Source organism: Sphingomonas sp. DMC8 (assembly GCF_056314185.1).
Map to the genome: position 1 here is coordinate 283873 of NZ_JBQUYV010000005.1, position 57671 is coordinate 341543.

The 57671-nt window shown below is 66.0% G+C and carries 37 protein-coding genes and 1 tRNA gene (2 of these 38 only partly in view); 10 read left to right on the forward strand and 28 right to left on the reverse strand.

Annotated elements, in window-relative coordinates:
* The 3 genes from ACT53K_RS12495 to ACT53K_RS12505 form a co-directional block, all read left to right on the forward strand.
* Nucleotides 1-637, forward strand: the 3' end of a protein-coding gene (locus ACT53K_RS12495) for an MFS transporter (RefSeq protein ID WP_476228984.1). It extends 653 nt beyond the left edge of the window; 637 of the gene's 1290 nt are visible here — the last part of the coding sequence; its start codon lies beyond the left edge, outside the window; it ends in the stop codon at nucleotides 635-637.
* A gap of 28 nt (nucleotides 638-665) precedes the next feature.
* Complete coding sequence (gene uxaC / locus ACT53K_RS12500; RefSeq protein WP_476228985.1) at nucleotides 666-2078, forward strand: glucuronate isomerase; 1413 nt, start codon at nucleotides 666-668, stop codon at nucleotides 2076-2078.
* Between the two features lie 100 nt (nucleotides 2079-2178).
* On the forward strand, nucleotides 2179-3183 hold the full coding sequence (locus tag ACT53K_RS12505) for a PfkB family carbohydrate kinase (protein ID WP_476228986.1): 1005 nt from the start codon (nucleotides 2179-2181) through the stop codon (nucleotides 3181-3183).
* A gap of 14 nt (nucleotides 3184-3197) precedes the next feature.
* On the opposite strand, the gene ACT53K_RS12510 is transcribed toward ACT53K_RS12505, so the two are convergent.
* The 5 genes from ACT53K_RS12510 to ACT53K_RS12530 all read right to left on the reverse strand — a co-directional run bounded on the left by ACT53K_RS12510 (nucleotide 3198) and on the right by ACT53K_RS12530 (nucleotide 7071).
* Nucleotides 3198-3353, reverse strand: coding sequence for a hypothetical protein (locus ACT53K_RS12510; RefSeq protein ID WP_476228988.1), 156 nt, complete (start codon nucleotides 3351-3353; stop codon nucleotides 3198-3200).
* 107 nt (nucleotides 3354-3460) lie between these two features.
* The gene (locus ACT53K_RS12515) at nucleotides 3461-4531 is read right to left on the reverse strand and encodes a response regulator (protein ID WP_476228989.1); all 1071 of its coding nucleotides are present in this window, start codon (nucleotides 4529-4531) and stop codon (nucleotides 3461-3463) included.
* Between the two features lie 5 nt (nucleotides 4532-4536).
* Entirely contained in the window at nucleotides 4537-4983 is a 447-nt protein-coding gene (locus ACT53K_RS12520; protein WP_476228990.1) for a response regulator, read from the reverse strand.
* The gene (locus tag ACT53K_RS12525) at nucleotides 4976-6478 is read right to left on the reverse strand and encodes a sensor histidine kinase (RefSeq protein ID WP_476228991.1); all 1503 of its coding nucleotides are present in this window, start codon (nucleotides 6476-6478) and stop codon (nucleotides 4976-4978) included. Before ACT53K_RS12525 ends, ACT53K_RS12520 begins: the two co-directional genes overlap by 8 nt.
* A 92-nt stretch (nucleotides 6479-6570) precedes the next feature.
* On the reverse strand, nucleotides 6571-7071 hold the full coding sequence (locus tag ACT53K_RS12530; RefSeq protein WP_476228992.1) for a hemerythrin domain-containing protein: 501 nt from the start codon (nucleotides 7069-7071) through the stop codon (nucleotides 6571-6573).
* Between the two features lie 205 nt (nucleotides 7072-7276).
* Between ACT53K_RS12530 and ACT53K_RS12535 the strand changes: the two genes are divergently transcribed.
* Together ACT53K_RS12535 and ACT53K_RS12540 are read left to right on the forward strand one after the other, a co-directional pair.
* Nucleotides 7277-9484, forward strand: coding sequence for a TonB-dependent receptor (locus ACT53K_RS12535; RefSeq protein WP_476228993.1), 2208 nt, complete (start codon nucleotides 7277-7279; stop codon nucleotides 9482-9484).
* Nucleotides 9485-9505: 21 nt separating this feature from the next.
* Nucleotides 9506-11269 (forward strand): tannase/feruloyl esterase family alpha/beta hydrolase, encoded by a 1764-nt coding sequence (locus ACT53K_RS12540; protein ID WP_476228994.1) that lies wholly within the window; start codon nucleotides 9506-9508, stop codon nucleotides 11267-11269.
* On the opposite strand, the gene ACT53K_RS12545 is transcribed toward ACT53K_RS12540, so the two are convergent.
* The 3 genes from ACT53K_RS12545 to ACT53K_RS12555 form a co-directional block, all read right to left on the reverse strand.
* Nucleotides 11266-12435, reverse strand: a complete 1170-nt coding sequence (locus ACT53K_RS12545) for a hypothetical protein (RefSeq protein ID WP_476228995.1) — start codon at nucleotides 12433-12435, stop codon at nucleotides 11266-11268. The two genes, ACT53K_RS12540 and ACT53K_RS12545, sit on opposite strands and share 4 nt — an antisense overlap.
* A gap of 118 nt (nucleotides 12436-12553) precedes the next feature.
* Complete coding sequence (locus tag ACT53K_RS12550) at nucleotides 12554-12823, reverse strand: response regulator transcription factor (protein ID WP_476228996.1); 270 nt, start codon at nucleotides 12821-12823, stop codon at nucleotides 12554-12556.
* Between the two features lie 191 nt (nucleotides 12824-13014).
* On the reverse strand, nucleotides 13015-13560 hold the full coding sequence (locus tag ACT53K_RS12555; protein ID WP_476228998.1) for a gluconokinase: 546 nt from the start codon (nucleotides 13558-13560) through the stop codon (nucleotides 13015-13017).
* Nucleotides 13561-13676: 116 nt separating this feature from the next.
* On the opposite strand from ACT53K_RS12555, the gene ACT53K_RS12560 reads away from it, so the two are divergent.
* The gene (locus tag ACT53K_RS12560; protein WP_476228999.1) at nucleotides 13677-16703 is read left to right on the forward strand and encodes a glycosyl hydrolase family 28-related protein; all 3027 of its coding nucleotides are present in this window, start codon (nucleotides 13677-13679) and stop codon (nucleotides 16701-16703) included.
* A 69-nt stretch (nucleotides 16704-16772) separates the two neighbouring features.
* Here ACT53K_RS12560 and ACT53K_RS12565 read toward each other — a convergent pair whose 3' ends face one another.
* The 3 genes from ACT53K_RS12565 to ACT53K_RS12575 form a co-directional block, all read right to left on the reverse strand.
* Nucleotides 16773-18083: a family 1 glycosylhydrolase gene (locus ACT53K_RS12565; RefSeq protein WP_476229000.1), complete on the reverse strand. Its 1311-nt coding sequence runs from the start codon at nucleotides 18081-18083 to the stop codon at nucleotides 16773-16775.
* A gap of 295 nt (nucleotides 18084-18378) precedes the next feature.
* Complete coding sequence (locus ACT53K_RS12570; RefSeq protein ID WP_476229001.1) at nucleotides 18379-18675, reverse strand: HigA family addiction module antitoxin; 297 nt, start codon at nucleotides 18673-18675, stop codon at nucleotides 18379-18381.
* Nucleotides 18675-18962: a type II toxin-antitoxin system RelE/ParE family toxin gene (locus ACT53K_RS12575; RefSeq protein WP_476229003.1), complete on the reverse strand. Its 288-nt coding sequence runs from the start codon at nucleotides 18960-18962 to the stop codon at nucleotides 18675-18677. Before ACT53K_RS12575 ends, ACT53K_RS12570 begins: the two co-directional genes overlap by 1 nt.
* Nucleotides 18963-19085: 123 nt before the next feature.
* Here ACT53K_RS12575 and ACT53K_RS12580 point away from each other — a divergent pair, with 123 nt between their 5' ends.
* Both ACT53K_RS12580 and ACT53K_RS12585 read left to right on the forward strand, forming a co-directional pair.
* Nucleotides 19086-19457 carry a hypothetical protein gene (locus ACT53K_RS12580; protein ID WP_476229004.1) on the forward strand — a complete coding sequence of 124 codons (372 nt, stop codon included), beginning with the start codon at nucleotides 19086-19088 and terminating at the stop codon, nucleotides 19455-19457.
* A gap of 357 nt (nucleotides 19458-19814) precedes the next feature.
* Complete coding sequence (locus ACT53K_RS12585; protein ID WP_476229005.1) at nucleotides 19815-22805, forward strand: TonB-dependent receptor plug domain-containing protein; 2991 nt, start codon at nucleotides 19815-19817, stop codon at nucleotides 22803-22805.
* A gap of 76 nt (nucleotides 22806-22881) precedes the next feature.
* Here ACT53K_RS12585 and ACT53K_RS12590 read toward each other — a convergent pair.
* From ACT53K_RS12590 to ACT53K_RS12640, 11 genes are all read right to left on the reverse strand, one after another.
* Nucleotides 22882-22957: transfer RNA gene (locus tag ACT53K_RS12590), tRNA-Thr, on the reverse strand.
* A gap of 155 nt (nucleotides 22958-23112) precedes the next feature.
* Nucleotides 23113-26121, reverse strand: coding sequence for a TonB-dependent receptor domain-containing protein (locus ACT53K_RS12595; protein ID WP_476229006.1), 3009 nt, complete (start codon nucleotides 26119-26121; stop codon nucleotides 23113-23115).
* A 102-nt stretch (nucleotides 26122-26223) separates the two neighbouring features.
* On the reverse strand, nucleotides 26224-28962 hold the full coding sequence (locus ACT53K_RS12600; protein WP_476229007.1) for a TonB-dependent receptor: 2739 nt from the start codon (nucleotides 28960-28962) through the stop codon (nucleotides 26224-26226).
* 48 nt (nucleotides 28963-29010) lie between these two features.
* A complete protein-coding gene (locus tag ACT53K_RS12605; RefSeq protein ID WP_476229008.1) occupies nucleotides 29011-30003 on the reverse strand; it encodes a glycosylasparaginase in 993 nt (330 codons plus the stop codon).
* A gap of 241 nt (nucleotides 30004-30244) precedes the next feature.
* Nucleotides 30245-32164: an alpha-L-fucosidase gene (locus tag ACT53K_RS12610; RefSeq protein ID WP_476229009.1), complete on the reverse strand. Its 1920-nt coding sequence runs from the start codon at nucleotides 32162-32164 to the stop codon at nucleotides 30245-30247.
* Nucleotides 32161-34368, reverse strand: a complete 2208-nt coding sequence (locus ACT53K_RS12615; RefSeq protein ID WP_476229010.1) for a hypothetical protein — start codon at nucleotides 34366-34368, stop codon at nucleotides 32161-32163. The genes ACT53K_RS12610 and ACT53K_RS12615 overlap by 4 nt, the downstream gene beginning before the upstream one ends.
* On the reverse strand, nucleotides 34368-36692 hold the full coding sequence (locus tag ACT53K_RS12620; RefSeq protein ID WP_476229011.1) for a GH92 family glycosyl hydrolase: 2325 nt from the start codon (nucleotides 36690-36692) through the stop codon (nucleotides 34368-34370). Before ACT53K_RS12620 ends, ACT53K_RS12615 begins: the two co-directional genes overlap by 1 nt.
* On the reverse strand, nucleotides 36689-38116 hold the full coding sequence (locus tag ACT53K_RS12625; protein ID WP_476229012.1) for a glycoside hydrolase family 125 protein: 1428 nt from the start codon (nucleotides 38114-38116) through the stop codon (nucleotides 36689-36691). Before ACT53K_RS12625 ends, ACT53K_RS12620 begins: the two co-directional genes overlap by 4 nt.
* Nucleotides 38113-40674: a glycoside hydrolase family 3 C-terminal domain-containing protein gene (locus tag ACT53K_RS12630; protein ID WP_476229013.1), complete on the reverse strand. Its 2562-nt coding sequence runs from the start codon at nucleotides 40672-40674 to the stop codon at nucleotides 38113-38115. The genes ACT53K_RS12625 and ACT53K_RS12630 overlap by 4 nt, the downstream gene beginning before the upstream one ends.
* Nucleotides 40674-43253: a beta-mannosidase gene (locus ACT53K_RS12635; RefSeq protein WP_476229014.1), complete on the reverse strand. Its 2580-nt coding sequence runs from the start codon at nucleotides 43251-43253 to the stop codon at nucleotides 40674-40676. Before ACT53K_RS12635 ends, ACT53K_RS12630 begins: the two co-directional genes overlap by 1 nt.
* Before the next feature lie 131 nt (nucleotides 43254-43384).
* The gene (locus tag ACT53K_RS12640; protein WP_476229016.1) at nucleotides 43385-45694 is read right to left on the reverse strand and encodes a beta-N-acetylhexosaminidase; all 2310 of its coding nucleotides are present in this window, start codon (nucleotides 45692-45694) and stop codon (nucleotides 43385-43387) included.
* Nucleotides 45695-45916: 222 nt separating this feature from the next.
* On the opposite strand from ACT53K_RS12640, the gene ACT53K_RS12645 reads away from it, so the two are divergent.
* Together ACT53K_RS12645 and galA are read left to right on the forward strand one after the other, a co-directional pair.
* Nucleotides 45917-46654, forward strand: a complete 738-nt coding sequence (locus tag ACT53K_RS12645; RefSeq protein WP_476229017.1) for a GntR family transcriptional regulator — start codon at nucleotides 45917-45919, stop codon at nucleotides 46652-46654.
* A gap of 58 nt (nucleotides 46655-46712) precedes the next feature.
* Nucleotides 46713-49607, forward strand: a complete 2895-nt coding sequence (gene galA, locus ACT53K_RS12650) for a beta-galactosidase GalA (RefSeq protein ID WP_476229018.1) — start codon at nucleotides 46713-46715, stop codon at nucleotides 49605-49607.
* Between the two features lie 63 nt (nucleotides 49608-49670).
* Here the strand turns inward: galA and nagE are convergent, their stop codons facing one another.
* The 6 genes from nagE to ACT53K_RS12680 all read right to left on the reverse strand — a co-directional run.
* The gene (gene nagE, locus ACT53K_RS12655) at nucleotides 49671-51383 is read right to left on the reverse strand and encodes an N-acetylglucosamine-specific PTS transporter subunit IIBC (protein WP_476229020.1); all 1713 of its coding nucleotides are present in this window, start codon (nucleotides 51381-51383) and stop codon (nucleotides 49671-49673) included.
* On the reverse strand, nucleotides 51380-53818 hold the full coding sequence (gene ptsP / locus ACT53K_RS12660) for a phosphoenolpyruvate--protein phosphotransferase (protein ID WP_476229021.1): 2439 nt from the start codon (nucleotides 53816-53818) through the stop codon (nucleotides 51380-51382). Before ptsP ends, nagE begins: the two co-directional genes overlap by 4 nt.
* 129 nt (nucleotides 53819-53947) lie before the next feature.
* Nucleotides 53948-55081, reverse strand: a complete 1134-nt coding sequence (nagA, locus tag ACT53K_RS12665; RefSeq protein ID WP_476229022.1) for an N-acetylglucosamine-6-phosphate deacetylase — start codon at nucleotides 55079-55081, stop codon at nucleotides 53948-53950.
* Nucleotides 55078-56130 carry an SIS domain-containing protein gene (locus tag ACT53K_RS12670; RefSeq protein WP_476229023.1) on the reverse strand — a complete coding sequence of 351 codons (1053 nt, stop codon included), beginning with the start codon at nucleotides 56128-56130 and terminating at the stop codon, nucleotides 55078-55080. The genes nagA and ACT53K_RS12670 overlap by 4 nt, the downstream gene beginning before the upstream one ends.
* A gap of 76 nt (nucleotides 56131-56206) precedes the next feature.
* Nucleotides 56207-56947: a copper homeostasis protein CutC gene (locus tag ACT53K_RS12675; RefSeq protein ID WP_476229024.1), complete on the reverse strand. Its 741-nt coding sequence runs from the start codon at nucleotides 56945-56947 to the stop codon at nucleotides 56207-56209.
* A gap of 68 nt (nucleotides 56948-57015) precedes the next feature.
* On the reverse strand, nucleotides 57016-57671 hold the 3' portion of the coding sequence (locus tag ACT53K_RS12680; protein ID WP_476229056.1) for a hypothetical protein. It continues 142 nt past the right edge of the window; the window shows 656 of its 798 coding nt (coding positions 143-798); its start codon lies off the right edge, out of view — the gene reads right to left on this strand; its stop codon occupies nucleotides 57016-57018.

Sequence of the window (57671 nt, forward strand, 5' to 3'; positions counted from 1 at the left end):
GGCCGATCAGGTGCAGAAGCTCGGCTATGGCGCGGTGCTGCTGCGCCGGGAGACCTGGGCCTATGCGCTCGGCAAGTTCTTCATCGATCCCGTGTGGTGGTTCTTCCTGTTCTGGCTGCCGGGCTATCTGTTCGAGCGCTACCATCTCGATCTCAAGTCGTTCGGCCTGCCGCTTGCTGCCATCTACCTCGTGTCGGACATGGGCAGCGTCGCCGGCGGCTGGCTTTCCTCGCGACTGATGCGCGCGGGTTACACCGCCAATGTCGCGCGCAAGCTCACGATGCTGGTCTGCGCCTGTGCGGTGCTGCCGGTACTCTTCGCCGAATCGCTCACCAGCGTTTGGATGGCGGTGGCGGTGATCGGTATCGCGACTGCGGCCCATCAGGCCTTCTCCGCCAATCTTTATGCGTTGCCGGCAGACATGTTCCCGCGCGGTGCGGTCGGCTCGGTGATCGGCATCGGCGGTACCGCCGGCGCGGTCGGTGGCATTCTGATGTCCTTCTATGCCGGCGAAGTGCTGGCACGGATCGGCAGCTACTGGCCGCTCTTCGCCGTGGCGGGCAGCGCCTATTTCGTTGCGCTGGCCTGTGTTCATTTCCTGTCGCCGCGGCTCGCCCGCGTCGACATGAGCGCCTGATTTTCCCCTTACGGTACCGGAGTATCCGATGGCCAAGCCGCTGAAGCTCGATCCCGACCGGCTGTTGCCGGCCGAGGACCGCACCCGCGCAATCGCGCGCGAATTGTACGGGGCGGTGGCAGGCCTGCCGATCATCAGCCCGCACGGCCACACCGACCCGACCTGGTTCTCGACCAACGCCAACTGGTCGAACGCGACCGAGCTGCTGCTCTCGCCCGATCACTATATCTACCGCATGCTATATTCGCAGGGCGTGTCGCTCGATGCGCTGTGCGTGCCGAGCAAGGCGGGGATGCCCGCCACCGATCCGCGCGCGGCGTGGCGCACCTTTGCCGAGCATCTCTATCTGTTCCGCGGCACGCCCTCGGCCATGTGGCTGGGCCATGTGTTCGGGCAGGTGTTCGGCTTCGACGTGGCGCTCGATGGCGAGACGGCCGATTTCTATTACGACACGATCAACGAGAAGCTGGCGAGCGACGATTTCCGTCCGCGCGCGCTGTTCGATCGCTTCAACATCGAATTTCTCGCCACTACCGAGGGGCCGCAGGACGACTTGTCGCCGCACCATGCGATCCGGGAATCCGGCTGGGGCGGCCGTGTCGTCACCACCTATCGCCCCGATGCGGTGATCGACGTCGAGCATGAGCAGTTTCACGGCGCGCTCAAGGTCTTCGCCGAGAAGACTGGCGAGGACGTGCATGACTGGGAAGGGTATCTCGCCGCGCATCGCAAGCGTCGCGCTGATTTCCGCGCCGCCGGCGCTACCGCGACCGACCATGGCCACCCGACCGCGCGCACCGCGAACCTGAGCAAGGCGGAGGCGGCGGCGCTGTTCGCGAAGATCCTCGGCAGCGACTGGACTCCCGCCGACGCCGAGCTGTTCCGCGCCCAGATGCTCACCGAAATGGCGGCGATGAGCGTCGAGGACGGGATGGTGATGCAGATCCATCCGGGCAGCTTCCGCAACCATAATGGCGGGCTGTTCGCCAGCCATGGCCGCGACAAGGGCGCCGACATTCCGACGGCGACCGACTATGTCCACGGCCTCAAGCCGCTGCTCGACCGGTTCGGCACCTCGCGTGACCTGTCGATCATCCTCTTCACGCTCGACGAAACCGTCTACGCCCGCGAGCTGGCGCCGCTGGCCGGCCATTATCCGTGCCTGAAGCTCGGCCCTGCCTGGTGGTTCCACGACAGCCCGGAAGGAATGCGCCGCTTCCGCGAGCAGGTGACCGAGACGGCGGGTTTCTACAACACCGTCGGCTTCAACGACGACACCCGCGCCTTCCTGTCGATTCCCTCGCGCCACGATGTCGCACGGCGGATCGATTGCGGCTTCCTCGCCCGGCTGGTTGCCGAAGGGCGGTTGCTCGATTGGGAGGCTGCGGAGCTGGCGTTCGAGCTGACCAACGGGCTGGTGCGCCGCGCCTATAAGCTATAGCCAGCGCTGGCGGGCCTGTGGAAAAGGCTGTGGATAAGTTTGGGGACAGGCTGGGGATGCCCTTGTGCATGTCACAGCCACGAGAGGATCGGGCAGGGCAATGACGATAGCGTTTTTCGGCGAAGTGATGCTGCGGCTCTCGCCGCCGGGGCGCGAATTGTTGCTGCAGACGCCGCGGCTCGAAGTGAATGTCGGCGGGGCGGAGGCAAATGTCGCCACCGGGCTCGCCTGCCTGGGTCATGCGGTGCGGATGGTCAGCGCCGTTGCCGACAATCCGCTGGGTGGCGCTGCGATCGGCGAATTGCGGCGGCGGGGCGTCGATGCCCGCCATGTCGCCGTAGAGCCGGGCAGGATGGGCCTGTATTTCCTGACGCCTGGCGCAGGCCTGCGTGCATCCGAAGTCGTTTATGACCGCGCTAATTCGGTGTTCGCCACCCGCGATGCGGCAAGCTGGGACTGGGATGCTGCTCTCGCCGACGCGACGCGGCTCCATCTGTCGGGCATCACGCCCGCGCTGGGGCCGAACACTGCCGCTGCCGCCATCGCTGCTGCCGAGGCGGCGCACGCGCGCGGTATTCCGGTCTCCTTCGACGGCAATTACCGCGCCAAGCTGTGGGAGGCGTGGGACAGCGATCCGCGTGCGGTGCTCACCCGGCTGATCGGCCATGCCGACATCCTGTTCGGCAACCATCGCGACATATCGCTGTTGCTGGGCGAAACCTTCTCCGGCGACGGGCCGGATCGCCGCCGGCATGCCGCCGAGGCTGCCTTTGCGGCTTTTCCCAGCCTAAAGCTGATCGCGTCCACCGCGCGCCATGTCGACGACGCCGACAGCAACCGTATCGCAGCCCGCGTGGACACGCGCGAAGCGGGGTACCAGACCGCCGAACTGCGCGTCAGCGGCATCGTCGATCGCATCGGCGCGGGCGATGCGTTCGCGGCAGGCGTATTGCACGGATTGCTGGAAGGGGGCGATGCGCGCGCGGCGGCCGAGGCGGGACTGGCGCTGACCGCGCTCAAACATTCGCTGCCGGGGGACGCCAGCCTGTTCACCCGCGCCGATCTGGCGGCCTTTGCCGAAGGCGGGCTTGACGTTCGGCGATAGGGGACGCGGCGCTGTTACTGTTCGGGCTTGATCATCACGCCCTGGCCCATCGGCTGGACTTCGATCCGGTCCAGCTTTGCCAGAATGTCCGCGAATATATCGTCTTCGGGTATGGCGAAATGCCGGCTGAAGGCTTCGCCCAGCCGGTCGAGGTCACGCTGTGTCAGCAAACCGACCGCTATGATCCGATCCTCCGACAATCCGCGCCTCCTATGGTTCGGAGGTAAAAACGGCGATCGCGCCCGGATGTGCCATTGCGGTTACATAAAACCGCGATTCAGGTCTCTGCCGTCGCCTCGGCCATGCTGGCCTGCCGTTCGCCGGCATCGAGCGGTATGCGCAGGATCGTCCGTGCGCCGCGTGGCGGGTGGTCATATGCCACCGACGCGCCATGGCTGCGCGCCAGCACTTCTATCAGGCGGGTGCCCAGGCCCGTGCCCTTTGCCTCGCCGCCGGGCAAAAAGCCGATCCCGTCATCTTCCACCACCAGCTCGGCGTGCTCGCCTTGTTGCCGCAGCAGAATCCGCACTTCGCCGCTGCCCTGCGGATAGGCATATTTGCACGCATTGCTGACCAGCTCATTGGCGATCATGCCCAGCGAGACAGCCTTGTCGGTGCGTAGCGTCACCGGTTCGGTAAGGGCGCGGAGGGTGCGCGGTGCTTCGGGGTTGGACCAGCTTGCGGCCAGATCGTCTGCCAGCCCGGTAAGATATTCGTCCATCCGCACGAATTCGACATCGCCGCCGCCATAGAGGCGCCGGTTGACATGGGCGATGGCGGCAATGCGCTGCTGGGCGCTGCGCAGCGCCTCCTGCGCACCCGGGTCGGACACGCTACGGGCCTGCATGCCGACAAACGCCATCACCATTTGCAGGTTGTTGGCGACGCGGTGGTTCACTTCCTTCAGCAGCGCCTCGAGCCGGGCATTGCTGATCCGCAATTCCTCCTCGACCCGGGCCTTGGCGCGCACCAGCCCGGCATGTTCGAGCACCTGTGCGAAGGTGCTGGCGAGCAGATCGAAAAAGTCTTCGCCGACCGATTTGACCACATAATCGTCAGCGCCCGATTTCAGTGCCGCCACGGCGATGCGGCTTTCCTCGGACCCGGTGACATAGACGATCGGCGGGCAGTCGGGCAGCGCCCGCAGCTGGGCAAGCGTCGTCAGCCCGTCCTGGCCGGGCATATAATGGTCGACCGCGATCAGATCAAAATGGTGGGTGCGAGCCAGATCGGTTCCTTCCTGGCCGCTGGCTGCCGTGGTGATGTCGAACCCCTTGCGCCCCAGAACGCGGGTGGCAAGGCGGCGAATACCTTCGTCATCGTCGATATAGAGAATGCGTGCGCTCACCCCGATCAGCCTGCGTCGGGGTCCGGAACCTGGATTACGGACAGGAACAGGCCCAGCTGGCGGATAGCGTCGGCGAAGCTTTCGTAATTAACCGGTTTGGTGATATAGACATTGCAGCCCATATCGTAGCAGCGCTGGATCTCGATCTTGTCGTCGGTGGTGGTGAGCACCACCACCGGCGTGCGGCGCAAGGGGCTGCTCTCGCTCTTGATCCGCGCGAGAATGTCGATGCCGCTCATGTCCGGCAGGTTCAGGTCGAGCAGGATGAGCGCCGGGCCGTTGCGCACCGGTCCGTCCTCGCCATTGTACAGAAATTCCAATGCGGCGGTGCCATCGGCGAAATGATGGATGGTATTGGAAATGCCGGCGCGGCGGATATTCTTCTCGATCAGGCGCGCATGGCCCTGATCGTCCTCGATCATCACGATGTTGACGGGACGATGATCAACCATTGCCTACTCCCTCTGCCCAGCGCAGGGGCAGGTTCACGCGAAAAGTGGAACCGCTATCCAGTTCGGATTCCACTTCAATAAATCCCCCAAGGCGATAAGCGAGCGCCCGCACATGGGCAAGCCCGATCCCTTCGCCCGGCTGGTCCTGCATGCCCGATCGGCGGAACAGGTCGAAAATCCGTTCATGGTCCCGCGGATCGATGCCACGGCCATTGTCCTTAACCTCGATCAGCACCCGGTCGCGCTGGGTCCGCCCGGACACCTCGATCCGTCCCGGCCGGCCGGGCTTCAGATATTTCGCCGCATTCTCGATCAGGTTCGACAGGATCTGCTCCACCGCAACCCGGTCGCTCGTCAGCGAGGGGAGCGCGCCGATCACCAGTTCGGTGCCCTCGTCCTGCAACCGGTGCTGGATGCTGGCGCCGATGCCCCGCACCAGCGCATCAAGGTCGAGCGGCTCGGGCGTCAGGGTGCGGCGGCCCTCGCGCGACAGGCGCAGGATGGCGTTGATCAGCCGGTCCATCTTCTGCGTCGAGCTGCGGATGAAGCCGATCGCTTCGGGCAAATCCTCTTCGACTGCGGCGCGAACGGCGGGCGTGGGTAGTTGCGGGCCCTCGGCATCGCAGCGGGCGATATGCTCGGCAACTGCCTGGCGGGCGGCATCCAGCTCGGCAGTGAAGCCCATCACATTCACCAGCGGCGAGCGCAGATCGTGCGAAACGATATAGGCGAAGCGCTGGATTTCGGCATTGGCGCGCTGCAATTCGGCGGTGCGGGCGTCGACCAGATCCTCCAGATCGGCGTTGAGCACGCGGAGCGCTTCGCCCGATGCGTGCAGCTTGGCCATGTTCGAGCGGACCAGCAGCAACGTGGTGACTGCGACAAGCAGGATCAGGACGCCCGATGCCACCAGCAGCGCATAGAACCAGCGCAGCGTGCGGTTCTGTTGTTCCTCGCGTTTGTGCAGCAACGCGCGCTCGCTGTAGAGCATCGCCTCGCCGACCCGCCGGATCTGGCGGATCCGGAGCACCGCTTCGTCATCGCTGAAATGGGCGTGCATCCGCGCACGCTCCGCCCCTGTCAGCGTGGCGGTTGCGCGGTGATAGGCGAGATATTCGGCCAGCAGCCGGCGCAGCGCGGTGATGCGCGCTTGCTGTTCGGGATTATCGCGCGTGAGTTCGTCGATCCGGTTCAGCAGTCCGTTCGCGCGGCCCTGCGCTTCGACCAGTCGCGTGCTGAAGCGAGTATCGTCGCTGAGCAACAGCCCGCGTCGCGCGGTTTCCATCTGCTCGGCGGCACTCGAAAAGCCGCTGAGCCGCGCCTCCACTTCCAGCGTGTGCGCAACCCAATAGCTGTTGGTCTGGTTGAGCCCCTGAATCCAGATGGCCATGCCGGCCGCTGCGATCAGCGCCAGAAAGCCGAGGGTCAGCAATGCGGCAATCAGCCGATTGGCGTGGGCGCTTCCGCCCAGCGCAGTCTGCTTTGCTGTGTTCATCCGGCCCCGACCATTGGTGCGAAGCTGCACAGATAAACCAGGACTTAACAATCACAATGGGCTGATGCGACGAACCGAAGTTGCGTGGGTCTTTACCCGGCCCGCGGCGTCGCGGCGCCATAGATGCGTTCGCGCATGTCCCACGCCATGCGTACAAAGTCACTGCCCGGTGCACCGTCGCGTAGCTGCGGCGCAGCCGGCACCGCATGCGCCGCGATGAAATGCGCTTCGGCGACGATCCGTTCGCGGACGCGGCCCGCGAGTTCGCGCAGCGCAAGGCGATGTTCGCTATGCCGCTCGTCGGGAAATGTCCCATACCAGCGCGTGACATGGGCATTGAAATGCTCGACCAGGGCGCGCGTCTCGCTGATTTCGCGCTCGGCGATTGCGGCGCGATCCGGGTCCCGCCTCAGCGGCGCATATACGGCCGCTTCCATCTGCGAGAGGTGCAGCAGCAGGTCTCGAGCCAGCGCCCAGCGGGCGGCGCGCATGGCATCGGCCTCTGCCGGCGGGACGCCGCAGGCTGCCTCTTCGAGCATGTCCAGCGCCCGGGCGATATGTCCATGCTGCCGCAACAGCCGGTCGATCAACACAAATACCTCCCAATGGAGTGCCGATTTTAGGCCGGGGCGGTGGCAGCCGGCGTTAAGACAATGCTCCGTATCGCCGCGCTCAGTGTCCTTCCGGAGCGTTTTGCAAATGGGGCCCTTTTTTCCGTCGAATCGCAATGTAACATAGCAGTCCAGGCCGTGGACAAGGGGCAAACCCCCGGCGCGGTCGCGATAAAAGGGAGAGGCTATGAAGATGCATTGGAGCGCGTCGGCAGCTTGGCTGGCGCTGATGGCGGCGCCGATCACGGCGCATGCACAGCAGGCTGACGCCGGGGCACCGCAGGACCATCCGCAGTCGGAATCGACGCTGCAGGAAGTCGTGGTGACGGCGCAGCGCCGTAGCGAAAACCTGCAGGACGTGCCGATCGCCGCGACCGCCATTTCCGGGGATGCGCTGGCGGACAAGGGCGTGCAGCGGCTGGCTGACTTGCAATATGCCGCGCCCTCGCTGTCGATCACCGATCAGGGACTGACCCAGTCGGTCAACATCCGCGGCATCGGCATTGCCAGCGGTTCGCCGGCTGTGGCGAACGGCGTTGCGACCTATATCGACGGGGTGTTCCAGCCGCCGATCCTGACCGCCGGCAGCATGTACGACATCCAGAATGTCGAAGTGCTGCGCGGGCCGCAGGGAACGCTGGTCGGCTCCAATTCGACGGGCGGTGCTGTCTTCATCAACACGAAGAGCCCGACGCTCGAACGCATCGGCGGTACTGCACAGGCGAGCTATGGCAATTACAATGCCTTCGGCGCCCAGGCGGCGCTGAACGTGCCGCTCACTTCGACGCTGGCGGTGCGGGTGGCCGGCAATTTCCGCAGCCATGACAGCTACTATACCGACATCGGGCCCTATCATAACCAGCCCGACCGGCTGAACGAGCAGGCCGGGCGCATCAGCCTGTTGTGGCAGACCGGCAGTTTCCGCGCGATCACCAAGCTGGAGCTGATCGACAAGCAGACCGGCGGCTATGCCTATCGCCCGATCGCCGGCACGGCCTTCGCAGCCGGGCGCACCAACGACATCCGCACGCTCAACTATAATGCGCCGACCCTGAACCACGAGCGCGGCGTGCTGTCGACCACCGAGTTGCGCTACGAATTCGGCGGGGGCACGGTGCTGCGCTCGGTCACTGGCTATCTCAACAAGCGAATCAACAACCTTTACGACAGCGATGGCTCGGCGCTCGCGGCGCAGACTGAAAATCAATATGTCCGCGAGCGCGAATGGACCGAGGAACTCAACCTGATTTCCCCGACCGGCGGCGCGTTCGACTGGATTGTCGGCGGCTATTTCCAGCGTAACAAGATCGACGTTGTCATTCAGAACGCCAATGGCGGCGGCGATCCGACCGATCCGACCAACATCAACCAATATGTCAGCAAGCTGACCCTGGGCGCCTTTGCGCAGGGCAATTATCACTTCACCTCGAAGCTCGAGCTGCAGCTCGGGCTACGCTATTCCCACTTCCAGGCGGACCAGTCGGGCATCGTCACCATCGGCCGGGGATCGCCGATTTTCGGGCCGAACGGGCTGGCGGTCGCCAATCTCAACGGCAGCCATGGCGATGGCCGGATGACCGGCAAGCTGGGGCTCAACTGGAAGATCGACGACCAGACCTTCGCCTATGCCTTTGTCGCGCGCGGCTACAAGCCCGGCGGCATCAATTCCGCCACGTCCGGCTTCGGCCCGGAAACGGTGTGGGATTACGAAGCCGGCGTGAAGACGACCCTGTTCGACGGACATGTCCGCACCCAGCTAGGCGGTTTCTACATGAACTATAACGACTTCCAGTTCGACGGCCGCGATCCGTCGACCGGCCAGTCGGGCGTGTTCAATGTCTCCAATGCCAGCATCAAGGGGCTGGAGTTGCAGGTCCAGGCGCGCAAGGATCATTTCTCCGTCGATGGCGGCATTGCCTATGTCGACTCGACGCTCGACGCGGTGCGTACCGTCGACACGCGCGCGCTGCCGCCGCTCAACCAATATGGCCCGCAATGCGCCGCGGGCGTGGCGTCAAACCCGCCGGTCTGCTTCGACTATGGCCCCTATACGGTCACGGCCGGCGGCGGACCGAACCTGTTCTCGCCGAAATGGTCGTACAATGTCGGCGCACAATATGAGGTGCCGCTCAGCGGGCGGGCGACGCTCACGCCGCGGGTCAACTATGCCTATGTCGGCTCGCGCTGGACCAATCTGCTCTATGCGCCGTCGACCGACTATCTGCGCGGTTATGGGCTGTTGTCGGCGCAGCTGACGCTGTCGCTGGGGGATTGGTCGATCGAAGGCTTTGCGACCAATCTCGCCAATGCCCGCTATGTCAGCGGCCAGAGCGGCAACAATGAATTCTACGGGGCGCCTCGCGAATATGGCGTGCGGGCGTCGGTTCGGTTCTGATCGAGAGGAAGGGGCAGACGGATGCGATATGCTGCGTTGCTGAGTTCGGTTGCGCTGGGCACGCTGTGGATGCCGGTCGGCAGCCATGCGCCAGCGGTAGCGGCGCCCTGGCCCGCGGCGCCGGCGCACGGGGCACTGCTCGCGGATGCCGAGGCGCGGTGCACGGCGCTCGCCCAGGCAACGGGCGGCGGCGCACATATCGTATCCGCCAGGTTCAACCCTGCGGGGCCGATCGCCGTTCCCCCCGGGCCGGGCGGTCCGCCGCCCGCACCGGTGGCGGCACCGGCGCATTGCGAAGTGATCGGGATGCTGCAGGAGCGGATCGGCGCTGACGGCCAGCATTATGCGATCCGCTTCCATCTGCGCTTGCCGGCCGACTGGAACGGGCGGTTCTTCATGCAGGGCGGCGGCGGCAGCAATGGCGACCTTGGCGACGCGCTGGGGCGCACGGGGCCGAACGGATCGGCGCTGGTGCAAGGCTATGCGGTGCTCTCGCAGGATTCGGGGCATGACAATGCCACCAATGCCGCCCCCGCAAAGGGCGGGATGACGGCATTCGGGTTCGATGCGCAGGCCCGCGCCAATTACGGCAATGCCTCGCTGCCGCTTTCGGTGGCAGCGGCCAAGGCGCTGATCGGCCAATTCTACGGCGCGGCGCCGACGCGCAGCTATTTCGTCGGCTGCTCGAAGGGCGGACAGGAAGGGATGATGCTGGCGCAGCGCTATCCGGGCCTGTTCGACGGCATCGTCGCCGCCGCCCCGGGCATGTCGCTGCCGCGCGCGGCGGTGACGGAGGCGTGGGACACCCAGGCCTTCGCGAGCGCGGCGGCAAAGCCGCTGACCATGGCGACGCTTGCCGCCAGTTTCAGCGACAGCGACCTTAAGCTGGTGCGCAAGACGGTCCTCGACAGTTGCGACGCAGCGGACGGCGTTGCCGACGGGCTGGTCAGCAATTTCGGCGCCTGCACCAGCGCACGGGTGGTTCCGGCGTTGCGCGCAGTTACGTGCAAGGGCGGCAAGCAGGATGGCTGTCTCACGCCGGCCCAGATCGATGCGCTGGTCCGGGTGCATGACGGTCCGCGCGACAGCAAGGGCAAGGCGCTCTATGCCGAATTCCCCTGGGATGCCGGCTGGTCCGACTTTGGCTGGCGTATCTGGAAGATGGGTAGCGCCGACGGCCGGATACCGGCGCTGAACGTCGCGCTTGGCGCCAATTCGCTCGCGATGGTGTTTACCACGCCGCCGTCCATGCCGGCACCGGGGCTAGACGGGGCGCTGGCCTTTTCGATGGGCTTCGATTTCGATCGCGACGCCGCCAAAATCTATGCCACGGCGCCGGGTTTTCCCAATGCGGCATGGGCCGATGTTGGCGCGCGTTCGCCCGATCTTGCGGCATTCCGGGCGCGCGGCGGCAAGCTGATCGTGCCGCATGGCGTATCCGATCCGGTCTTTTCGATCGAGGACACGATCGACTGGTGGCGTGCGGTGAACGCCCGGATGGGCGGACAGGCAGCGCAGACGGTGCGCGTCTTCCCGGTGCCGGGCATGGGCCATTGCGCCGGCGGCCCTTCGACCGACCAATATGATGCCTTCGCGGCGCTGGTCGACTGGGTCGAAAAGGGCAAGGCGCCGGGCCAGATCCTCGCTTCGGCCGGGCCGATGTCGCCCTGGCCGGGCCGCTCGCGCCCGCTATGCCCCTATCCGGAAGTGGCCTGGTACAAGGGCGAGGGTGACGTGGAGAAGGCCGAGAATTTCGTCTGCCGCGCGCCGGGCAACCGCAACTAGCAGCGGGCGGCCTCGATCTGCGCGCGGATCGAGCGGGTGAGGGCGAGGAGGTGCGTGCCACATTGCCGCATCGCCGCGCCCGCCGCTTCGGGGTCGCCGCGGACCACGCCTTCCGCCATGGCGTGCGTGGCCGCGACGATCGGGGCGGCGTAGCGGTGCTCCGGGCGGGATCGCAGCGGTTCGGCGCGTAGCTGCGTTTCGTACGAATAGAACCAGAAGCAGCGCACCAGCAGGTGCAGCGTCTGGTTGTCGGCGAGGGTGGCCACTTCGCGCAGCAGTGCGATCTGCGCCGATACGTCGCCGGCCATCATGGTCTCGAGCTGGAACCGCCCCGCCATCGTGCGCAGGTGGAGCGGGCGCTCCGCGATCATCGCTGCGCGTTCGGCATGGATGTCGTTGATCCGCGAGATGATGGCTGCACACCGAACCAGATCGAGCCGCTGGGCGACGAAATGGCTGTGGGTGCTGCGCACCAGCGCGCCGATCGACGGCGTGCTCAGGCGAAAGCCTCCCTGGCGCCCGCGTGCGGGCGCCCCGAAGCCGAGATCCTCGAGAATCCGTAGCGCTTGCACGATCACAGGCCGGGAGGCGCCATAATGATCGCAGAGCTGCTCGATCGTGCCGATCGACCGTTCGCCCGCGATGCCGGTGCGCAGCAGCTGCTGGACGATCGCGATCGCGCGCGTCGACGTGCCGCCTTCGATGACGATGCGCCGGTGTGCGGCACTTGCCGCTGCATGGACGTGATCGAGTAGGCCCAGCGTCAGCGCCAGCACGCCTTCGCTATCCGCATCGCGCTCGCCGGGATGGGCGAGTAGCAGCCGGCGGGCCTCCGCAATGTCTTCCGGCGCGGTGCCGCGTGCGAGCAGATGCAGCGCCATCAATTCGCCGGTTTCCTTCAGCGAAGGCTCCGCCACGACAAGCCCGCCACCGCATCCGCGCCGGCTCTTCAGCAGCTGGCGCGATTCCAGAATGCGGATCGCCTGGCGGGTTGCGCGGGGGCTGGCGTGCAGCATCTGGCCCAGGCTGGTCTCCGGCCCCAGCATCTGCCCGCCGGGCCAGCCCTGTTTGACGAGCAATCCCTCCAGCCGGTCGGCCAATTGCAAGGCGAGCTTGCCGGAAGGCTGCAGATAGATGCCGGTTGCCTGCTGCAGCTTGGGTGACATGCCGCATCCTCCCCTCGGCCGCTACTGGCGAGCGGTCCACGGCAAGATGTCGCATAGCATGGCAATCGGGTCAAACCTTTGGCTGGTGCGCCGCGCCGCCCGAACCGCTGGTGATCGCCTAGCGCAGTGCCCAGCCATATTGGCTGGCGACGATCGCCGCCTGGGTGCGGTTTCGCACGTTCAACTTGCGCATCAGCGCGGTCATGTGAACCTTCACCGTCGCTTCGGCGATGCCAAGTTCGTGCGCGATCTGCTTGTTGAGCAGGCCTGAGTGGACGTGGCGCAGCACTTCCAATTGTGTTGGTGTCAGGCGGGGCGGGGTGTTGGCGCCATGGTCGACATCGTCCCGACGGCGGGGATTTAGTTGCAGCTCGGTTGCCACGTGCATCGCCTCTCTCCCATTTCGACTCTTGCGAGCCGGGGCGTGACGCCCAGCTTCCCAGAGTCGTTAACGTTAACGTAGCGGGAGTTGTAGGACAGATTCAAGCGCAATCGGCACGGTTCGGCGATTTTGGATCGATTATGAGTGCGTGGTGTACCGCTATGCCGAGAAGGTGTCCGACAGATTTGGTGTGCGGCTCAGGCGCGCGCGCGGTGCAGATGCGCAAGAACCTGCGTGCGCAGTTCGGCTGGCGCCGCCTGGGTGTGCAGTGTCAGCACCGCTTCGCCCGGCCCGGGTCGCTCGAGCGTTGCGAGCTGGCTGTCGAGCAGGCTCGCCGGCATGAAATGGTCCGTCCGCGCGGCCATGCGGGCGAGCAGATGTTCCCGGCTGGCATCGAGCAGCACGAATTGCACCTTCCCGCCGATGCCGTTGCGCAGCCGGTCACGATATGTCCGCCGCAGCGCCGAGCAGGCGACGACCGCCGCGCCGTGTGTCGAGATCGAGCCCGCCGCCGCCTGCGCCACCCGCTCCAGCCAGGGCCAGCGATCTGCGTCGGTAAGCGGCTGCCCGTTCTGCATTTTGGCGACGGCGGCAGGCGCGTGGAATGCGTCGCCTTCCAGAAACGGGCAGCCCAGCGCTTCGGCTAGCAAGGCGCCGAGTGTCGACTTGCCGCAACCGCTGACGCCCATCACCACCACTGCACCAAGGGGAAGGGGGAGTGCAGCAGCGGGTGAGTCGGGCATGGCCTGGATTCTGGGGGGCGGAGCACGCGCTGCAAATTACGACCTTGGTCGCAGATGCGGGCCGCTTCGCGCAGGGTTAGCCAATGGTATCAAGGCTTAACGCGGAGTTCCCGGATATGGATATGCGCTGCATGATGGCCGGCCTGCTTGTCGCCACCGCCCTCGCCGCGCCGGGGCAGGCGCATGCCCAGCAGGAATCGATCTTCCCGCGCGCCCCGGACGAACCGCGCGCGGTGACAGTGAAGGCCAGGGGCGACGGCCGCGCCGACGACACCGCCGCCTTGCAGCACGCGCTGGATGATGCGCGCGACGCCACCCGGCACGGCATCGTCTTTCTGCCCTCGGGTCGCTACCGCATCACCCGCACGCTGGTGGTGCCGGCGGGGGTGCGCATCTACGGCGTGGGGCCGACGCGGCCGGTCATTATGCTGGGGGCGAACACGCCCGGGTTCCAGCAAGGCGTCTCGACGATGATCGTGTTCGCCGGCGACGACCAATATGCCGTCGGCAAGGTGCCCGTGCCCGTGCCGACCATAGTGCCGCGCGACGGGATCGTGCGCGATGCCAATTCGGGCACCTTCTATTCGTCGATGAGCAATATCGATATCGAGATCGGCGCCGGCAATCCCGCCGCGGCGGGCGTGCGCTTCCGCATGGCGCAGCACGCATTTCTCAGCCACATGGAGTTCCGCCTCGGCACCGCCTTTGCCGGTGTCTATCAGGCCGGCAATGTCATGGAGAAGGTCCATTTCAAGGGCGGCCGCTACGGCATCGTCACCGAAAAGACCTCGCCCGCCTGGCAGTTCACGCTGATCGACTCCAGCTTCGACGGCCAGCGCGACGCGGCGATCCGCGAGCATGAAGTGGACCTTACGCTGGTCAATGTCGCGATCCGCGACACGCCGGTGGGGATCGAGATCGACCGCGGCTATTCGGATTCGCTGTGGGGCAAGGATGTCCGGTTCGAGCGGGTGACGAAGGCCGGTGTCGTCATCTCCAACGAGAACAATGTCTTCACCCAGATCGGCTTCGACAATGCGGTGGCGATCGACAGCCCGGTATTCGCCCGCTTCCGCGACAGCGGCAAGACGGTGCCGGGGAAGGGCAGGGCCTATCGCGTCACGGCCTTCTCCTATGGGCTGGCGGTGCCCAGGCCCGGCGAAATGGGCACCTACCGCACACAGGCGGACATCCAGCCGCTCGCGGCGCTGCCCGCCGCTCGCGCGCCGGCCGTACGCGCGCTGCCGCCCATGGCCGAGTGGGTGAACGTCCGCAGCCTGGGCGTCGCCGGAGACGGCAAGGCCGACGACACCACCGCAATCCAGAAGGCGATCGACGCGCATCGCGTGCTCTATTTCCCGATCGGCTTCTACAAAGTCACCGACCGGTTACGCCTGCGCGCCGACAGCGTGCTGATCGGCCTGCACCCTGCGATTACCCAGTTCGTCCTGCCTGATGCGAACCCCGCCCATGCCGGGCTGGGCACGGTGATCCCGATCCTCGAGACGCCCAAGGGCGGCGACAATATCCTGTCCGGGCTTGGCCTGTTCACCGGCCGCGTGAACCCGCGCGCCTCGGCACTGCTCTGGCGGTCGGGCGAGCACAGCCTGGTCCATGACGTGAAGATCATGGGCGGCGGCGGCACCCCGACCGTGGATGGCAAACCGCTCGGCACGTTGCAGGCGCGCAGCGGCGATCCGGTGGCGGACGGCCGCTGGGATGCGCAATATCCGAGCATCTGGGTGACGGATGGCGGCGGCGGCACCTTCACCGATGTCTGGAGCCCGAACACCTTCGCCCAGGCCGGCTTCTACGTCACCAACACCAGCACGCCCGGCCATGTGTACGAAATGTCGGTCGAGCACCATGTCCGCAACGAATTCGTGCTCGACAATGTCGAGAACTGGGAGTTTCTGGCGCCGCAGACCGAGCAGGAAGTGGGCGACGGGCCCGACGCCGTCTCGCTGGAAATCCGCAATTCGCGCAACTTGTTGTTCGCCAACTACCATGGCTATCGTGTCACCCGCAGCTATCATCCGGCGCTGGCGGCGGTGCGCCTGTTCAATGCCTCCGACATCCGCTTCCGCAACGTGCATGTGAATGCCGAAAGCGGCTTTGCGAGCTGCGATGACGAAGGCTGCGGCACCTTCCTGCGCGTCAGCAAATATCCGTTCGAGAACGCAATGCAGGATGTCACCGGCAAGCGACTGGTGCGCGAGCGCGAATTTGCCCATCTCGATATCGGCGCGGTCGAGCGGCAGGTGGCGGAGAAGCCGCTGACCGGCCGGGTCGAGAAGCTGGAAGACGGCTTCTATTCAATCTCCGGCGCGGCGGTGGACGGGCAGGGGCGCCTCTATTTCATCGACCGGCGCTTCCAGCGCATCCAGCGCTGGAGCGAGGCGAAGGGGCTGGAGGTGATCCGCGATCAGGCGCTCGATCCGGTCAATCTCGCCGTCGATGCCTCGGGCCATCTGCTGGTGCTGTCGTCGCTGGGTCCGAAGGGCGCCGTCTATTCGATCGACCCCGACGGCCCGCGCGACCAGCTGACGCGCATCGAGCCCACACCGGCGGCGGGCGGGGAGAAGCGGATCACGCTGCTGCCGGTCAACTGGTGGGCGAACGGCGAATTCCGCGACCAGCTCGACCAGAACAGCTATGTTTTCCACACGATGGCCGATCTGTTCGCCGCGGAGGCGAGCGCTCCCAAGCCGCGCGAATATGTCTCCCCGGACGGCAGCATCGCCTTGCCCGAATTCCGGGTGTGGCAGCAGGGGCCGACTGACCATGTCGGCTGGCGCTGGTCGCACGCGCTCAACGCCAACGGCCTGGTCGGCGCACGGCCGGGCGAGCGGCTGTTCGTCACCAACGGATCGGAGAACGTCACCTATCGCGCCACAGTGGGACCGGCGGGCACGCTGGTGGACCTGAAGCCCTTCGCCAATCGCGGCGGCGAGAGCGTGGCAGTGGCCAGCGACGGCCGCGTCTATGTCGCGAACGGGCAGGTGTTCGTCTACACGGCCGACGGCAAGGAAGCCGGCCGCATCGACGTGCCGGACCGGCCGCTCCAAATCCTGTTCGGCGGCCGCGACGGGCGGACGCTGTTCATCCTGACGCACCACGCGCTGTATGCGGCGCGGCCGTAGGGGGCGTCAGGAGGCAGCCTTCGCTTTGACGCAGCGGACGATTGGCCAGTCGGTCGCCGCAAGCGCGCTTCAAAGCGCGTTGCTGCGCGCAATCCTGCCATATACGGCGGCACTCGGCTTCGCTGTGCGCGCAAATGTCGTGCGGTCGAACGCATGCAGGCCAAACTTCGGTTTATATCCGAACACCCACTCGTAATTGTCGATCAAGGACCAATGGCAGTAGCCTTTGACCGGTACCCCGTCATCGATTGCGGCCTTTAGTTCGGCAAGCGCGGCAGGAATCAATGCAGCGCGGATACGATCATCGGCTGCGTTCACCCCGTGCTCGGTCACAATCACGGGCACGCCGCTTGCCTGGTGCGCGTAGCGTACCGCGTTCGCCAGGGAAGCAGGATAGACTTCTTCGCCGCTGTCGTTGACCGGTGCACCTTGCGGTACCGGAAGCCGCCCCTTCGAATCCCAGATCGATCGCGTGTAGTTCTGCACGCCAACGAAATCGTCGTCACGGGCGGCAGCGAGCCACCGACCATAGAGCCTTGTTCGCATGGCGTCTCGGATCGAGCCAGGGCCAGCTTCCTGATCGTCAATAATAGCGAGGCTCACGCCCACCGGCAGATCAGGACGAACGGCTTTGATTGCCTGCTTGCCAGCCTGATGTGCGGCCAGAAGATTGCGCTGCACCTTCTCCGGCTCGGCGATCCAAAGGGCATTACCGGCAGAGAAGAGCGGCACGCCGTTTGCCTTCGCGCCAGCTTCCGCCATTGCCCGATCGCGATCAAGAAGCTGCTTGCCGATATTCGCCGGCAGGACGATGTCGAGCAGGCCGCTGAGGTTCGGTTCGTTCAGCGTTGTCGCATAACCGATGTGCGCAGCGAGATGGCGCGCGGACCGGTCACAGAAGCGGGCAAACAGTGCGGGTGCGTCCGCTTGATGCCAGCCACCCGCCGCGGCAAACCAACGCGGCGTCGTGAAATGGTTGAACGTCACGATGGGAGTTAGGCCGCGTGCGCGGCATCCCTCGACCATGGCCTTGTAGTGATCGAGCATTGCGACGGAGAATTGCCCGGGTGCAGGCTCGATGCGCGACCATTCAAGACTGAAGCGATAGCTATTCAGGCCCATGGATCGCGCCAGATCAAGGTCCGTTGGCCACAGATCGAAGCTGTTGGCGGCGTCGCCTGAGGGTTCGGCATAGACCGTCGGGGTAGCATGCTCCAACGCCCACACGTCGCTGTTGACGTTGTTCCCCTCCACCTGATGGGCTGCGGTTGCTGCACCCCACAGGAAGCCTTCCGGAAAACTCCGGGATCGCGACAGCGCCAGGCTCGGTGCGGCGCTAATCGCAACCGCTGACGTAAGGAAGGACCGGCGATCCAGCATAATCGAGCCTTAATTGGAATGGGCGTCCTATTTTCGGCGTCTGGGAGATGCCTGTCAATCGCGATCGATCATTGGCCCCTTCACTATGCCTGCCTTTAGAGGTGGCGCGCACGCGGGTGGGTCTGGCGATGGCCGGGACTCGATGCCCCGGCCGGCGCCTATAGCTGCACCGGCGCCGCTCGGGCTTGCGCCCTCGCACCCACCCCCAGCCCCTCCCTGCAAGCAGGGAGGGGAGCGAAAGAGTCGGGCAGTGGCCTCTGAACCGATCGCCTTCCGCGCGGACCCGCGCGCAACCTCAAGCCGCCAGCGGCGTGACCCGAATATCCGCCGCATGCGCGCGTGCCTGCGCCAGATCGTGCGCGGCCTGCATCCGCACCAGCGTATCGGCGCTCACGCCGAACAGCTTTTCGAAGCGGATCGCCATTTCCGCGCTGATGCCCGCACCGCCGTTGAGCAGCTTGCTCACCGCCTGTCGCGATACGCCCAGCCGGGTCGCCAGATCGGTGACGGACAGCGCAGCCGGCGCCACCAGTTCGGCCGCCAGCCAGCGCCCGGGATGGACCGCAAGCGAAGGGTGAAGCTTGATAGCCATCAGTGATAATCCTCCAGGTCCATATCCTCGATCTCGCCCGTCTCGCCGATGCGGAAGGTGAGACGCCAGTTTTTCGTTACCGTAAGCGACCATGTCCCCGCGCGATCTCCGGCGAGTTTGTGGGCGCCGTAGTTCGGTGGAGTCGTCAATTCATCTTCCGCCGCAATGGCAACGATATAGGCCAGCATGTTGCGCAGGCGTTCAACGAGATTGCCGGGAAGCCCCTTGCTCTTGCCTGTCTCTGCGAAACTACGAAGCGCCTTGTGGCGGATCGAGCCGATTTCCATGTGGCCTTGATACCGGCACCCAGTGTCATGTGTCAAGTGACGATTGACATTTTTGACAAGGTATTGCGACGTCTGCTCCCGCCCCAATAGCGGACATGCCAGATACGGTGTACTTCCCAGATCATGTTCGGCTGGTTGCTCAAAAAGCTCGTGGGAACTTCCCCGCTGACGCTGTGGACTGTTGGTTTTGTCGGGGGCGACATCGTGACCAGCGACGGTCAGGGTGATGAACGAAAGCTGCCCGTTTGTGATCTGCGCCGGGTTGTAGTCGCCACGGATGATAGTGGTCCTTGGGGTGCAGACGTTGTCTTCCTGCTGTACTCAAACGACGCCGAGCCCGCTGGCATGTTTCCTCTCGAAGCGGCTGGTAGAGACAAGTTTGTCGAGTGGCTGATTGTTCAGCCGGGCTATCGCGATCGGGAACTCGCTAAAGCGATGGTTTCGACGCAGGTCGAAAGATTTGAAGTGCTGGTAGTCGAGCCGAACGTCCGCTGACCACCAACTTCGGACGCTCCGCGAACCCCTTGCTCACCCCAAATAGTTCCCCATATGTTCGTCTCGTCCCCCGCAAGGCGCCGCTCTTTGAACCTGTCGGATCAACAACCCGGTTGCCTCGCGCACATGCGCGCGTGAGCCTGAACTTCCTAAACTTCGCACCCCATGCAGGTTTCGAAACAGCGCCCGCACCGGGGGCGGCGTGGGATCTGGCAGCGTTCGCAAGCGGCATCAAACGCCCCGATCTTCCCGCCTACCACCTATGTCTTACGTGCGGGCGGATCGCCTGCGGGCTAGCGTCGGACCAGCATCGCCAACGGTCGGTAAACGGCCGGATTTTTCGGAGAGGTTGGACGCATGAGGGGAATTTCCGCACCATATCTGTCGCGCCACGGGGGCAGCCTGTTCGCCCTGGCGGCGATGGGGTTTGCCGGCACGGCTGCCGCCCAGACGGCGCCTGCGCCTGCCGAAGTGCCGCAACAGGCTCCGGCCTCCGCCCAGAACGGCGATCAGGCGGGTAGTGCGGAGCAGAATGCCGAGATCATCGTCACCGGTTCGCGCATTATCGCCAGCGGCTTCACCGCGCCGACGCCTACCACGGTGATCGGCGAGCAGCAGATCGCGGCCAATGCGCAGCCCAACCTGTTCAACACCATCGCGCAGTTGCCGTCGCTCCAGGGCTCGACCGGCGCGGCCACCGGCACGTTCAGTACCTCCAGCGGCCAGCAGGGGCTCAGTTCCTTCTCGCTGCGCGGTCTCCAGCCGATCCGCACGCTGACGCTGCTCGACGGCCAGCGCGTTGCCGCCGCCAATGTCACCGGCGTGCCGGACATCAGCCTGTTCCCGCAATTGCTCGTACGGCGCGTCGATGTGGTGAATGGCGGCGCGTCGGCCTCTTACGGTTCGGACGCGGTGGGCGGCGTGGTGAACTTCATCACCGACACGCATTTCACCGGCTTCAAGGCGAATCTGCAGGGCGGCATCACCACCTATGGCGACAACAAGCAGGTGCTTGCCCAGGCCGCCTGGGGCAAGTCGCTGTTCGACGACAAGCTGCATGTTATCGCCAGCGGGGAATATGCCCATGACGACGGGGTCGGCCCCGGCGATTTCGGCACCGATCTGGCCCGCAGCCGCAACTGGTACAAGGCGACCACGCTGCTCAACACCGGCCAGACCAACAACGGCTCGCCGCAGTTCGTCTACAGCGATTATGCCCAGCCCTATCAATATGCCCGCTACGGCCTGATCAACAACGGCCCGTTGCAGGGCATTGCGTTCGACGTGAATGGCCGGCCGTATAACTTCAACTACGGCTCGAACGGCCAGCCGCTCGGCAATGGCCGGGTGAGCAACTGCTATACGGGCAACAGCTTCTGCGTCGGCGGCGATCTGAGCGGTGCGCCGGGCTCGGGCGCGTCGCTCGTCTCGCGGTTGCAGCGCGTCGTGGGCTTCACCCGGATCGGCTATGATTTCGCGCCGAACAACGAGATCTACGGCACGCTCAATATCGGCCAGGTCAAGACCAACAACCAGCCGAGCCCCGGCTATAACCGCCCGAACCTGACCGTGCAGTGCGCCAATCCCTATCTGCCGCAGTCGGTGCGTGACCAGTGCACGGTGGCGGGCATCACCTCGTTCAACTTCGGTACCAGCAACGGCGCCTTTCCCGACCCGCAGGTCTATACCGACCGCCGCCAGTATCGCGGCGTGATCGGCGCCAAGGGGCGGTTCGGCGTGGCGGGCCGCGACTGGAATTACGACGCCTATTACGAGCATGGCGTCACCATCTCGGACATCAACGTCCATGATATCGTGCTGCAGAACCGCTATGTCGCGGCGACCAACGCCATTCTGCTCAACGGCGCGATCGTCTGTGCCGATCCGGCGGCGCGGGCGGCGGGGTGCCAGCCGATCAACATCTTCGGCGGCTTCGCGCCTTCGTCTTCGGCGCTTGCCTATGTCACGCCCGCCAACGGCCCGTTCCAGCACACCAAGCTGACGCAGGATGTCGCCAGCCTCAACTTCTCGGGCAATCTGCTCGATCTGTGGGCGGGGCCGCTGACGCTGGCGTTCGGCGGCGAATATCGCCGCGAATTCTACCGCGTGAATGCCGATCCTTATGGCGCCGGCGTGAGCAGCGTCAGCCCGAACAGCACCGCCTACCCCGCCGATCCGCTGCTCAATGCGTCACTGGGCAGCAACTGGGCGGCCGGCAACTACAAGAATGGCGGCGGCAAATATCATGTCTGGGAAGGCTTTGCCGAAATCAACCTGCCGCTGTTCGACAGTCAGGGCATCGGCAAGGCGAACCTGAACACGGCGGCGCGCTACACGCATTACAGCACGTCGGGCTCGGTCTGGGCGTGGAAGATCGGCGGCACCTGGGAAACGCCGATCCAGGGCATCCGCCTGCGCGGCGTCACCTCCCGCGACGTGCGTGCGCCGAACCTGTCCGAACTGTTCGCCGCACCGACCGTGACGACGCTGCCCAACTTCGCCAATCCGTTCCCGCCGGCCGGCGCGGTCCAGGCGTTCCAGAACACGGTGGGCAACCCCAATTTGAAGCCGGAAATCGCACGCAACACCGAACTGGGCATCACGCTCGCCAATCCGTCCTGGCTGCCGGGGCTGAGCCTGTCGTTCGACTATTACACGATCAAGCTGAGCGGCGTCGTCTCCACCCTGTCGGCCGACCAGATCGTCCGCTTCTGCTTCGAGGGCAACCAGGCGTTCTGCGGCGGCTTCGTGCTCAACAGCCCGGTGCAGGGCGGCAATTATATCAACGTGCAGCCGTTCAACCTCGCCTCGTGGAAGACGAGCGGTTTCGATATCGAGGCCAGCTATCAATGGCGTCGCCCGCTGGGGCTGCCGGGCAATTTCACCGTACGGGCGCTGGGCACCCATGTCAGCGAATTCCTGGTCAGGGCGGGCATTGCCGGGGTCGATACGGTCGACAATGCCGGCGCCAACAGCGGTGCCACACCCAGCTGGAAATGGCTGGCGGTGCAGAGCTACGATACCGACCGGTTCGGCCTGCTGGTGCAGGAACGCTGGTTCTCTGACGGCGTGTTCGGCAACCAATATGTCGTGTGCAGCAGCAATTGCCCGGCTTCGACCGGCAACCACCCGACGATCAACCGCAACTTCATGCCGGGCGCCTTCTATGTCGATGTCGGCGGATCGTACAAGCTGACCAGCGGCGTGCAGGCCTATTTCAAGGTCGACAATCTGTTCAACGTCGATCCTGCGCCGTCGCCGCAAACCAACACCGGCCTCGACGTGAACCCGGCGCTGTATGACACGATCGGCCGCACCTACCGCCTGGGCGTGCGTCTTAACTTCTGACAGCTCCCCCCTGGGCCCGCCGACCGCCGCAATGGTCGCGCGGGCCCGTCGTTCCGGTGCGGGAGGGGAGAGGGGATGGTGCCGGTTGCAGGAATCGAACCCGCGACCTTCGGTTTACAAAACCGCTGCTCTACCAGCTGAGCTAAACCGGCACGGCGGCATCAGGCCGTACCCCGTTCGCTCCCTGTGGTCGGTTTGGTTGCGCCGGTCAAGATAGTGGCCGGCGCGCCGGACATTCGCCAAGCCCCAAAAAGATGCGCCCGCCTGTCGGACAGGCGGGCGCAGGTGCTTGGGGGTACCTGGAAGATCAGAACTTCACGGTTGCGCTCAGTGCGATCTGGCGACCCAGCGAGTCATAGCGCGCAGACAGGGTGTTGTTGCGCGAGAGACCGTAATTGTAGGAGTTGGCCAGGATCGGCGGCGTCCGGTCGAAGATGTTGTTCGCGGCCAGGCGCAGCGAATAACGCTCGTTGACGCGGAAGTTCACTGCGACATCGAAGTAATCATATGCCGGGATGCGATAGAAGGTGGTCCGCGCGTTTGTCGGCGTGCCTCCCAGTGTCGGATCGCCCGAATTGGTGACGTTGGTCAGACCGCTCAGATGGCGCCAGTTCAGCGAAACCAGGAACTTCTGGTTCGGCGTGGTGTAGCCGGTGCGGAGCGTGTGCGACCAGGTCGGCAGCAACTGGCCGCAGGGACCACCGAAATAGCCGCCCGCGCAGTTCGTCGTCGGCAGGATCGGCGAATCCTGGCCGCCCAGGAACGTCGCCAGCGAGCCGTTGAAGTCGAAGTCGAGCTTGCCGTACGCGCCCAGCGTCAGCGCATATTGTGCCTGGAAATCCCAGCCATGCGCCTTCGACTTGTAATAGTTGGTCGTGCCCTGGCGAACATAACCGGTCGCCGGATTGGTGTTCGGGTTGCTGAACAGCGTGCCGTCTGCATTGCGGACGAAGGCTTTGCAGAAGAAGTCGCTGCCGGTCTGGGCACAGCCATTCGAGAAGTAGGAATAATCGTTATACCCGATCGACTGGTTGAGATCGATCAGATAGCGATCGGCAGACAGCACCAGGCCGCGCAGGAACCGCGGCCGCAGCACCAGCCCGAAGGTCTTGGTGTAGGCGGTTTCCGGATCCACCGTGAAGCCGCCGCTGCGATAGGTGCAGCCGACGTCGGTCGGGCAGATCAGCGTGGGGCTGCCGTAGAGATTGTCCGCCAGCCCCGTAGCCTTACAGGCCGCCCGCGATGCCTGGGGCGCGCCATAGACCGGCACCTGCTGCCCTGTCTTCGGGTCGATGGTGTAGGTGACGGTGGGCGCGCAAGGATCGTTATAGGCGGTGGTGATACGCCCATAGCTGATATTCGCGCCCTGGCTCGCCTCCACCACTGTTGGCGCGCGCTGCGCGCGATTGATCGAAGCGCGGAAGGTGATGTCCGCCACCGGGGCCCAGACCAGCTCGCTCTTCCAGGTAGAGAAAGTCTTCGGGTTGGTGTTGTACTTCGACAGGCGGAACGCGCCGTTGAACTGCAGCAGATCGGCGAACGGCTTGTGCTCGACGATCGGCACCTGCAGCTCGGTCATGCCTTCCCAGACATGCTGGCCAAGCTGGTTGTCGCTGCCGCCATTCTGGTCGCGATAGATCGCGTCGGCATAGCTCTTCAGCTTGTCCTCGCGATACTCCACGTTGAAGGCGACGGCTACGCCCTGTTCTGCAAACGGGCTCTTGATGCCGAGCGTGCCCAGATCGCCCTGCACGGTCGCCAGCGCATCGTACAGCGTGTTGACGGTCGTCGACGTGCCGTAGGTGCCGTTGCGGAGATAATTGTAGAGCGTCGTGTTGTTGGTCTTGGAATAGGCGCTGAACGGATCGAACGGCACGCAGCCATCGGCGCTGCCGGAAGCGCAGACGGGCGTGCCGTTGACCAGCACCGAATTCAGCGCGTTGTTGACCCGGTTGAAATCGAGAAGGCCGGTGCGATAGTCCTGCCGGTTGCGGGCATAGACGCCGCCGACGTCGTAGCTCCAGCCCTTTGCGAAGGTGCCGCGCACGCCGCTGCTGATGCGCAGGCCCTGGTTGATGTACACGTCCTGCTCATCGGGCACGCCGGAGAAGCGATAGCGCAGCTCGATCGGCACGGCCGTGGCGGTTCCCGCCGCGTTGCCGCAGATCGTCTGGGCCTGCGAAGCGGACATGAATGGGTTGTTGCAATATACCGTGTACGGCGTCGAACCATACACGGTCGAGCTATACACGCGCGCCGGGTACAGATTTACCGACTTGTCGCTGAACCACATCGCATCGGTGTAGAGCGTGGCCGCATCGGAAATGTCGAACGACAGGAAGCCACCTGCGTTCCAGCGATGCGAGGCGCGCTGGAAAGAATAGCCATCATAGGGGTTCGCCGCGACGGCGGAAGAATAGGGCACGAAGCTGCGGCTGCCATCGGGATTGTTCACATAGGCATTGCCGCTGTTCGGCCCCGAACGCGGCGAGACATAACCCGTCTTGGTGTAGGTGGAAATGCTGCAGGACAGGGGACCGTCCTTGGTGTTCTGCAGCAGCTGGCAGCCCGAGGTTTCGCGCGCGCCATAGGGCACCAGATCGCCCTGGCGGTAATTCACGAATGCCTGCGCGTGCAGGCGGTCGTCGAACATCTTCTTGCCGACGGTGAGCGCAAGATCGGAGCGACCACCGTCCGTGGTGAGGCCCTGCCGCGGCTGCGCAAAGCCATATTGGCTGGCGACCTGCGAGATGAGCCCCGGCTTGTTGTTATGCGCATAGAAATTGTAGTTGCCGTCCAGTCGGATGCCGGTGAAATCCCGGTCCATCACGAAGTTGACGACGCCGGCCACAGCATCCGAGCCATAAACGGCTGATGCGCCACCGGTCAGCACGTCGATGCGCTTGACCAGCGCAGTCGGAATCATGCCGGTGTCTTCGCCGTTCATCGTGCCGAGACGCTTGCCGTCGACCAGCACCAGGGTGCGTTCGAAGCCCAGATTGCGGAGCTTGATACGCTGGCGACCGTCGGAATCCTGATAGTTTTGCTGACTGTCCGGCGCGATCTGCGGCAGCCGATTTAGTACGTCTTCAATATTGACTGCAGCTTGCAGCTTGATCGCTTCCGACGTCACCGACGTAATGGGAGCGGCTGCGGTGGCATTGGGGCGCGTGATGCGTGAGCCCGTGACGATGACTGTGTCGGTATCGTTGGACTGGGGCGAATTGGACTGGCCGGCATCCTGTGCGAGCGCAGGCATAGCGATCATGCTGGCGAGGCAACTTGTTCCCAGCAAGAGCTTGGTCATTATCTTCATCACGTTCCCCTTCTTTGACAAGGAGGCCGGGCTCGCCGGGCTCCAGAAACGGCGATCCCCGGGGCGCCGCATTTACGGTCGCCCCGGGGTCGCGAATGCACGTTACATCCGGAAGCTGACGCTTGCGGCGAAGACGCGGCCATTCTTGTACAGTGCAGTCGGCGCGTTCGGCGTCGCGCTGTACTGATAGTAGGTTTCGTCGAGCAGGTTCGATGCGCTCGCCGTGACCGAGATGTTCTGCGTCACCTTGTAGGAGGCGGAGAAATCGAGCTGACGATAGGCATCGGTATAGTCCGCCGACGACAGGCGGCCGAAGACATAGAAGTACTTCGAGCGATAGTTGTAGCTCAGACGCGCCTGGAACGGGCCGCTCTCGAAATACGGCACGATGTTATAGGTGTCGCGCGACAGATAGGGCAGGCCCTGGCCGTTCACGCCGGTATCCGCGCTGGCGAAGGTGTAGTTCGCCTGGATGCCGAAGCCGTAAGCGATCGGCGTCTGCGCGGTCAGCGAGAAGCCGGTCACCGATGCGCCGCCGCCGTTGACCGGGGTCGAGATCGCATAGGTGTTGCTCTGGCCCGTCAGCGGGTTGGTCAGCGTCTGGCTGACATTCTGGTTGCTGATGTAGTTCGAGATGTCGCGGTAGAAGACTTCACCCGAGATATAGCCCGACTTGGTGAAGTACCACTCGGCCGACAGACCGAAGTTGGTCGCCGCATAGGGCTTCAGGTCCGGGTTGCCGCCGCTGCCGGTCTTCTGCGTGTCGTCCAGCGACAGTGCGCCGGCGAGCTGCGAATACCGCGGACGGGCGATCACCTTCGCCGCTGCCGCGCGGATCACGACATTGTCGCCTGCGTCATAGGCGATGTTCACCGCGGGCAGGAACCGGTCGTCGTTGCGCGGCGTGACCTGCAGCACGGCCTGCCCATTCGACTGGACATAGTAGAAGGACGTGTCTTCGGTGTGGACGAAGCGGCCGCCGATGTTGCCGCGGAACTTGTTCCACTCGAAGTTCGCCTGGACATAGCCGGTGGCGATCTTTTCCTTCACCTTGAAATAGGATCCGGTGTCGAGATCGCGGGTCACATTGAGCGTGCCGGCAGCAGTGAGCGCGGCGATCGCGTTCTGCTGGGTCAGCGTCGCATAGGGCGTGCTGTTGCCGCTGGTCGACAGGCCATCATACAGGTTGCTGGCCAGCGTGTACGCACCCAGATCCGCCAGCGTGAACGCCTTGTTGGTGAAGGTCGCGCCGCCATAGGTGCTCTGCTTGTTCAGGTGATCGTTATAGCGGGCACCGAACAGGATCTTGGTGAACGGACCGAAGGCCACATCCCGGCTGAAGTCGATCTGGCCGAACTTCTCCTTGTCGAGCGTCTGGTCGGCGTTCGTGATGCCGCCGATCTGGGCGCCGTAGAAGCCCGCGCCATTGGTAGCGCGCAGCACGGCCGGCTCGGTCTGCATGCTCGATTCCGCAGGCGAGGTGCTGACCCACTGCGTGCCGTCGCTGGCCGGATTCTGCCAGTTGAGCATCGTGTTGCGACCATTGGCGCCGACGGTGAAGCCCTGCAGCGTGCGGAAGTTCAGCAGATACTCCGGCTGCTTGCCGCCCGAGGCCCGGCTCCAGCCGACGTTGCCGGTGACGCTCCAGCCGTTGACATCCCAGTTCCACGCCAGCGTGCCGCTGTCGTTCTTCACGCGGGTGCGGCGGAAGTTGGTGTCAAGCTCGCCGGTCCAGTTCTTGCCCGAACCCGGGCCATAGGTGGCCGAGGTGATCAGCCCGTTGCTGATGGTGGCCGACTGCGCCAGCCCGCCACGAACATTGTAGCTGAATTCCGAGTTGCTGAAGTTATCGTAGTTGCCACGGATGACGAGGCCGGTGGCAGTCAGCGTCAGGTTGCTCGCCGGCTTCCACTGGGTGGCGCCGGAGAAGCTCAGGCGTTCACGGGTCTGCTGGAAATATTCATGCGCCAGGAATGCGGGCAGGCGAGCGGAGAGCAGATCCTTGTAGCTGCCGCCGTTGACCTTCAGGTTCGGGTTCTGCGGAACCGGATTGCCGTTGGTGTCGGTGACGACATTGCCGTTATTGTCGTGCTGGAAGAAGGTGTCGCCGGTCATGTAGCCATAGACCGCAACGCCCGCGCGGGCGAGATATTCGCGGTTGTAGCTCACCGAGCCCAGGAAGCCGAACGTGTCGTCGTTGTTGTGCCAGCTGTAGAGCAGCGAGGCGCGCGGGCTGCCGCGTTCCGAACGATCGTTATACTCGTAGCCGGCGGTGCCGGTGATCGTGTTCGGCTTCAGGTCCAGCGGCTTGCGGGTGACGACGTCAACGGTGCCGCCGATCGCGCCTTCCTGCAGCCGGGCTTCCGGCGTCTTGTACACAATCGCCTGGCTGATGATTTCCGGCGACAGCAGCGCATAGTTGAAGGTGCGGCTCGAACGGTCGGACGGGTTACCGCCCCAGTCTGCCGAGGCGATCGAGTGGCCGTCGATCAGGATGCGGTTCAGCGCCGGCTCCACGCCGGCGATCGAAACCTGCTCGCCTTCGCCGAACTGGTGGTCGACCGTCACGCCGGGCAGGTGCGACAGCGATTCAGCGACGTTCGTGTCGGGGAACTTGCCCACGTCTTCGGCGCTGATCACGTCGACGATCGCATCGGCCTTGCGCTTGGTCGCGGCCGAATCCTGCAGCGACCGGCGGAAACCGGTGACGACGACTTCGTCCTGGCTGTCCTTGCTGGTCTGCGCAGCGGCCGGTGCTGCGATGAGCAGCGCCGATGCGGAAGCTGTCAGCAGCGCGGTCATTCCTGCCGAACCCAGCAGTGACTGGTGCATTGCCTTCATTGTTATTCCCACCCTTTCTCTTTCGGTGCGATCCCCGAGGACCGGTTGTTATTTGCCGCTTCTGTTGAGGCTGTCGGCGGCGTGAATGGCCGTGGTGCCGCTTTGATCGGTCACGGCAAAGGTGAAGCCGGGTTGCAGCGCCCAGGCGCCCACCCGACCATGTGTGTCGATCGCCAGAAAGGCGACCTGCGCGTCCTTGACGGCGTCGCCGCGCAGCTTGGCGATATGGAGAATGGCTTCGCGGCATGCCTCCATCGGCGACATGCCGGCGCGCATCGATGCGACGACGCGGGCCGATCCGGCGATGCGCGTCACTTCCTCGCCCACGCCTGTCGCGGTGGCGGCGCCGACACCGGCCTCGACCAGCAGGCCGCAGCCGGATTGCGGTGAATCGCCAACGCGGCCGCGCAGCTTGAACGCCATGCCCGACGTGGTGCAGGCACCCGCCAGCCGGCCCGCAGGGTCGCGTGCCAGAATGCCGATCGTGTCGTGGTCGAGCGCGGAGCCGCGCTGGTTCTCGCTATTGGCGACGGGCTGGTATTTGGCGGTCTTCAGCCATTTCTTCCACGCCGCTTCGGCTTCGGGCGTCAGCAATTTGGTGCGTTCGAAACCCTGTTCGATCGCAAACTGGCGCGCGCCTTCGCCGACCAGCATGGTGTGCGGGGTCTGCTCCATCACGCGGCGCGCGACCGAAATCGGGTGCATAAAATCTTCGAGCGCGGCGACGGCGCCGACATGGCCGCGATCGTCCATGATGATGGCGTCGAGCGTCACATGGCCATCGCGATCGGGGTAGCCGCCATAGCCGACCGAGTGGTTGGCGGGGTCTGCCTCCGGCACACGGGCACCGGCCTCTACTGCATCGAGCAGCGAACCGGTCTGCTTCCATCGGGCATAGGCCGCTGCGTTCGCGGCCGCCCCGAAATCCCAGGTGGAGACAATTGCTGCGCCGTCGATGCCCGCAGCGGCGGCGCGCGGTGCAGACGCCAAAGCGGTGCCCAACACCCCCATCACCAGCGCTTCGCGGCGCCTCGTCTTCATTGCAGCATCCCCTGATTCGGCGCGTTTGCGCTCGTTCGACCCGAGGGCGGTGAACATGGTTCTGTCACTGCCTGTCGAGGATGCTGTCATAGGTCCTACATCAATTCAATACCAAAAATGAAACCTGGTTTCATATATGGCAGTCTTTCCTGCCTGGTGGCATTTCAGCAACATAAGTGCAAAAAACCCCTCCGGATGGGCCGGAGGGGTTTGAAAACTAATGGGAATTTTCGTTTCGCGTTTAGCGAGGGGCAGTGAAGCCGCCGATTTCCGCAATCGCCAGCTTCGGCATCGGCACCGCTACTGCTGCGAAGTGCAGCCGCATATAGCGCGCCGACCGCGGCTGGGCGAAGCCGATGCGCTGCGTCGACAGGGCATAGGCGATATTGGAGAATTCCCCTTCGCCGGCTGGATACCAATTGGTCCCGTCCACGCTCGTGTCGACCTGATAGCCATGCGGCGGGGCGGCATCCGTCATGACATGGCGCGACGGGGTCAGGCTGAAGCCGGCGAGCGGCACCGTAGAGCCCATGTCGATCACCACTTCGACCGGCTGCCCGGTTTGCGGCGCCGGGGCGGTCCAGATCGTGCCTGCGTCGCGGTCGATCAGCACCTCGGCGCCCGCAGCGGTAGCGGATAGGATTTTCCAGCCGCGCGTGTCGAGGACGGTCGGGTCAGACGAAACGATCGGCGGCACGGACACCGGCGTCACCGATTGAAACAGCGAAAACTCGCTGATTGCCGGGCAGGCCGGTGCCTCGAGAATCCGCAGCCGTACGCGGCGCGGTGCGATCGGCGCCGGCAGGCGAACGACGCGCTGCGCAGAGATGCACTGATGCTCGCCGAGCTGCTGCCACACGCCGTCTATCTCCGCATCGATTGCAAAGCGCGTTACGCGCACGCCGAGCGGCAGATATTCGCGCAGGCGGATCACGTCGAAGCGCGTGCCGGGCTTAAGTTCCAGCGTGAGGGTAGGCGTGGTGACGGCATCGGGCGTCGCCCAATAGGTTTCGCGATTGCCGTCGAGGACGCGCGCTGCCTCGAATCCGGGGCCACGCACCGCGCTGGCATGGGCAACCGCGCCCTTGGCAAGATCCTGCGCGAAGGTGGCGCGAATGGCGTCGCCGAAGCTCTTCAGGATCTTCACGTCCTGGTCTGCGATGCGGCCGCGCCGGTCAGGCGGCAGGTTGAGGTTCAGATTGGTCCCACGCCCGACTGACTGGTCATAGAGCTGGATCAGCCGTTCGGGGCTCTTCACCCGCGAATCCTCATCGGCATGATAAAACCAGCCGGGCCGGATCGAGACGTCGGTTTCCGCCGGCCACCAGAGTGCGCCGCCGCGCACGCCCGAATTGCCTTCGCTCTGCACGTACGGATGGTTGGGCATGGTCGGCCAGCACGGATCGCCGGCCACGCCGTCCTCGTTGCCGACCCAGCGAATATCGGCGCCGAGCGGATCGAAGGTGCAGGCATCGGGCTGGAGCCGGTGGACCAGCGCGACGATCGACGGCCAGTTGTAATAGGCCGGGGCGTCGATCTTCCGCGTCTCGCGCGCGCCACCATAATACCCGTCGCCGCCATTGGCGCCGTCGAACCAAACCTCGAACAACTTGCCATAGCGCGTGCAGAGCTCGGTCAACTGCGCACGGTAATAGGTGATATAGGCGGGGCGCCCATATTCAGGATGGTTGCGGTCCCAGGGCGAGAGATACACGCCGAAGGGAAGGCCGGCGCGGGCACAGGCCTCCGACATTTCGCGGACGATGTCGCCCTTGCCGTTCTTGTAGGGGCTGTTGCGGATGCAATGCTCGGTAAGCAGGGTCGGCCACAGGCAGAAGCCGTCATGATGCTTGCAGACCAGGATCAGCCCCTTGAGCCCGCCCGCCTTGGCCGCCGCGACGATCTGGTCGGCGTTGAAGTCTGTGGGGTTGAAGGTCTTGGGATCTTCGTCGCCATAGCCCCATTCCTTGTCGGTGAAGGTGTTCATCGAAAAGTGGATGAAGGCATATTGCTCGCGCTGATGCCATTTCCACTGGCGCGGCGAAGGCGTCGCGCCGAACGGCTTGGGGGCGGGCGTGCGGGCGGCGCTGTTTGCCGCGTGGGCGAGCGCGGGGGTAGCAAGGCCGGCGGCAACCAGCGCGCGGCGGGATAGGTTGGTCATTTGCGTTCTCCGGGGAGGGGTTCGGGAATCAGCCAGGTCTCGGCGACCTGATGGCCACGGCCGCTGCCGCCCATGCCGGCGGGGCGTGTCCAGGCGAGATCGAGTGTGCCGCCGCGCGTGGCGGCATGGGGAATGTGGAATTCGACCGTCATCGGGTTGGTCTTGCGGTCGAGCGGCGGGTGAATTTCGATGCTGCCATTGGCGACCAGGCGCATCGGTAGCCAATAGTCCTCGCCGGCATAGGTGGCGATCAGCCGATAGCGGCGCTTGCGGTCGAGGCCAGTGTAATGGAGTCGCAGCGGCGCATCATACAGGCTCTCGGCATAGCTGATCCACGCCATGCGCCAGCCGTCATTCGGCGTGCGATCGGCGATGCCGTCGACTGCGCCGTGGAAGCGGAGCGGATCAGCGGCGGCGCTGCTGCCACGCACCAGATGCGGTTCGTTCCACGGATCGCCCAGATCGTCGTACAGCGCGCCTTCGCCGGCGCGGGCATGGTCAGCGAGTTCGGCGGGGATGTGGCTGGCAAGCTGGCGCTCGATCCAGACGCGATCATTGAGGTCGACATCGACGCGGTCGAGATTGGCACCGCGTTCAACGTTGGAGGCGCCGTACAGCGTCACGCTCAGTTGCAGCCTCGCGCCTTGCCATAGCCGTTCGGCCAGGGCGAACAGGCGGGCCCGCAGGGCAAGCACGGGCGCGGGGTCCGTCTCGGCAAGCCGGGCGCGGGCCGTCGCGGCGTCGGGCGCGGCGAGCGCCGCTGTCTGGCGGGCGCGGGCGGCGATCAGCCTGTAGCGGACAATCGCGTCGTAGACTGCACGGTAGCGTAGCGCATCGACACGCCAATCTGCCCAGGGTGCGGGCTTCAGGCGGTCGACCAGCGCCAGCGTTGCGTCGATCGTCGGGTTGGCGGCCGGATCGCCAACCCAGTTGCGCTCGAGCGCGAAGATTGCCGCCGCTGCTTTGGCGTCGCCAATGAAGGCGCGGGCATATTCCGCGGCAAACGCCTGCGGCGTCACGCCACGGTCCCAGCCCATGCGGAACCAGAGGAACTGGTTCACATCGTCATTCACGCCTTCGGAATAAGTGACGAAGCCGCTGGTGCCGGGCGCGAGGTGCGCGAACAAATCGTGCATCGCCAGCGGGCGCGGGTTGATCGGCTCGCGGCCTTCGGTCAGCGCAAAGGCCGGGCTCCAGCGATCGACCGGCGCATGCGCGTGCATGGTATGGGCGATGTCGGGGTAGAGCAGCAACTGATAGCCGGGCGGCAGGTAGCGGCGCTGTTCGGCCACCGGGTCGCGGGTCTGCGGGCCGGCGAAGATGCCGGTCAGCCAGCGCGGGCGCAGGGCGAGCTGGGCGTAGAAGGCGCGCAGCCCCGCCGCGTCGAACCCCTGGGTGGACACCCAGACACTGGCGGCCGCATTGCGCTCCCGCAGCGCTGCCGCTTCCTTCGCCACCAGCGGGAACAGATTGGCAGGCGCGGCATGGCCCGGATCGCCACCGGGGACGTACAGTGCGTCGATTTGCGGTAGCTGGGCGATCAGCGCGCGAAACCCGGCGACTTCCCCGTCGCGTTCGGGTTGCGTCGTATAGTCACGCAGATTTGGGTAATAGAGCGCGAAATCGATGCCCAGCCGATGCGCAATCTCGCCGATGCCGCGCAGCGTCTCGATGGGCGGGGTGGGAAAGAGCGGGCTGGTATCGGCGTCGTCGGAAACCGGGGCGATCACTTGCACGCCGCTGGCGCCCCACAGCGCGAAATCCTCGATCCGCCGGCGGAACATCGCCAGCGTCCAGGCATCATAGCTGTTGTTCTTGGCGCGGTAGCCGATCTGGGTCATCCGGACCGCCCGGTCGGGGGCGCTGGCATAGGCGAGCGGGCGCGCGCCGGTGCGCAGATACCAGCCCGCGCCATAGACCAGGCCCCGCGTGCCCCGCGCGGTGATCACCAGCGTGTCGCCGACGCGGCGCACGGCAAAGCCTTCCCGCGCGACGGTGCGCGGCGCGACCTTCCGCCAGGCCGCGCGCCGTGCGTTCGGCAGCGCGGCTTCGACAGCACCGAGCGGCGCCAGCAACACCCGCGCGCAGGGGGCGTGCCGCTCCTCCAGCCGCGCCCGCAGCAGATCGGCTGCGACTTCGCCGCCATGGCCCGCCGCCACGCATGGCGCCGCGGCGGCCAGCAGTAACGCGACGGGAAGCGGCATCAGCCCTGTGGCGACCGGGCTGACGGTGGACGGTCTGCCTGGGCCCGGCCGAAGTCGTGGTTGGGCTTGTCCGACATGGTGAAGCGCAGCGTGCCGCCCTGCACCAGATCGGCATGGGCGATCCAGCTCTTCGTCCAGGGGCGCCCGTTCCAGTGGACGGCGGCGATATAGGGCGTGTCAGCGCGGTTGCCCGGCGCTTCGATCACCAGCTTCCTGCCTGCGCCCACGGTCAGTTCGGCGCGTTCGAACAGCGGCGAACCGAACACATAGGCGGCCGAAACCGGATCGACCGGATAGAAGCCCAGTGCCGAGAAAATGTACCAGGCGCTCATCTGCCCGCAGTCATCATTGCCGATGATGCCGTCGGGATCATTCTTGTACATCTCAACGCACAGTCGCCGCACCATCGCCTGCGTCTTCCAGTGCGCGCCGCAATAGGCGTAGAGATAGGCGACATGCTGGTCGGGCTCGTTGCCGTGCGCATATTGGCCGACCAGCCCCGAAATGTCCGGCGGCGCATTGGCGGGCAGGGTGGAGGGCGCGTTGAACAGCGCGTCGAGCTGCGCCTCGAACTTCGCGTCGCCGCCCATATGCGCGATCAGGCCGTGGACGTCATGCTGGTTGAGGAAGGTCGCCTGCCAGCCATTCGCCTCGGTATAGTCGCGCCACCACGGCTTGGGCATGTGGCCGAGCTGGATCGGGTCATAGGGCGTCCACCAGCTGCCATCGGCGAAGCGCGGGCGCGCAAAGCCGATGCTGCCGTCGATCACGTTGCGCCAGTTGCCCGAGCGCTTGCGCAGCCGTGCCGCATCGGCCGTCTCGCCGATTGCGGCGGCGAGATGGGAGGATGCCCAGTCGTCATAGGCATATTCCTGGGTGCGGCTGACGCTTTCCCACCATTTGTCGGCGGGGACATAGCCCATCTTGTCGTAGAGATCGCGGCCCTTGCTGTTGTCGAGGTCCGGCGCCGTGAAGTCGAAGCTGCGGCGGCGGATTGCCGGCCAGGCCGCGGCATAGTCCGCCTTGATGCCCTTGGCCTGCGCCTCGGCCAGCGGCACGACGCCGTGCCAGCCGATCATCGTGCCGGTCTCCTTGCCCTGCAGCGGCCAGACCAGAGGGCCATAGGGTGATTGCGCCGTCTGGCGGATCAGATCGTCGATCAACAGCTTCGCACGATCGGGCGCGACCAGCGCGAGCAGCGGGTGCAGCGCGCGGTACGTGTCCCATAGCGACCAGGTGCTATGCGCGGCGCCGCCCTTCGGCACGGTGTGCACCGCACCGTCGAGGCCGACATAGCGGCCGTCGACATCCGAGAAGAGCGTCGGCGCGAGCTGCGCATGGTAGAGCGACGTGGCCAAGATGGTCCGCTGGTCGGCCGTACCGCCTTCGACCCGCACCGCATCGAGCGCCGGCCGCCAGCTTGCGGCGGCCTCGCGACGGGTGCGGTCGAAATCCCAGTGCGAAGCCTCTGCCGCCAGATTGCGGCGCGCGCCTGCGGCATCGACGGCGGAAATGCCGCAGCGGATCGCAATCGGTGCCGCACCGGCATCATCATAGTGCAGCACCGCCTTCAGCCGGCGTCCGGTGACGTTGCGGCTGCCGGCCGGTTGCGCGGCATCGTCATCGCCATAGAGCGTGATGCGGTCGGGCTGGCGCGAAAGCTGGAGCGCAAAGAAGAAATGCCGCCCCTTAGCCCAGCGGAAAACCTGACGTTGGCCAGTGATCGTCCCATCGGCCTCCAGCGAGATCTTTGCATCGGCAATCAGCGGCGGTTCATCCGAGCTGTCGAGCACCAGATGCGACAGGTCGAGCAGCAGATGCCCTGCCCCGGCGGGGAAGCTGTAGCGGTGCCAGCCGGTGCGTTCGGTAACGGTCAGTTCGGCTGCCACGCCATTTTCCAGCGCGACGCGGTAGTATCCGGGCTCGGCGCGTTCGTCGTGATAGCGCTGGCGATAGCCGGTTTCGGGCTTTTCGCGGGTGCCGGGCTGGAGCATCACAGGGCCGCGCCCTGGCGCGACCAGCAGATCGAGCATGTCGCCGATGCCGGTGCCGGACAGATGGGTGTGCGAAAAGCCCAGGATCGACCCGTCGGTATTGTAATAGCCCGAACAGGTTTCCCAGCGCTCCACGCCGGTATCGGGGCTGAGCTGCACCATGCCGAACGGCAGGCTCGCGCCCGGATAGGTATGGCCGGTGCCACCGGTGCCGATGAACAGATTGGGTGCGGTGCGTGCGGGCGCCTGCGCGCGTGCGGTGCGCGGCAGTGCGGCGACGGCGAAGCCGATCGCGCTGGTGGCGAGAAGATGGCGGCGCGACAGGTTCATAATGGCTCCTGCAGGATTTGGGGCTGGACCCGGGCGAGATGGACGATCAGCTCACCGAACAGGCCGTTGGCCCAGGCGAACCAGCTACGGGTGAATTTGGTGGGATCGTCCTGATCGACCGCCTCATGGATGAAGCCGGCGCCAGCATCGCTATTGCTAAGCGTTTGCAGTGTATTGCGAAGCAGTCGCACATCGGTTTCGTTCGAAAAGGCGCGGATAATCAGCGACATCGGCCAAACTTGTCGCAGCCCGACATGCGGCCCGCCAATGCCTTCTATCGCACGCCCCCGCGACCAATAGGGATTGGCCTCGCTCCACGCCGCGTCGGCCGTGCGGCGCCACAAGGGGTCGTCGTGCGGAACGCAGCGGAGATAGGCGAGGCTCGAAAGCGACGGCACATTGGCATCGTCCATGAAGAGCGCGTTGCCGAAGCCGTCGACTTCATAGGCAATCACTTCGCGCCCGTCGCGCAGCCGCATCGTGCCATAGTCGCGCAGTGCCGCCGCCACTTCATCGGCCAGCGCGCTCGCATCGGCGGCAAGCGCAGCATCGCCGCGAACCTTGTCTGCGAGCAGGGCGAGTTCGCGCAGCGCCGTCACGGCGAAATAGTTGGCAGGGATCAGGAAAGGATAGGTGCAGGCGTCGTCGGACGGGCGGAAGCCCGAATGGATCAGCCCCACCGGCCGGGTGGGCGCGCCATAGCCGTCGAGCATCAGCGTTTCGGTCGGCCGGTTCGATTCGCGCTGGAAGCTATAGGGACCGGGGCCGGTCTTGCGCTGCTGTTCGCGGAAGGTACGGACGATCGCCCGGGCCGCTTGCGCCCATTCGGCGTCGAACGGCGCAGTGTCGCCGGTGGCCTGCCAATAATCATGGGCGAGCCGCACCGGGTTGCACAGCGAATCGATTTCCCATTTCCGCTCGGCCACGCCGGGCTTCATGTCGGTCATGTCCTTCTGCGCCCAGCCCAGATTGGTGCGGGCGGACGGGTTCTCCATGAAGGCATTGGCATAGGGGTCGATCAGGATGCAGCGCGCCTGCCGCGCGATCAGCCCGCGATAGAGGGCCCGCAGCGCAGGATCGTCCTTCGCCAGGTGCAGATAGGGCCGCACCTGCGCCGAACTGTCGCGCAGCCACATCGCATCGATGTCGCCGGTAATGACGAAGGCATCGGGGCGCCCGCCGGGCCGTCCCATCTTCACGGTGGTATCGAGGGTGTTCGGATAGCAATTCTCGAACATCCAGCGCAGCTTGGGGTCGGCGATCATCCGCGCGACGCGGGCGATTTCCTGCTCCACGGCCTTGCTGACAAACCGGCGGTGGCCCGGGGCAGGGCGCTTGCTGACGAATTCGGGCACATGCCGGGCGCAGGCGGGCGTAGCGGCCAGCGCCAGCCCGGTGCCGATCAGGCTGCGACGGTCGATCATTTTGGCAGCTCCTGGGCATTGCCGGTCAGCGTGAATTCGGCCCATTGGCCCGGCCCGTCGCCGGGCTGGCCGCCGCCGACCCAGACGCGATACGCCCCGGGCAGCACCCGCCGCGTGCCGTCGCGCGCGACGCTGCTGATGCTGCGCGGATCGAGCGTGAAGGACAGGGTGGCGGACTTGCCCGGTTGCAGCGTCACGCGCGTGAACCCGGCGAGCTGGCGCTGGAGCACCGGCGCGGTCAGCCCGGCTTCCTTGCCGCTATCGGGCGGGAGGACATAGACCTGCGCCACTTCGTCTCCGGGGCGCGTTCCGGCATTGGTGAGCGTGGCGGTCACCTGCACCGGCTGGCCGATGGCACCCGGCCGCGCGGCCGCCCCGGCATAGCCGAACCGCGTATAGCTGAGGCCGTGGCCAAAGCCCCACAGCGGCGAGCCGGTGAAGAAGCGATAGGTCCGCTCCTTCATCCCGTAATCGACAAAGGCGGGCAGATCGTCGACCGACTTGTAGAAGGTGACAGGCAGACGGCCCGACGGGTTGTTCAGCCCAGCCAGCGTCTCGGCGATCGCGGTACCGCCTTCCTCGCCCGGATACCAGGCCTCCAGAATTGCGTCGGCCAAATCGGGATCGACCGACACGGCGCTGCCGCTCGTCAGCACCAGCACCACCGGCTTGCCGGTCTTGCGCAGTGCCTTCAGCAATTCCTGCTGCGGGCGGGGCAGGGCGATGTCGGTGCGGTCGCCGCCGACGAAGCCGGGGACGGAGACGTGCAGCGCCTCGCCTTCCAGATCGGGCGAAAGGCCCATCACGGCGACGATCACGTCCGCATCGTTCGCCGCCGCCAGCGCCTGATCGCGCAGCGCCTCGTCCGGCGCCTGCCACATCAGGCGAACGCCGAAATCCTCACTGCCATGGTCGATTTCCATACGGAACGGCACCGGACGGCCATCGCTGGCGACCGGCACGGTGACGCGCGGCTTGTCGAGCGGCCCCTCATGAACCAGCTTGCCGTCGATCCACAGCCGCACCGCGTCGTGCGTGGTGCAATCCTTCCAGCAGGCGGGAATGTCGACCGACAGGGCATAGTCGCCCGCGGCGGGCGGCACGAACGCGCCGGTCCAGCGCACTGCAAAGCCGGTGGGGTTCAACCCCGGCAATGGCGCGGCGCGAGTATAGTTGAAATCGATGCGCCGGTCCTGCCGGGTGGCGACGGGGGTGCCGGTGACGGTTGGGCTGGCGAAATATTCCGCCTTCAGGCCCGGCTTGCCGTCAGCGCGGAAAGCCGTTTCGGGCACGACCACGGCGGCGCCTTCCGCGAGCAGCGAACCCTGCGCATAGCGGACCTTGTCCGCGCCGAACTGGCGGCGAATGCCGTCGAGCGGCGTCACGGGATCGCGGGCGGTGCCGTGGTAATTGCCCTCGAGCACGCCCAGATCATCGGCATTGGCGCCGATCACCGCGATGCGGCTGCCGGGTTTCAGCGGCAGGCGGTCGGCATCGTTCTTGAGCAGCACGATTGCCTTGCGCGCTGCCTCCAGCGCCAGCGCGCGGCGTGCCGGGGTGGCAAGCTCGCCTGGCTTGATCTTGCCCCAGGGATTGGCCGCACCAAAGGCGATGCCCAGCGCGCGGCGCGCCTCCAGCGCCCGCTTCAGCGCCACATCGACTTCGGCCTCGCTGACCAGCCCGCGCTTCACTGCTTCGGGCAGCGCGGCAAAGCTGGTCCCGCAATTAAGGTCCATGCCGCCCTTGATCGCGGCGGCCGAGGCTTCGGCTGCGTCGAGGCGATAATGGTGGAACAGGTGGATGTTCGCCACCGCATCGCAATCGGACACGGTGAAGCCGTTAAAGCCCCAGTCGCGCCGCAACCGGTCGTTGAGCAACCCGCCGGTCGCGCAGGCCGGGGTGCCGTGGATCGAATTATAGGCGCACATCAGCGACTGCGCCTTGCCCTCGGTAATGGCGAGGCGGAAGGCGGGGGTGTAGGTCGATTCCAGATCCTGCGGGCTGGGATCGACATCGAAGCCGTCGCGCCCGGCCTCCGGCCCACTGTGCACGGCGAAATGCTTCGGCGTGGCGATCACCTTGGGGTGCGCCGGGTCCGGCCCCTGCAGCCCGGTGATGAAGCCGATCGCGAGATGGCCGGTCAGATAGGGGTCTTCGCCATAGGTTTCCTGGCCCCGGCCCCAGCGCGGATCGCGGAAGATATTGATGTTGGGCGACCAGATCGTCAGCCCTTCATAGATTTTGCGATCGGCATTCACCGGCCGGGCGTTGAACTTCGCCCGCGCCTCGGTCGCCACGGTGTCGCCGACCTGATGGAGCAGATCGACATCCCAGGTTGCCGCCAGCCCGATCGCCTGCGGGAACACGGTGGCATGGCCGTCACGGGCGAGGCCGTGCAGCCCCTCGTTCCACCAGTCATAGGCGGGCAGGCCGATTTTGGCATTGGCCGGCGCAGTGCTTTGCAACTGGGCGGCCTTTTCCTCGATCGTCATCTTCGCGATGGCGGCCATGACCGGGTCGGGATCGCCGACGAGGAGGAGCAGGGGAAGCAAGGGCATCAGCGGGGTCCAAGCGTGCGAAGCGTAAGGGCGCGGGCCAGCGCAGACGCGCTTGCCTCGGCAGTGATAGTGATCGTCCGGCTTTCGCCCGGCAACAGGTCGAAGCCGTTATCGTCCGGATGCGCGGCGATTTTTCCGAAATCGAGCATGACGGCGCGGGCCAGGGTGCCCGCCGTCACGGTCACTGCCTTGCCCTGCCAGCGAACCGAAAGGCGCGGTGCCGGATAGGCCATGTCCTTCGGCAGCGCGCGTTCGACAATCTGGCGCGAGACCGGCTTGCCGTCGACCCACAGCTCCGCCACCGCATAGCTGGCGACCGGCGCCGCGTCGCGGAACAGCTCGGCGTCCGGAATAAGCGCCAGTTCGCGCGCACCCGGCGACAGCTCCGCCTTCTGGTCACGCGCGCCGAGCGGCTTGCCGTCCATGGTGAAGCCATGCACCCGCCATTCCGCAGCGACAGGCCTGGTAGCATCCGATACGGCGACAAGGCGGGTCGCGGCGTCCTTGTGTTCGGCCACGATGATCTGCGGCGCAAAGAATCGCGCGGCCTCGTACTGGAGCAGCTTCCACTGGCCGTCATAATCGACGCTGGCCCAGGAAATGCCCGGCCAGACATCGTTGATCTGCCAGAACAGCGATCCCATCGTCACCGGCTGGCAGGCGCGGTGGTGGCGCGCGGCCATGCCGATCGCCTGCATCTGGTTGACCTGGGTAAGATAGACGAGGTCGGCAAAGTCGGCCGGCTTGCGCAGCCGCTGGTCGAGATAGAGCTGGAGTCGGCTATTGCCTTCACCGGCCAGGAACTTCTGGTGCGCCTTCAGCACCGGGCTGTCGATCGTCAGCGCCCCGTCGCCGGCAAAGCCGCGGATGGTCGACAGGTTCGGCATCGCCTGGAAACCGAATTCGGACATGAAGCGCGGGCAGCTCGCAAGATAGTTTTCGACCGGCTTGGAGCCCGACCAGACATCCCAGAAATGCCTGTCGCCGGCGGCATCGGTATCGACCGGACCGCGATAGTCGGTCGACGGCGATCCGGACCAGTAGGTGGTGCCGGGCGCTTCCTGCAGCACCGCGTCGCGCAACGTGCGGTCGAACAGCACCGCCATGCCGGTGCCGATCCGTTCCTGCTCGTCGGCGCCTACTGCCTTTTTGAACGCCTTGCGGTCGCCCCAATTCTCCCAGCCGGACAGCACTTCGTTGCCGCCGTTCCAGCCGACGATCGACGGGTGGGGCTGGAGCCGCGCGACCTGCTGCTCCGCTTCGATGCGGACATTGTCGCGATAGGACGGGTCGGGCGGCGTCACCGATCCGCCGAACATGAAGTCCTGCCACACCATCAGGCCCATTTCGTCGGCCATGGCATAGAAGGCGTCGTCGAGATAATAGCCGCCGCCCCACACGCGGATCATGTTCATGTTGGCGTTGCGCGCGTCGGTCAGGATGCTGCGCATCCGCGCATTGCTGACGCGGGCGGGGAACATGTCGAACGGGATCAGGTTCGCGCCCTTGGCGAAGACCGGCACGCCGTTGATGCGGAAGCCGAAGCCGCCGCCTTGGGTCATCAGCTCGACCGTGCGCAGGCCGATCCGCTGGTCGATGCGGTCGCTGGCGGTGCCCTTTTCCTCCAGCACTGCCTCGACGCGGTAGAGCGGCTGCGCGCCATAGCCGACCGGCCACCAGCGCTGCGGATCGGCGATGCTGAGTGGCAGGCTGACTGCATTCTCCCCGGCGGCGAGCGCGACGGTTCGGCTGACCTCTACGGTCTTCCCGTCCGGGCCAGTGATGCGGGTGCGCAGCGTCGCACGGGTGTCGCGGTCTGCAACCAGTTTCCACCGCGCCACCAGCCGCGCCTCAGCAGCATTGATCGCTTCCTGGTCGATCCGGAATCCGTCGATGCGGGCGTCATCCCACGCCTCCAGCTTCACCGGCCGCCACAGGCCGATATTCACCAGCCGCGGCGCCCAGTCCCAGCCATATTGGTATTTCGGCTTGCGGATATAGGGCGAGGTCTGCTTGCCCTTGGGCTCGTCGCCGAACGCGGAATCATATTCGCCCGGCAGCGGGTTGGCTGCGGCCAGCACCATCGGCTGGAGTGTCTTGATCGGCGAAGCGATGGTCACGACCAGCTCATTGCGGCCCGCGAACAGCGCCTGCTTCGCATCCACGCGCCAGCGGCGATGGGCGTTGTCGGTCTTGAGCAGTTCCTTGCCGTTCAGCGTGACGGTCGCGAAGGTATCGAGCCCGTCGAACACCAGGTCGAGATGGTCGCGCTTCAGCATGGCCGGCGTGACATCGATGGTCCGGCGGAACTGCCAGCGGGTCAGCCCGGCCCATTGGACCGGCGCTTCGTTGATGCCCTTGTACGGATCGGGCACGCCCCCGGCGGCGATCAGATCCTGCTGCACGCTGCCGGGCACGGTGGCGCGGAACCAGATGCTTTCCCGGGGGTGCGCCCGGGCGGCTTCGGCATCGCTCGGGTCGATCCGCACTTCCCACGCTCCGTCGAGGGAAATCGTCTCGCGCGGATCGGCCAGTGCCGGTGTGGCGAGGGCGAGGAGGGGGAGGGCGAGGAATGCCATCCGAATATTCGCTCCCCTCCCGCTTGCGGGAGGGGTCGGGGGAGGGAACGATGGTGAAGAAGCGCTGAATCGGGTCAGCCCCTCCCCTAACCCCTCCCGCAAGCGGGAGGGGAACGCACCTGTCCACCGCATCACTTGCCCCCCTCGCGCAGCGCGACCTTCTCCACCGTGTAGAACGGGTCCGACAGCGGCGAGGTGAACTCGAAGCACAGGTCCGTATCGCCCTCCAGCTTCGGCAGCTTGGCCGAGAAGCGGAATTGCTGCGGCGCAGTTTCCGGATCGGGCAACGGGAAGGTGGCGACGACGATCGGCTTGACCGCCGGGTCCTTGTCGGCGGCAATGCACCGGGCGGTGACAACCAGCTCGCCGAAGCTGGTCACGGCATAATGGGCGCGCAGCGCCTTTGCTTCATGGGCCAGCCCGTAATGGCGCGGCAGCCGGGCGACGTCGACGGTAAAGCCGGTTGCGATGTCGAGCGGCGCGGCGGGGTAAGCGGTGCAGGTATCGAAGATGTTGACGTTGAACGCCGGGGCGTTCGCCGTCGCTTCGGACGAAAGCGGCACGCGCAGGCCCAGCGCGCCCTTGGGGCAGGCAACCATCTCCGAGTTGGTGCGCAGCAGCAGCGCGCTGCGGCTGGTGTCGAACCCGCGCGCTTCGGCGATCGGGTGGCCCGACGCATCGAACGCGGCGGCGCGGACAGTCTCGCCCGGGCGCAGCGTCAGCGGCGCAGCATAGCCAGGCGACTTGGCCACCGGCGCCGATCCGTCGAGCGTGTAGCGGATCGTGCCATAGCCGGCCTGGGTATCGAGCGCGAGCTGCACCCGGTTGCTGCGCAGCGCATCGCCGCGGCTGCCCTGCAGGCGGAAATTGACTGCGAAGGCACTGTCGGCAACCTCCAGCCCCGAGCGGCGCCAGCGCGCGATCTGCGGCTGGACGCGGGCGGCGAAGCTGTTGAAATCGCGCTTGTCCTTCGCGGACCAGGTGATCTCGGCCAGCGCTGCGGCACGCGGGAACATCAGATGCTGCAGCTGATAGGGCGTGACGATATACTCGCTCCAGGCATTGGCCTGCGCGCCGAGCACATGCTTGGCCTTTTCCGTGTCGATACCGGCCGGCATCGGCTCGTATTTGTACACGTCGGCCAGCGTCTGGATCGACAGGCGGCCCGGCGGTTCGTCGCTGCGGTCGCTCTGCAGACTGTCTAGATACAGGGTGGGGGCGGGGGATAGCACGACGTCATGCCCCTGGTTGGCGGCATCGACCGCGCCCTTCTCGCCGCGCCACGACATGACCGAGGCAGAGGCGGGCAGGCCGCCCTCCAGAATCTCGTCCCAGCCGATCAGGCGGCGACCCTTGCTTTCCAGATAGGTGCCGAACTGTTCGATCAACCAGCTTTGCAACTGGTTCTCGTCTTTCAGCCCCAGCGCCTTGATCTGCGCCTGCACCTGCGGCGAGCGCTGCCACTGGTCCTTGATCGCCTCGTCACCGCCCAGATGGACATAGGTACCCGGGAACACCGCGATCAGCTCGTCGAGCACTTCCTTGACGAACCGCACCCCGGTCGGGCCCGGATTGAGCAGATAGGGGTTCACGCCCCAGTCGTGCGACACCACCGGCTTGTCGCCGAACACGCCGAATTCGGGATAGGCGGCGACCAGTGCCTGCGCATGGCCGGGCAGATCGATTTCCGGCACGATCGTCACGCCGCGCTCGGCGGCATAGGCGACCAGCGCCTTGAGCTGTTCCTGCGTATAGAAACCGCCCACCTTCGGCCCCGGCTCGCCACCGGTCGAAGGCGGGGTGCGCCATGCGCCGATTTCGGTCAGGCGCGGATAGCGTTTAACCTCGAAGCGCCATCCCTGGTCGTCGGTCAGGTGGAGGTGCAGCGTGTTGAGCTTCACCGACACCATCTGGTCGACGATCGCGTACACCGATTCGATCGGCTGGAAATGCCGCGCGACATCGACCATCAGCCCGCGCCAGCCGAAGCGGGGGGCGTCCTGGATCGCGAGCATCGGCAGCCGCGCCGGTTTGCCGAACGCCGCATCGGCGCTGATCAGCTGGGCGAGCGTCATGGCGCCATAGAGCAGGCCGCGATCCCCCGATGCGGTGATGCGCACGCCCTTGCGGTCGATCGTCAGGTGATAGGCCTCGTCGCCGGCAATGGCCGAGTCCCGCTCGAACCGGATCGCGCCGCTGTCGCCGATCGCGCCGAGAGCGAGGCCGCGTTCGGTCTTCACATGCGCCGTCAGAATGTTCGCGGCGGCCAGGGCGCCCTTGTCATTGGCGGGAACCGCAATGGCGGTGCCTGCTGCGACCGTGAAGTTCCCTTTGGCGAGGGTGACGTTCGCCGGCAGCGGCGTAAGGGGCAGCGGCGCCGTCTGGCCGTGTGCTGCCGACGCAAGCAGCAGTGCTACCCAGCCCAAATGCCTGCCGCGCATCAACCCGTGCCCCATGCCATCACTCCTAATCCATTGCGGCCGGTCGACGCCGACCATCCCGCAGGGTGTAACCAATCTATGTCCTATCCGACAATAGCCGCTTTGGTAGCGCTAAAAATCGATTGCGAAAGGCTCTTGACCTGCGCTGCCTGGCCTGTTCGTATTATCGTACCAAAGTATGCCCTCGGCTCATGCCGCAAGGGTGCGCAGGGGGGAAGTCTGATGGGTTTTTCGGATCAGATCGGCCGGTTCCGCGAAGGAAACCCGTCACCGCTCTATCTCCAGCTGCAGCAGCTCATTCGTGACGCAATCAGCGGCAACATTCTGCATCAAGGCGAGGCGATCCCGCCCGAGCGCGATCTGGCGATCGAATATGATGTGTCGCGCATCACCGTGCGCAAGGCGATAGGCGGACTCGTTGAGGAAGGTCTGCTCACCCGCCGCCGCGGCGCCGGCACCTTCGTTGCCGAGCGCGTCGAGAAGAGCTTTTCCAAACTGTCGTCGTTCAGCGAGGATATGGCAGCGCGCGGCCGCACTGCCAGCAGCAGCTGGATTTCGCGCGCGCCGGGCCAGGTAACGCCGGAGGAAGCGATGGCGCTGGGCCTGTCGCCGGGGGCTGCGGTGCTCCGCTTCTCGCGCATCCGCTTCGCCGATGATGAGCCGATGGCGCTCGAATTCTCGACCATCGCCGGCTATTGCCTGCCCTCGGTCGATGCCGTGGGCGACTCGCTCTATGCCGCGCTGGAGGCTGCCGGCCATCGCCCGGTGCGCGCACTCCAGCGGCTGCGCGCGGTGCCGTTTCTGGGCGAACATGCGAAGATGCTCGGCGTCGACCCGGGCCATGCAGGCCTGCTGATCGAGCGCCGCGCCTTCCTGCGCGACGGCCGCCCTGCGGAAGTCACCCGGTCCTATTATCGCGGCGACGCCTATGACTTCGTGGCCGAACTGAGCGACGCCTGAACGCGCGCCAATCCTTCCCGCTGCCCCAGGCGGGCGGCATCAATTTTGGAGAATGAAGATGGATCGTCGCCAGATGCTGCTCGCCAGCGCAGGGCTGGGCGTGGTTGCGGGCATGGGCGCGCCGCGCGCCTTTGCTGCATCGGCCGCCCCGGCCGCTGCCAATGACGGCGAGAGCTTCTTCCCGATGCCTGCGCCGCAGACCAGCCTGTTGCCGCGCCTGCCGGAAAGCGATCCGTCGCGCACGCTGCTCGAACGCGGCTGGCGCTTCCATGACGGCGACGTGCCGATGCCGCCGATCGAGGACACCTATGACAGCGTGAAGGCTGGCAATGCCCGGGGCGCTGCGGGGCGCAATTTCGACGACAGCGAATGGTCCGAAGTGCGCCTGCCGCATGACTGGGCATCGTTCCAGCCTTATGTCCAGACCGCCAATATCGCCCAGGGCTATCGTCCGCGCGGCATCGGCTGGTACCGCCGCCGGCTGACGCTGGACGAGGCCGATCGCGGCAAGACGATCGGGCTGCATTTCGACGGCATCGCCACCAACGCTACGGTGTGGGTGAACGGCAGCGTCGTCGCGCATAGCTGGTCGGGCTATGCCAGCATCTATGTCGATCTGACCCCCTTCGCCCGGTACGGCGACGAAGAGAACGTGATCGCGATCCGCGTCGATGCCGATGCGCTGGAAGGCTGGTGGTACGAAGGCGCCGGCATGTACCGCCATGCCTGGCTGGTGCGCCGTGCGCCGGTGGCGATCGTCGACGACGGCGTGCATTGCGATCCGCGCCAGAGCCCCGGTGGCGGCTGGCATGTGCCGGTGACGGTGACGCTCAACAATATCGAGCGCGCACCGGTGGCAGTCACGGTGGAGGCCGAACTGCTCGATAGCGACGGACGGCGCGTTGCGGCAGCGACGGTGCCGGTGACGGCGGCGGTGCTCAACCCCGTCGACGCCGTACTTCGGCTGGAGGCGGGGACGCCGCGGCTCTGGTCGGTGGAAACGCCGCATCTCTACACCGTCCGCACCCGCGTGATCCGCAACGGGCAGGCAGTCGATGAACGGCGCATCGCCATCGGTTTCCGCACGATCCGGTTCGATGCCGACAAGGGGCTGTTCCTCAACGATCAGCCGATCAAGCTGAAGGGCGTGTGTATCCATCAGGACCATGCCGGCGTCGGCACGGCGATGCCGGACGGGCTGATCGCGTGGCGGCTCCAGCGGCTGAAGGCGATGGGCTGCAACGCGATCCGCATGTCGCACAATGCGCCGACGCCCGAACTGCTCGACTGGGCCGACCGGCTCGGCTTCCTGATCATGGACGAGAACCGCCACTTCAACCCGGCGCCCGATTATCTCGCCCAGCTCGAATGGATGGTGCGGCGCGACCGCAACCACCCCAGCGTGATCCTATGGTCGGTGTTCAACGAGGAGCCGATGCAGGGCACGGCGGCGGGCGTGGAGATGGTGCGCCGCATGGAAGCAGCGGTGCGCCGCCTGGATGAAAGCCGGCCGGTCACCTCGGCAATGAACGGGTCGTTCTACAACCCCGCCAATGTATCGCAGGTCGTCGATGTAATGGGGTTCAACTATTATCAGGGCGAATATGACAAGTGGCACGCCCAGAACCCCGGGCGGCCCAGCACCAGCTCTGAAGACACCAGCGCGTTCGAAACGCGCGGCGCCTTTACCAGCGATCCGGCAAAGCATGTCATCACTTCCTATGACGACGAGGCGGCAGGCTGGGGCAACACGCACCGCAAGGCGTGGAAATATATCGCCGATCGGCCCTTTATCGCGGGCGGCTTCGTATGGACTGGCTTCGATTATCATGGCGAGCCGACGCCGCACGAATGGCCGACCATCGCCAGCTTCTTCGGCATCATGGATCTGTGCGGCTTCCCCAAGACCGCGTTCGGCATCCACAGCGCACACTGGATCGACGACAAGCCGGTAGTGTGGCTGGCGCCGCACTGGACCTGGCCGGGTCGCGAGGGCGAGAATATCAAGGTGTTCGTCGCCTCCAACGCCGAAACGGTGGTGCTGAAGCTCAACGGCAAGGAAATCGGCACCCTGAAGGTCGACCGGATCATGGGCAATGAATGGCAGGTGCCGTACAAGCCCGGCCGGCTGGAGGCGCTGGCGATGCGCGGCAGCGAAGTCGTCGCGCGGATGGTCCACGAAACCGTCGGCGCGCCGGTGGCGCTGCGACTGACCCCGGCGCGCACGGTGATGGCGGGCGATGACGAGGATTGCCAGCCGATTACCATCGATGCGGTCGATGCGCTGGGGCGGCATGTGCCGACCGCCAATCTGATGACCCATTTCACGGTCGATGGCGCGAGCATCCTCGGCATCGGCAATGGCGATCCCAATTGCCACGAGCCGGAAAAGGGCAATGCCCGCTCGCTGTTCAACGGGCTGGCGCAGATCATCATCCAGTCGGGTACCGGCCGTGGGCGCATCGTCGTGCGCGCGACTGCCGACGGGCTGAAGCCGGCGACGCTGACGATCGACCGCGCCGCCATCGCGCCGCGGCCGCAGGTGGGGATCACCGCGCCCGAAATGAAGCTGGGCGACTGGCGCCGCTCGGGCCTGACGGCGGAGCGGCCCGATCCGGCGCAGGTGCCGGACAATAACAGCTGGGCGTTTCTGCGCTCCGCCGTCCCGACGCCGGCCGAACCGCAGCCGGGCTGGCGCATCTACAATACGCGCGTCACGCTTTGGAAGCGGATCGCTGCCAATGGCGGCACGCTGACCTTCACCAGCATCGGCGGTCGCGCCGAACTGTGGGTGGACGGCAAGAAGCTGGCAGAAAAGGCAGAGATGGCCGCAGGGCCGCTGCGCGTGCAGCTCGCGCCGGGCGAAGTGCAGCGCACCATCGCGCTGCTGGTGGAGGCGCCGGCAGGTTCGCCGTCGGGGCTGCTCGGCAAGGTGACTGTCACCGAGCGGTGAGGTTGGCCTAAAGGCGCGCAACCCGCCCGCTCCCCAATGGGAGCGGGCGGGTCGCTTGTTTCGTCAGCCCTTCAGCGCAGCCAGTTGCGCGGCATCGCCGAGCAGGTGGAGCACGGTCGGCGCGGGGCGGGCGAGGGTGCGGAGAGACAGGCCTGCGAGTGCCGCCTCACGCAGCTTCGTCGCATCGGCGACTTCCACACGCAGGCGGCCGTCGTGCAGGCTGCTGCCGACCACATTGGCCTCGCCACCCAGCGCCGTGACCAGCGCCGGCGCAAGTGCGACCGCGGCCTTGGCGGCGGGCCCTTCTGCCACGGCGGAAGGCGCCGCGCCGCCCTTGGCCGATGCGTCGCGGATTTCAACCGCCACCACATCGGCAATCGGCCCCAGCACGACCTGCAGCGCCCGCTCGGACGGGCGCAGGATGCCGTGCGTGCCCAGGCTTTTCAGCGCCGCATCGTCGACGGCGCCCTGATCCGCGACGATCAGCCGCAGCCGCGTGGTGCAGGCGCCGATCTCGACCAGATTGGCGCTGCCGCCGAGCGCACGGACAAAGGCTTCGCCGCGGCTGGCAGGCGCACCGGCTTCGGCGGGCGCCGCCGCGACCGTCTCTGCTTCGCGGCCCGGCGTCTTCAGGTCGAACCGGCGGATCGCCCAGGAAAAGATGCCGTAATAGAGCGCGAAATAGACAAGCCCCACGGGCACCAGCAGCAGCGGCTTGGTCGCCTTGCCGAAGTTCAAGACATAGTCGAACAGGCCGGCCGAGAAGCCGAAACCCAGCTTCACGCCCAGCAGGTCCATCACCACCATGGCCACGCCGGTCAGCACGGCATGGACGGCGTAGAGGATCGGCGCGAGGAACATGAAGCTGTATTCGATCGGCTCGGTCACGCCGGTCAGCAGCGAGGTGAGCGCCAGGCTGAGCAGAAGCCCGCCCACGGCCTTGCGCCGTTCGGGCAGTGCCGCGCGATAAATGGCGAGGCAAGCAGCGGGCAGGCCGAACATCATTACCGGGAAGAAGCCGGCCATGAACGCGCCCGCCGTAGGATCGCCCGCAAAGAAACGGCGCAGGTCGCCCGTCGCGCCGTTATAATCGCCCTGCACGAACCAGAAGACGTTGTTGAGGATGTGGTGCAGGCCGGTGACCAGCAGCACGCGGTTGAGAACGCCGAACGCGAACAGGCCGAAGCTCCCCGCACCGGCAATGCCGTGGCTCAGGCCATCGACGCCCGCACTGATATGCGGAAAGCCCAGTCCGACGATCACGGCAAAGACCAGACCGGCCACGCCGCTGATGATCGGCACGAACCGACGGCCACCGAAAAAGGCCAGATATTCCGGTAGCTTGATTGTTGAAAACCGATTGTAGAAATGACCGCCGATCAGGCCCGAGGCGATCCCGATCGGCACGTCTAACCGGCCGAGCGCCTTGGCCTTCCACGCCGCCACCGCCAGCGCGGCGGGATCTTTGGCCAGGCCCGCGCCAACATCTGCCGGCACCGCCAGCAGCGACTTGCCCGCCTCGGTCGAAACGAGGAAGCAGACGATGCCCGCCAGCGCGGCGGCGCCGTTGCCGTCCTTGGCATAGCCGGTCGCCACGCCGATCGCGAAAAGCAGGCCCAGATGCGAGAACAGCGCATCGCCGGCCGCACTGACGAAGCCGATGTTGAGCATGTCCGGCTGGCCTAGTCGCAGCAACAGGCCGGCAACCGGCAGCACCGCGATCGGCAGCATCAGGGCGCGGCCCAGCGGCTGGAGCGTCTCGAGGATCGACTTCATGCGTTGAATTCCCGGGCAAGGCGGCGAACATCGGCGGCAGTGGGGCAGGCGAGCGCAGCGCGGGCGTGGGCGCGGGCACGCTCCATCGTCAGGCCGGCGACCAGCGCCTTGACCTCGGGCACCATCGCTGCCGTGGCGGACAGCTCGGTCACGCCCAGACCAATCAGGATCGGCACCGCCAGCGGATCGGAAGCGAGACCGCCGCATACGCCGGTCCAGCGACCTTGCATCGCGCCGCCTTCGCAGGTCTGCGCGATCAGGCGCAGCACGGCAGGGTGCAACCCGTCGATCGCCGGGGCTACGGCCGGATTGCCGCGGTCCATGGCCAGCGCATATTGCGTGAGGTCATTGGTGCCGATCGACAGGAAATCGGCTTCGGCGGCCAGCAGGTCGGCGGTTGCCGCCGCCGCTGGGGTTTCCACCATGATGCCCAGCGCCGTCGGCTCGGTGATGCCGAGTTCGCCTGCAATCCGCTCTACGATCGCGCGCACGCGGCGCAGTTCGTCTATGCTCGCGACCATCGGGATCATGATCCGGGCCTGGCCCAGCGGACGCACGCCCAGAATCGCGCGGATCTGGTCTTCCAGCAACTGCGGATGGGCAAAGCCGACGCGGATGCCGCGCAGGCCCAGCGCCGGATTCTCTTCAGCCGCAATCGGCAGATAGGGCGCCGGTTTGTCACCGCCGATATCGAGCAGGCGGATGATCAGCGGCTTGCCCTGCAAAGCATCCGCCACCGCCTGATAGGCGGCGGTCTGTTCTTCGACATCCGGCGCCGTCTCGCGCTCCAGGAACAGGAATTCGGTGCGCAACAGGCCGCAGCCTTCCGCACCGTTGGCGACGCCGCGTTCGGCATCGGTAGCGGAGCCGCAATTGGTAAAGACTTCGATCCGCGTGCCATCGGCCATGTGGCACAGTGCGCCTGCCGCAGCCTGTGCCGCCGCCAGCGCCGCTGCACGCGCGGTAACGCGCGCCTGCGCCTCGTCACGCTGCGCCTCGGAAGGAGCCACGCGCAGCGTGCCGGCGGTGGCGTCGAGAATCAGCGCTTCCTCTTCGGCGATATTGCGCAGCGCCGGTCCCATCGCAACCAGTGCGGGGATGCCCAGGCTGCCGGCGAGGATCGCGACATGGCTGGTCGGGCCGCCACGGGCGGTGCAGAAGCCGCGGACCGTGGCGGTGTCCAGCGCCATCACCTGCGACGGAAACAGATCGTCGGCGATGAGGATCGTATCGGGCGGGAAGCTGGGCGGGATATCGACCACGCCCTCGATCGCCGCGATGACCCGGCGTTCGAGATCGGCCATGTCGTCCGCGCGCTCGGCCATATGCGCATCGCCGCTGGCGCGCAGCATCGCGGCGCGCGGGCGCAGGGTGTTGCACCAGGCGCGCGCGGCGCTGGCACCATGCGCGATTTCTTGCAGCGCTTCTGCCCGCAATTCGGGATCGTCCAGCATGGCGCGGTGGGCGTCCAGAATGGCGCGGTGCGGCCCTGCGGCGTGCGGCAGCTCGGCTTCGATCGCCGCGACCACCTGCGTCAGCCCATGATCGAGCCGCGCCTGTTCGACCGTTTCGCCGCGGCCCAGCGGATCGAAGGAAATCTCCGGAAGGCGATAGTGGCGCGCCTTGCCCAGCGCGAGACCTGCCGCGGCGCACACGCCATGGAGCAGACCGGGCTCGTCGGAGACCTGCGCGGCCGGCGCGGTTCGCGGGCTGGCGGCGGGCTGCGCGTCGGCCTTTTCGTCCATGCCGCTTTCGATCAGGGCGGCCAGGCGCTCGATGGCCTTGGCTGCGTCGGCACCCCGGCCTTCCAGTTCGATCGTGTCGCCGAAAACGGCCCCCAGCGTCATCACGCCGACCGGGCTACGCACGGATGCCGAGCGGTCGCCCTTCAGAATGCGCACATCGGCCTGGAGCAGCTTGATCGCTGCACCCAGTCGGGCAGCGGGGCGGGCATGCAGACCATGGGCAAGCTGCACCTGGACCAGGCGCCGCACGGTCGCGCCGCCTTCGGCCGAGGCGGCGGCATTCTGATCGGCGGCGTCAGTGTCCGACACGATGCGGAAGATCGGCGCGCCCGCTGCGACCGGACCGGTGGGGGCGACATCGCAGATGCGCCGGCCGGGGCCGGTGAGCAGCAATACCGGCGTCGCGACCGAAGGCGCACCGCGCACCACCGCGTCCAGATCGAAGCGGATCAGCGGCGCACCGGTTTCGACCTGATCGCCGATCTGCACACAGGGCTCGAAACCGGCGCCGCGCAGGACGACCGTGTCGATGCCGATATGCATCAGAATTTCCACGCCATCGGCCGCCCGCAGCGTGATGGCGTGGCCGGTCGGCTGCAACGCGGCAACTTCGCCGGCGCAGGGGGCGTAGAGGCATCCTTCGACCGGGTCGATCGCAACACCGTCGCCCAGCATCCGCTGCGCAAACACGGGGTCCGGTACTGCCTCGATCGGTAGCAGCCAGCCCTTTAGCGGTGCGGCGATCTCGATCCCGGCCCCGGCAGTGTCGTCGTCAGTCCTGAAAGGCGGCGCTGTCGTGCTCAGAGCGGGTCTCCGTGATCAGGGGTAGGGGGTGCCGGCAATCCAGCAGCCAGCCGGCTGCAGATCCGTGGTTAGCTGTACCCAGTCGGCATGCAAGCCCGGCGTCAGCGCGCCACGCTCGTGCGACAGGCCCAGAAAGGCGGCCGGGTTGGTAGCGGCCATCGCCGCGGCATCGCCGTGCGACAGGCCCAGCCGGGTGACGGCATTGCGGAACGCCCCCGTCATGTCCAGCGCTGACCCGGCCAGCGTACCGTCCACGCCCAGGCAGCGGCCGTCTTCGACGCGGATATGCTGGCCGTGCAGGTCGAACTCGGTCACGTCGGCACCGACGCAGGGCATCGCGTCCGTCACCAGCAAGAATCGGTCATGTCGCCGCGCCCGGAGCGCAATGCGCAACACCGCGTCATGGACGTGGAAGCCATCGGCGATCAGGCCGCAATAGACGCTCTGGTCGTCCAGCGCCGCGCCCACCACGCCGGGGGCACGGTGCAGCAGCGGCGACATGGCGTTGAACAAATGGGTGACCCCGGTCATCCCGGCAGCAAAGGCCGCAGCAGCGGTCGCGTAATCGGCATCGCTATGGCCGATGCTGAGCAGCACGCCTGCGGCATGGAGCCGGCGGATGTCCTCGATCGAAACCATTTCCGGCGCCAGCGTCAGCAGCACCTTGCCGCGACGCGGGCGAGTGAGCAGTTCGATCAGACCTTCGTCCAGCCGACGGAACTTGGCCGGATCGTGGATGCCCTTGCGTGAGGTGCTGATCACCGGGCCTTCGATGTGCACGCCGATGCAGCCGGGAACGCCTGCCTCGATCGCGGCATCGCCGGCGTCGAGCGCACGGGCGATCGCTTCCGGAACGTCGCTGATCAGCGTCGGCAGGAAGCCCGTGGTGCCGAACCGTGCATGCGCAGCGCCGATGGCGGCGATACCTTCGACGGTGGTGGCGTCGTTGAACAGCACGCCGCCGCCGCCATTCACCTGCACGTCGATAAAGCCGGGTACCAGCCAGCCACCGTCCAGATCGACCACCTCGCCCGTGGTGGCGCCGGCATCGACGCTATCGATGCGGCCATGGGCGACCGTGATGCTCGCCTGGGGCAGGATGCCCTCCGGCGTGACGATATTGCCGTTGACGAAACGGAAGGCGCTCATCGTGTCTCAGTCACCTTGCGCAGATAGAGCGGCTGGTCGGGATCGTTGCCACGAGCGATCGAGAGCGCGTTGACCATCGGATAGAAGCTCTGGATCATCAGGATCGGCTCGATCGCGGGATGCGCTGCAATCGTCGGGAGCTGCGACGCCGCGGCCTCACGGGCATCTGCCAGGCACACAGCCGCGCCGCGTTCGGCAAATTCGGCTGCCGCGCTGCGCACGCTGTCGCCCGCATCATCGGAGCTGGCAAAGGCCAGCACCGGAAAGCCGGCGCCGACGATCGCCATCGGGCCGTGGCGCACTTCCGCCGCGCTGAATGCCTCGGCATGCAGGCCGCAGGTTTCCTTGAACTTGAGCGCGGCTTCCTGCGCGACGGCGAAGCTGTATCCGCGGCCGATCACGAACAGGTTGGTCGCTGCGACCAGCTTTGCCTTTGCGACGCTCCAGTCGAGCGCGGCGGCGGTTTCGAGCTGCTCGGGCAGCAGCGCGAGCGCCGCCGCCAGGTCCGCATCCTCGGTCCAGGCGGCTACGAGCGCGGCCAGCCCGGCGAGCGACGCGATATAGGATTTGGTGGCGGCGACCGACTTTTCCGGCCCGGCCTTCAGGCCGATGCAGCAATCGGCGCGTTCGGCGAGCGGCGAGGTCTCGTCATTGACCAGCGCGACGACATAGGCACCGGAGCGCTTGTGCGCTTCGACCGTCGCCAGCAGGTCGGGGCTGCGGCCGCTCTGCGAAATGGCGATGCACAGTGCTTGCTCCGCCGCGACCGGCGCCGCGAATACCGATGCCACGGACGGAGCCGCCGATGCGACCGGCAGGCCCACCAGTGTTTCGATCAGATACTTGCCATAGGTTGCGGCGTGATCGGACGAACCGCGTGCGCAGGTGACGACAAGTGCGGGCGGCGCAGCGCGGAGCCGCGCACCCAGCGCGTGGAAGCTATCGGCATTGGCCTCCAGCAGGCGGCGCACCGCTGCGCCGGCTTCGGCCGCTTCGCGATGCATCAACGTTGCCGACGCATCCTTACGCTCGCCCTGTTCCACGATCATTCCCGAGTTCCGCTCCATACGGCGCTGATACACCGGTAGCGATAAGTTACATATTGGTATTGTTCAAGGGCAAGTTTCAGGCATGGATCATTTCGCGCAGTGCCCGGACCGTGGCGACATCGGTGACGCGGCGTACATCCGCCTGAAACCCGAAGCTGCGCTCGCGCTCGCCGATCGTTGCGGCGGGGCGGCGGCAGGAGGCGTGGACGGCGCGAACGCCCGTCGCGAGGATGGCGGGCAGGGTGGTACTATCGACACCGCTGCCTGCCATTACGGTGATGCTCTTGCCCCCCTGTCGCTGCAGCATCGCCAGCGTTTCGGTCGCGTCGACGGCACGCGGCTTTCCGCCCGAGGTCAGCACATGATCGAAGCCCAGCGCCATGGCTATGCCGAGCGCGTCGCTGATGTCGGGGCAAAGGTCGATCGCGCGGTGAAGCGTCAGGCCAAGCGGCCGACCGCGCGCCTCACCCTGCGCGCGGGCATAGATCGCCCAGGCGGCGAGCAGCGCCTCATCCAGCCGATATTCGGCGGTGTTGGCGCCGATAACGACGCCGTCCAGCCCGGCTTCGGCAGCGAGGCGGATGTCTTCGGCCACCAAAGCCGCTTCCTGCGGGCCGTAGCGGAAATCGCCCTCGCGCGGGCGGGCGAGCAGCCGTACCGGCACCGGCGCATCCGCGGCGAGGCGCACCAGCGATTCGGGCGGCGTCAGCCCGCCCAGCGAGAGCGCGGCGCAAAGCTCGATGCGGTCGGCCCCTCCGGCGATAGCGGCTTCCAGACCGGCGGCGTCTTCCACGCAAATTTCGAGCAGGGGACGCATCCGGGCAAAAACTCCTATCCCGTTGTGGTTCTACAAAAGTCCTATCGCGCCGGGATGGCGCTTGGCAATCACGCCACGCCGAAAGTCCATCCCTCGGTGCGGGCAAGGTGCGGCGTCAGTGCGGCGGGCGCCCAGAGCAATTCCTGCCCTGCCGCCACGCGCAGCCAGGCAGCGCTCAGCATAGCGTCGGTAGCATGGTCATCATAGCGGCGAAGCGGCGCATGCGGCGCCGATCCAAAGGCTGCCAGCATCCTGTCCAGCGTGGCGGCATCGCGGATTTTGGAAACGCCCTTGCGCATCCCTGCCTGCCGCGCCGCAAGCGCGGTGTAGATTTCCACCAGCACCGGGCCGTGCTCCGGCAGCGGATCGAACGGCCATAGCCCGATCTTGCCCCGCAGCCGGTGGAGCACGCGCATGCCGGTAAGGCTGGATTTGCCCACCTGGCTGGCGCCCACCAGATTGAAGCAGCTATAGGGAGAAAGCGCCATTGCCGCCTGGCCATGCTCGCACAGGCGGAACCGGCCGCGACCGCCGGGGAACCTGTCGCCGCAATCGCCCATCTGGCGGAAATGCCGCCGTGCCTCCGGATGCTGCACGAAGCTGGTCGCAGCGAGATGGTCGTCTCCCGCGCACAGCCGCTCGACCAGCGCCCAGAGCGCAGGCCCGTCCGCTGGGCTCTCCGCCCAGCCGGGGAAATAGCTGTCGGCATCGACGAAGGGGAAGG

Coding starts and splice junctions, on each gene's coding strand:
- uxaC (WP_476228985.1), top strand. CDS start 666: ATGGCCAAGCCGCTGAAGCTCGATCCCGACCGGCTGTTGCCGGCCGAG.
- ACT53K_RS12505 (WP_476228986.1), top strand. CDS start 2,179: ATGACGATAGCGTTTTTCGGCGAAGTGATGCTGCGGCTCTCGCCGCCG.
- ACT53K_RS12520 (WP_476228990.1), bottom strand. CDS start 4,983: ATGGTTGATCATCGTCCCGTCAACATCGTGATGATCGAGGACGATCAG.
- ACT53K_RS12525 (WP_476228991.1), bottom strand. CDS start 6,478: ATGAACACAGCAAAGCAGACTGCGCTGGGCGGAAGCGCCCACGCCAAT.
- ACT53K_RS12535 (WP_476228993.1), top strand. CDS start 7,277: ATGAAGATGCATTGGAGCGCGTCGGCAGCTTGGCTGGCGCTGATGGCG.
- ACT53K_RS12540 (WP_476228994.1), top strand. CDS start 9,506: ATGCGATATGCTGCGTTGCTGAGTTCGGTTGCGCTGGGCACGCTGTGG.
- ACT53K_RS12545 (WP_476228995.1), bottom strand. CDS start 12,435: ATGTCACCCAAGCTGCAGCAGGCAACCGGCATCTATCTGCAGCCTTCC.
- ACT53K_RS12550 (WP_476228996.1), bottom strand. CDS start 12,823: ATGCACGTGGCAACCGAGCTGCAACTAAATCCCCGCCGTCGGGACGAT.
- ACT53K_RS12555 (WP_476228998.1), bottom strand. CDS start 13,560: ATGCCCGACTCACCCGCTGCTGCACTCCCCCTTCCCCTTGGTGCAGTG.
- ACT53K_RS12560 (WP_476228999.1), top strand. CDS start 13,677: ATGGATATGCGCTGCATGATGGCCGGCCTGCTTGTCGCCACCGCCCTC.
- ACT53K_RS12565 (WP_476229000.1), bottom strand. CDS start 18,083: ATGCTGGATCGCCGGTCCTTCCTTACGTCAGCGGTTGCGATTAGCGCC.
- ACT53K_RS12570 (WP_476229001.1), bottom strand. CDS start 18,675: ATGGCTATCAAGCTTCACCCTTCGCTTGCGGTCCATCCCGGGCGCTGG.
- ACT53K_RS12575 (WP_476229003.1), bottom strand. CDS start 18,962: ATGGAAATCGGCTCGATCCGCCACAAGGCGCTTCGTAGTTTCGCAGAG.
- ACT53K_RS12580 (WP_476229004.1), top strand. CDS start 19,086: ATGTTCGGCTGGTTGCTCAAAAAGCTCGTGGGAACTTCCCCGCTGACG.
- ACT53K_RS12585 (WP_476229005.1), top strand. CDS start 19,815: ATGAGGGGAATTTCCGCACCATATCTGTCGCGCCACGGGGGCAGCCTG.
- ACT53K_RS12595 (WP_476229006.1), bottom strand. CDS start 26,121: ATGAAGATAATGACCAAGCTCTTGCTGGGAACAAGTTGCCTCGCCAGC.
- ACT53K_RS12600 (WP_476229007.1), bottom strand. CDS start 28,962: ATGAAGGCAATGCACCAGTCACTGCTGGGTTCGGCAGGAATGACCGCG.
- ACT53K_RS12605 (WP_476229008.1), bottom strand. CDS start 30,003: ATGAAGACGAGGCGCCGCGAAGCGCTGGTGATGGGGGTGTTGGGCACC.
- ACT53K_RS12610 (WP_476229009.1), bottom strand. CDS start 32,164: ATGACCAACCTATCCCGCCGCGCGCTGGTTGCCGCCGGCCTTGCTACC.
- ACT53K_RS12615 (WP_476229010.1), bottom strand. CDS start 34,368: ATGCCGCTTCCCGTCGCGTTACTGCTGGCCGCCGCGGCGCCATGCGTG.
- ACT53K_RS12620 (WP_476229011.1), bottom strand. CDS start 36,692: ATGAACCTGTCGCGCCGCCATCTTCTCGCCACCAGCGCGATCGGCTTC.
- ACT53K_RS12625 (WP_476229012.1), bottom strand. CDS start 38,116: ATGATCGACCGTCGCAGCCTGATCGGCACCGGGCTGGCGCTGGCCGCT.
- ACT53K_RS12630 (WP_476229013.1), bottom strand. CDS start 40,674: ATGCCCTTGCTTCCCCTGCTCCTCCTCGTCGGCGATCCCGACCCGGTC.
- ACT53K_RS12635 (WP_476229014.1), bottom strand. CDS start 43,253: ATGGCATTCCTCGCCCTCCCCCTCCTCGCCCTCGCCACACCGGCACTG.
- ACT53K_RS12640 (WP_476229016.1), bottom strand. CDS start 45,694: ATGCGCGGCAGGCATTTGGGCTGGGTAGCACTGCTGCTTGCGTCGGCA.
- ACT53K_RS12645 (WP_476229017.1), top strand. CDS start 45,917: ATGGGTTTTTCGGATCAGATCGGCCGGTTCCGCGAAGGAAACCCGTCA.
- galA (WP_476229018.1), top strand. CDS start 46,713: ATGGATCGTCGCCAGATGCTGCTCGCCAGCGCAGGGCTGGGCGTGGTT.
- nagE (WP_476229020.1), bottom strand. CDS start 51,383: ATGAAGTCGATCCTCGAGACGCTCCAGCCGCTGGGCCGCGCCCTGATG.
- nagA (WP_476229022.1), bottom strand. CDS start 55,081: ATGAGCGCCTTCCGTTTCGTCAACGGCAATATCGTCACGCCGGAGGGC.
- ACT53K_RS12670 (WP_476229023.1), bottom strand. CDS start 56,130: ATGATCGTGGAACAGGGCGAGCGTAAGGATGCGTCGGCAACGTTGATG.
- ACT53K_RS12675 (WP_476229024.1), bottom strand. CDS start 56,947: ATGCGTCCCCTGCTCGAAATTTGCGTGGAAGACGCCGCCGGTCTGGAA.